Source organism: Serratia grimesii NBRC 13537, assembly GCF_001590905.1.
In the GTDB taxonomy this organism is placed as follows: domain Bacteria; phylum Pseudomonadota; class Gammaproteobacteria; order Enterobacterales; family Enterobacteriaceae; genus Serratia; species Serratia grimesii.
The window spans coordinates 56449-99306 of record NZ_BCTT01000016.1 but is presented as its reverse complement, the minus strand read 5'-3'; the positions used below and the strand labels follow the sequence as shown (position 1 = coordinate 99306).

Annotated in this window: 42 protein-coding genes (1 of these 42 only partly in view); 13 read left to right on the top strand and 29 right to left on the bottom strand. The window is 53.4% G+C overall.

The features are described from left to right. Positions 1-239 precede the first annotated feature (239 nt). A complete protein-coding gene (locus SGR01S_RS20005; RefSeq protein ID WP_061808389.1) occupies positions 240-1550 on the top strand; it encodes an MFS family transporter in 1311 nt (436 codons plus the stop codon). Between the two features lies 1 nt (position 1551). On the opposite strand, the gene SGR01S_RS20000 is transcribed toward SGR01S_RS20005, so the two are convergent. From SGR01S_RS20000 to trxC, 5 genes are all read right to left on the bottom strand, one after another. Beyond that, complete coding sequence (locus SGR01S_RS20000; protein WP_037422313.1) at positions 1552-1884, bottom strand: YfiM family lipoprotein; 333 nt, start codon at positions 1882-1884, stop codon at positions 1552-1554. A gap of 79 nt (positions 1885-1963) precedes the next feature. After that, positions 1964-3319, bottom strand: a complete 1356-nt coding sequence (pssA, locus tag SGR01S_RS19995) for a CDP-diacylglycerol--serine O-phosphatidyltransferase (RefSeq protein WP_061808388.1) — start codon at positions 3317-3319, stop codon at positions 1964-1966. 153 nt (positions 3320-3472) lie between these two features. Then, complete coding sequence (locus SGR01S_RS19990) at positions 3473-6121, bottom strand: bifunctional acetate--CoA ligase family protein/GNAT family N-acetyltransferase (RefSeq protein ID WP_061808387.1); 2649 nt, start codon at positions 6119-6121, stop codon at positions 3473-3475. A 157-nt stretch (positions 6122-6278) separates the two neighbouring features. Next, positions 6279-6983 (bottom strand): tRNA-uridine aminocarboxypropyltransferase, encoded by a 705-nt coding sequence (locus SGR01S_RS19985; RefSeq protein ID WP_061808386.1) that lies wholly within the window; start codon positions 6981-6983, stop codon positions 6279-6281. A gap of 118 nt (positions 6984-7101) precedes the next feature. Next, complete coding sequence (gene trxC / locus SGR01S_RS19980; protein ID WP_061808385.1) at positions 7102-7521, bottom strand: thioredoxin TrxC; 420 nt, start codon at positions 7519-7521, stop codon at positions 7102-7104. A gap of 208 nt (positions 7522-7729) precedes the next feature. On the opposite strand from trxC, the gene SGR01S_RS19975 reads away from it, so the two are divergent. Further along, positions 7730-8830 carry a tRNA/rRNA methyltransferase gene (locus SGR01S_RS19975; protein WP_061808384.1) on the top strand — a complete coding sequence of 367 codons (1101 nt, stop codon included), beginning with the start codon at positions 7730-7732 and terminating at the stop codon, positions 8828-8830. Positions 8831-9014: 184 nt separating this feature from the next. On the opposite strand, the gene emrB is transcribed toward SGR01S_RS19975, so the two are convergent. The 7 genes from emrB to SGR01S_RS19940 all read right to left on the bottom strand — a co-directional run bounded on the left by emrB (position 9015) and on the right by SGR01S_RS19940 (position 16451). After that, positions 9015-10550, bottom strand: coding sequence for a multidrug efflux MFS transporter permease subunit EmrB (gene emrB / locus SGR01S_RS19970; protein ID WP_037422298.1), 1536 nt, complete (start codon positions 10548-10550; stop codon positions 9015-9017). A gap of 17 nt (positions 10551-10567) precedes the next feature. Next, positions 10568-11740 (bottom strand): multidrug efflux MFS transporter periplasmic adaptor subunit EmrA, encoded by a 1173-nt coding sequence (emrA, locus tag SGR01S_RS19965; protein ID WP_061808383.1) that lies wholly within the window; start codon positions 11738-11740, stop codon positions 10568-10570. Positions 11741-11887: 147 nt separating this feature from the next. Continuing rightward, the gene (locus tag SGR01S_RS19960) at positions 11888-13339 is read right to left on the bottom strand and encodes an efflux transporter outer membrane subunit (protein WP_061808382.1); all 1452 of its coding nucleotides are present in this window, start codon (positions 13337-13339) and stop codon (positions 11888-11890) included. 21 nt (positions 13340-13360) lie between these two features. Beyond that, complete coding sequence (mprA, locus tag SGR01S_RS19955) at positions 13361-13882, bottom strand: transcriptional repressor MprA (RefSeq protein WP_037422292.1); 522 nt, start codon at positions 13880-13882, stop codon at positions 13361-13363. Positions 13883-14041: 159 nt separating this feature from the next. Further along, a complete protein-coding gene (gene ygaH, locus SGR01S_RS19950) occupies positions 14042-14395 on the bottom strand; it encodes an L-valine transporter subunit YgaH (protein ID WP_037422290.1) in 354 nt (117 codons plus the stop codon). Further along, the gene (locus SGR01S_RS19945; protein WP_061808381.1) at positions 14385-15131 is read right to left on the bottom strand and encodes an AzlC family ABC transporter permease; all 747 of its coding nucleotides are present in this window, start codon (positions 15129-15131) and stop codon (positions 14385-14387) included. The genes ygaH and SGR01S_RS19945 overlap by 11 nt, the downstream gene beginning before the upstream one ends. Before the next feature lie 120 nt (positions 15132-15251). Further along, positions 15252-16451, bottom strand: coding sequence for an MFS transporter (locus SGR01S_RS19940; protein WP_061808380.1), 1200 nt, complete (start codon positions 16449-16451; stop codon positions 15252-15254). A gap of 102 nt (positions 16452-16553) precedes the next feature. On the opposite strand from SGR01S_RS19940, the gene SGR01S_RS19935 reads away from it, so the two are divergent. After that, positions 16554-17432 carry a LysR family transcriptional regulator gene (locus SGR01S_RS19935; protein ID WP_037422279.1) on the top strand — a complete coding sequence of 293 codons (879 nt, stop codon included), beginning with the start codon at positions 16554-16556 and terminating at the stop codon, positions 17430-17432. 37 nt (positions 17433-17469) lie between these two features. On the opposite strand, the gene proX (SGR01S_RS19930) is transcribed toward SGR01S_RS19935, so the two are convergent. From proX (SGR01S_RS19930) to SGR01S_RS19905, 6 genes are all read right to left on the bottom strand, one after another. Further along, on the bottom strand, positions 17470-18471 hold the full coding sequence (proX, locus tag SGR01S_RS19930) for a glycine betaine/L-proline ABC transporter substrate-binding protein ProX (protein WP_061808379.1): 1002 nt from the start codon (positions 18469-18471) through the stop codon (positions 17470-17472). A 51-nt stretch (positions 18472-18522) separates the two neighbouring features. Continuing rightward, the gene (gene proX / locus SGR01S_RS19925) at positions 18523-19518 is read right to left on the bottom strand and encodes a glycine betaine/L-proline ABC transporter substrate-binding protein ProX (protein ID WP_061808378.1); all 996 of its coding nucleotides are present in this window, start codon (positions 19516-19518) and stop codon (positions 18523-18525) included. A 61-nt stretch (positions 19519-19579) separates the two neighbouring features. Beyond that, the gene (gene proW, locus SGR01S_RS19920; protein ID WP_061808377.1) at positions 19580-20704 is read right to left on the bottom strand and encodes a glycine betaine/L-proline ABC transporter permease ProW; all 1125 of its coding nucleotides are present in this window, start codon (positions 20702-20704) and stop codon (positions 19580-19582) included. Further along, positions 20697-21899: a glycine betaine/L-proline ABC transporter ATP-binding protein ProV gene (gene proV, locus SGR01S_RS19915; protein WP_037422262.1), complete on the bottom strand. Its 1203-nt coding sequence runs from the start codon at positions 21897-21899 to the stop codon at positions 20697-20699. Before proV ends, proW begins: the two co-directional genes overlap by 8 nt. Positions 21900-22304: 405 nt before the next feature. Further along, on the bottom strand, positions 22305-22991 hold the full coding sequence (locus SGR01S_RS19910) for a response regulator (RefSeq protein ID WP_037422259.1): 687 nt from the start codon (positions 22989-22991) through the stop codon (positions 22305-22307). Between the two features lie 11 nt (positions 22992-23002). Further along, on the bottom strand, positions 23003-24601 hold the full coding sequence (locus SGR01S_RS19905; protein ID WP_061808376.1) for an ATP-binding protein: 1599 nt from the start codon (positions 24599-24601) through the stop codon (positions 23003-23005). Positions 24602-24927: 326 nt separating this feature from the next. On the opposite strand from SGR01S_RS19905, the gene SGR01S_RS19900 reads away from it, so the two are divergent. Together SGR01S_RS19900 and SGR01S_RS19895 are read left to right on the top strand one after the other, a co-directional pair. Beyond that, positions 24928-26283, top strand: coding sequence for a 2-hydroxycarboxylate transporter family protein (locus SGR01S_RS19900; RefSeq protein ID WP_037422251.1), 1356 nt, complete (start codon positions 24928-24930; stop codon positions 26281-26283). A 136-nt stretch (positions 26284-26419) separates the two neighbouring features. Continuing rightward, positions 26420-27364, top strand: coding sequence for an MBL fold metallo-hydrolase (locus SGR01S_RS19895; RefSeq protein WP_061808375.1), 945 nt, complete (start codon positions 26420-26422; stop codon positions 27362-27364). A gap of 27 nt (positions 27365-27391) precedes the next feature. On the opposite strand, the gene SGR01S_RS19890 is transcribed toward SGR01S_RS19895, so the two are convergent. Then, the gene (locus tag SGR01S_RS19890; RefSeq protein ID WP_061808374.1) at positions 27392-28285 is read right to left on the bottom strand and encodes a LysR family transcriptional regulator; all 894 of its coding nucleotides are present in this window, start codon (positions 28283-28285) and stop codon (positions 27392-27394) included. A gap of 123 nt (positions 28286-28408) precedes the next feature. Here SGR01S_RS19890 and SGR01S_RS19885 point away from each other — a divergent pair, with 123 nt between their 5' ends. The 4 genes from SGR01S_RS19885 to SGR01S_RS19870 all read left to right on the top strand — a co-directional run bounded on the left by SGR01S_RS19885 (position 28409) and on the right by SGR01S_RS19870 (position 30096). After that, positions 28409-29149, top strand: coding sequence for an SDR family oxidoreductase (locus SGR01S_RS19885; protein ID WP_061808373.1), 741 nt, complete (start codon positions 28409-28411; stop codon positions 29147-29149). A gap of 72 nt (positions 29150-29221) precedes the next feature. Continuing rightward, entirely contained in the window at positions 29222-29443 is a 222-nt protein-coding gene (locus tag SGR01S_RS19880) for a DUF1289 domain-containing protein (protein ID WP_061808372.1), read from the top strand. A 78-nt stretch (positions 29444-29521) separates the two neighbouring features. Beyond that, entirely contained in the window at positions 29522-29809 is a 288-nt protein-coding gene (locus SGR01S_RS19875) for a CopG family ribbon-helix-helix protein (RefSeq protein ID WP_061808371.1), read from the top strand. Beyond that, positions 29809-30096, top strand: a complete 288-nt coding sequence (locus SGR01S_RS19870) for a type II toxin-antitoxin system RelE/ParE family toxin (RefSeq protein ID WP_061808370.1) — start codon at positions 29809-29811, stop codon at positions 30094-30096. Before SGR01S_RS19875 ends, SGR01S_RS19870 begins: the two co-directional genes overlap by 1 nt. A 45-nt stretch (positions 30097-30141) precedes the next feature. On the opposite strand, the gene nrdF is transcribed toward SGR01S_RS19870, so the two are convergent. From nrdF to SGR01S_RS19845, 5 genes are all read right to left on the bottom strand, one after another. Next, positions 30142-31113 (bottom strand): class 1b ribonucleoside-diphosphate reductase subunit beta, encoded by a 972-nt coding sequence (gene nrdF, locus SGR01S_RS19865; protein ID WP_037422227.1) that lies wholly within the window; start codon positions 31111-31113, stop codon positions 30142-30144. 8 nt (positions 31114-31121) lie between these two features. Beyond that, positions 31122-33266: a class 1b ribonucleoside-diphosphate reductase subunit alpha gene (gene nrdE / locus SGR01S_RS19860; RefSeq protein WP_073963487.1), complete on the bottom strand. Its 2145-nt coding sequence runs from the start codon at positions 33264-33266 to the stop codon at positions 31122-31124. Next, a complete protein-coding gene (gene nrdI / locus SGR01S_RS19855) occupies positions 33248-33652 on the bottom strand; it encodes a class Ib ribonucleoside-diphosphate reductase assembly flavoprotein NrdI (RefSeq protein WP_061808368.1) in 405 nt (134 codons plus the stop codon). Before nrdI ends, nrdE begins: the two co-directional genes overlap by 19 nt. Positions 33653-33660: 8 nt before the next feature. Continuing rightward, positions 33661-33897 (bottom strand): glutaredoxin-like protein NrdH, encoded by a 237-nt coding sequence (nrdH, locus tag SGR01S_RS19850; protein WP_037422220.1) that lies wholly within the window; start codon positions 33895-33897, stop codon positions 33661-33663. 281 nt (positions 33898-34178) lie between these two features. Continuing rightward, positions 34179-34610, bottom strand: a complete 432-nt coding sequence (locus SGR01S_RS19845) for a carboxymuconolactone decarboxylase family protein (RefSeq protein ID WP_061808367.1) — start codon at positions 34608-34610, stop codon at positions 34179-34181. A 96-nt stretch (positions 34611-34706) separates the two neighbouring features. Between SGR01S_RS19845 and pdxR the strand changes: the two genes are divergently transcribed. Continuing rightward, a complete protein-coding gene (gene pdxR, locus SGR01S_RS19840) occupies positions 34707-36140 on the top strand; it encodes a MocR-like pyridoxine biosynthesis transcription factor PdxR (protein ID WP_061808366.1) in 1434 nt (477 codons plus the stop codon). Between the two features lie 63 nt (positions 36141-36203). Here the strand turns inward: pdxR and SGR01S_RS19835 are convergent, their stop codons facing one another. Continuing rightward, positions 36204-36512: an ElaB/YgaM/YqjD family protein gene (locus SGR01S_RS19835; RefSeq protein WP_037422211.1), complete on the bottom strand. Its 309-nt coding sequence runs from the start codon at positions 36510-36512 to the stop codon at positions 36204-36206. 123 nt (positions 36513-36635) lie between these two features. Continuing rightward, positions 36636-37616 carry a nickel/cobalt transporter gene (locus tag SGR01S_RS19830; RefSeq protein WP_061808391.1) on the bottom strand — a complete coding sequence of 327 codons (981 nt, stop codon included), beginning with the start codon at positions 37614-37616 and terminating at the stop codon, positions 36636-36638. 189 nt (positions 37617-37805) lie between these two features. Between SGR01S_RS19830 and asr the strand changes: the two genes are divergently transcribed. Further along, entirely contained in the window at positions 37806-38276 is a 471-nt protein-coding gene (gene asr / locus SGR01S_RS19825) for an acid resistance repetitive basic protein Asr (RefSeq protein ID WP_061808365.1), read from the top strand. 190 nt (positions 38277-38466) lie between these two features. On the opposite strand, the gene SGR01S_RS19820 is transcribed toward asr, so the two are convergent. Further along, a complete protein-coding gene (locus SGR01S_RS19820) occupies positions 38467-38847 on the bottom strand; it encodes a DUF4440 domain-containing protein (protein WP_061808364.1) in 381 nt (126 codons plus the stop codon). Next, positions 38844-40226, bottom strand: a complete 1383-nt coding sequence (locus SGR01S_RS19815; protein WP_061808363.1) for an MFS transporter — start codon at positions 40224-40226, stop codon at positions 38844-38846. Before SGR01S_RS19815 ends, SGR01S_RS19820 begins: the two co-directional genes overlap by 4 nt. Positions 40227-40332: 106 nt before the next feature. Between SGR01S_RS19815 and SGR01S_RS19810 the strand changes: the two genes are divergently transcribed. Then, positions 40333-41229: a LysR family transcriptional regulator gene (locus tag SGR01S_RS19810; RefSeq protein ID WP_061808390.1), complete on the top strand. Its 897-nt coding sequence runs from the start codon at positions 40333-40335 to the stop codon at positions 41227-41229. On the opposite strand, the gene SGR01S_RS19805 is transcribed toward SGR01S_RS19810, so the two are convergent. After that, on the bottom strand, positions 41189-42229 hold the full coding sequence (locus tag SGR01S_RS19805; protein ID WP_061808362.1) for an alpha/beta hydrolase family protein: 1041 nt from the start codon (positions 42227-42229) through the stop codon (positions 41189-41191). The genes SGR01S_RS19810 and SGR01S_RS19805 overlap by 41 nt on opposite strands. A gap of 129 nt (positions 42230-42358) precedes the next feature. Between SGR01S_RS19805 and SGR01S_RS19800 the strand changes: the two genes are divergently transcribed. Then, positions 42359-42858 carry the 5' end (the start) of a helix-turn-helix domain-containing protein gene (locus SGR01S_RS19800; protein ID WP_037422200.1) on the top strand. Its footprint extends 514 nt past the window's final position, so only the first 500 of its 1014 coding nucleotides appear in the window; the start codon lies at positions 42359-42361; its stop codon lies off the right edge, out of view.

Sequence of the window (42858 nt, the reverse complement as noted above, 5' to 3'; positions counted from 1 at the left end):
AGGCATCAAACAAAGTAGAAAGCCTCATGCGTAAGCATGGGGCTTTTTGCTGTGTCTGCTATAAATAAATTGCCACCATTCCACTTAATTTCATACCACTCTTCAATGCGCATCACATAAATCACGCTATATTCTTCGCCCGCTATTTGTTTTAATTGTTAACTAAATACTAACAATTGATTTACATTATGATCGGCAGGACGCCGACCTCATGATTTATTCGGCTCGGAGAATATAAAATGACAGAAACAACCTCGGTCATTGAGGATAGAGAAGGCGCTGATCTGGCAATTCAGGACAAAAAGAAGCGTATTTTTGCCATTGTAGGGGCGTCGTCGGGAAACCTGGTGGAATGGTTTGATTTTTACGTCTATTCCTTTTGTTCTATTTACTTTGCCGCTTCATTTTTCCCAGCAGGTAACAGCACGACCCAATTACTGCAAACTGCTGGCGTCTTTGCTGCTGGTTTCTTTATGCGCCCGATCGGTGGCTGGCTATTCGGTTATATCGCCGATAAGCATGGCCGTAAAAACTCGATGTTGATTTCAGTCTGCATGATGTGCGCAGGATCGCTGGTGATCGCCTGTTTACCGACTTACGAATCAATCGGGAGTTGGGCTCCGGCGCTGCTGTTGATTGCGCGGTTGTTCCAGGGATTATCCGTGGGCGGTGAATACGGTACCAGTGCCACCTATATGAGTGAGGTGGCAATAAAGGGGCGGCGTGGGTTCTATGCTTCTTTTCAATATGTGACGCTGATCGGTGGCCAATTACTGGCGTTGCTGGTTCTGGTTGCGTTACAACAAATCCTCTCTGCCGGAGAGCTCAAAGCTTGGGGCTGGCGTATTCCTTTTGCCATTGGGGCAGTATTGGCCGTGGTTGCCTTGTATCTGCGCCGCTCATTGAATGAAACCTCCGATGCCAAAACCCGTAACCATAAAGACGCCGGTTCACTGAAAGGATTGTGGAAAAACCGGAAAGCCTTTCTGATGGTACTGGGCTTTACTGCCGGTGGCTCATTGAGCTTTTACACCTTCACCACTTATATGCAGAAGTATTTAGTCAACACGTCTGGAATGGACGCCAAGTTGGCCAGCGGCATCATGACCGCTGCGTTATTTATCTACATGCTATTACAACCGTTAGTCGGGGCATTATCGGACAAGATTGGCCGCCGTAGTTCAATGCTGATCTTCGCCTCGTTTGCGACCTTATTGACGGTACCGATCCTGCTAACGCTAAAAAATGTGACTAACCCTTATGCCGCATTCGGCCTGATCGTCCTGGCGCTGTTTATTGTGAGTTTCTATACCTCGATCAGTGGATTACTGAAAGCGGAGATGTTCCCGCCGGAAGTGAGGGCATTAGGGGTTGGGCTATCCTACGCAGTAGCTAACGCGATGTTTGGTGGGTCAGCAGAATATGTGGCGTTGTCGCTGAAATCGTTCGGCGCGGAGAATGCCTTCTTCTGGTATGTTTCTGGCATGTGTCTGCTGGCGTTGATTGTTTCGCTCAGGCTGCATCGTAAAGGAAAAGAGATCCAACTATGAATCAGCGAGTTGCGTGATACAGGCTGTAACCGGTCGCCGCGCCCGCAACATCCCAGGCAAAGTCCTTCCAGCTCCAACCGGTGCCGCCTTCACGACTGTCATACAGTTCTTTGGCGGCACCGAGCCCGATCGAGAACATCAGACCGAAACTCCGGCTACGGGCTTCACTCCAGTTTTGATGATCGCCATACGCAGCACCGGCGGCAGCAAAGGCAGCTGAAGCAACAAAATGCTGTGCTTTGTCCTTACCGGTCCAGCTGTCATTGGCCAAATGAGTGCAACCGCTGGTGAAGAGTAAGAAGGGGAGCACGGCCAGGCAGTGGAGTGGGCGCATAATGAAAACATCCTGTTGTCATGGCATATAAAAAACCCCGGCATTGGCCGGGGTCTGCGATAGCTGAATTATAGCGGGATTACAGTATACGGCTAATCAATCGATCGATGCGGATACGGCGCAGACGACGGATCAGTTTGCGAACTTTAATCGGATACTGCTGAATGCTTTGTAATTCCAGGTAGTGTCCCACCACGGTGGTATGGGTACGGATGCACTCCAACTCTTTGTGTCGCTGCTCACGTAACTCTTGCTTAGGATCGTGAATGAGAATGGCATTCTCCAGATCCAACCGCCAAGCTCGTGGATTGAGGTTATTACCGGTAATCAACTGCCATTCATCATCTACCCACATGCCCTTCAGGTGATAGCTGTTATCGCCGTCTTTCCATAAACGAACAATCAACTGACCGGTATCGACATACCGCTGCAGGCGGCTGAGAAAGCGCCGTAGGTTGATTTCATACAGGTAAGGTAACGCACCGATAATTTTGAACGGCTGATCTTCCGGAATATAGAAGTCATTAGCGGTTTTATCGCCAACAATGATCTCTACCTGTTTACCTTCACGCAGCAGATAAATGATATTGCGCACCAGTAACGCCGGGAGATTGAAGTAAGGAGTACACAGCGTCAGTTTTTGATCGGCGCAGGACATCAGATGGTGAATCGTTTTATTCAACACACTTTGTTTGCCCAGCCCAACCAGAGGCGTTACTGCAAGCTCGTCGTTGCCCGCCTTATTGCGAAACTGATAACCGGCGCGGCGCAGGCCAAAGCGGAAAAGGCGAGTTTCGTTTTTGATCTCCGGGCTTTTCGGACGATCGTCACGATCCAATCGTTGTACGGCACCCGCGGACAATAGGTGCTGTTTGATGTAATCGATCAGAGTATTAGCCAACTCACCGTTGGTGATCAACTGGTAACGATCGTAACGGTATTTCTCGTGCTGATGTAAGTACACGTCGTTGATACTGGCACCGCTATAAATCACGGTATCGTCGATCACAAAGCCTTTCAGGTGCAACACGCCCAAGGCTTCACGGGTATTGACGGGCACGCCATATATCGGCACCGGCAACCCTGGGTGCTGGTCCGCCATGGCGCAGTACCAGTCAGCGTTGGTATTGGCGGCTGCGGCTCCGATACGTCCACGCTGGGCACGATGCCAGTCGACCAGAATGCAAACCTCCAGCTCCGGGCATCGTTGCTTCGCCTGATAAAGGGCGTTGAGGATATCGCGTCCGGCGTCGTCGTGTTCCAGATACAAAGCGACCAGATAAATACGTTTGGTGGCGTGAGCGATTAAGTCCAGCAGCGTAGCGCGGTAGTCAGACGGCGTGTACAAGGTGCGTACATCAGCTACCGTCTGAGGGAGTTTGGGCAGTTGTGCAAGGTGTTGTTGATGTTTGCTACGTTTAAATTTTGACAACATCACAGTGCGCTTCTTCTCTCATGATTAGATGGCCTGAACGCCAAATACGGAAAAACAATAAATCGAATAATCGGGCGATAATACCACTAGTTGCCCCGATTGTGCGTATGTTTTGGCGTTAAGTGGTGGATTCGTAGCGCATTGCGACATAGGTCACTGCGCATCCTCCGCTTGCAACGGCAGGGTCAAATTGACGATACCGTCCTCAAGTTGCACATCAATGCCAAAGCCCAGTCTCTGTGCCAACCCGATCATTCCGCGATTGTTTGGCATGGTGATCCCGGTCAGGCGGGTCAGCCCGTGGGCACGAGCATAAGCGATCATTTTCTCCAACAGTTGTCGCCCTAAACCAAGCCCTTTCAGATCGGAACGTACCAGTACGGCGAACTCCGCATCGATATTGTCTGGGTCGGAAAGGGCGCGCGTTACGCCAATGATTTGTTCATCACGCACGGCAACAAAAGCCATCTCCCGATCGTAGTCGATCTGCGTCATGTTAGCCAAATCGTCATGGGTAAACTCGTTGATCTCGCTGAAGTAGCGATAATAGAGATCTTCCTTGGTCACGCGATCAATAAAGTGTTTCAACGCCGGTTCGTCTTCCGGCAAGATCGGCCTGAACAGACAATGTGAACTGTCTTTCAATTCAATGGTTTCTTCCAGCTCATGTGGATAAGGGCGGATAGCCAGACGGGCTTGTGGATCACCCGTAAACGGAGCAAGTTGCATGGAAACGTCGAGTAGGGTGAATTCGCTGCCGGAAGCCAATACCGGGTGGATGTCCAGCCGCGTGATTTCCGGGCAATCGAGAATCAAGTTAGACACCTGCACCAACAGACGGCTCAGCCCAGGAATATCAAGCGGTCTGAGGGCACTGCGTCCGCGGATTTTGCCTCCTTTCACGGCCTGCAGCACCAGATAGCGTGCCAGTGCCATATTTAATGGGGGCAGAGCTACGGAAACCTGATTTTCCTGTCGCCATTCAATCCCGCCTTCGCCCAGCATGATCAGCGGGCCAAAAATGGCATCTTGTTCAACAGCAATACGCAGTTCCTGTGCCCCGGCACGATTCGCCATACTCTGTACCAACAGACCGTGAATACGAGCCTGCGGATAAGTGCGTTTAACGCGATCGAGAATAGCTTCTGCGGCACGCTGCACTTCGGTCGCGGTACGTAAGTAGAGCATGACGCCCTGAACTTCAGACTTATGGGGAATATCGGGTGAACGCAGTTTGAGCGCTACCGGGTAACCAATCTGTTCGGCAATATGCACTGCCTCGGCGCTGTCTTCGGCAATCCAGGTGGGTAGTGTTGTCAGATCATAGGCCTGCAGAATCGATTGCACTTCATGGGTATCGAGCTGCGTCGCGCCTTCGGACAATGCCTGCTGAATCAGCCTATGAGCATCGGCAGTATTGGCCGTCAAACCTATTGGCAATGCTGGGGTCTCTTTCAGCTGTTTCTGATTACGGCGATACTCCACCATATGCATAAACGCGGTTACTGCTCCTTCCGGAGTGCGGTAGGTGGGAATACCGGCCTCGGTAAATAGTCGCCGCGCTTCCTGCGACGAATATTCGCCGCACCAATTGGTGAGCAGGGTAATGCGTTTGCCACGTGGGTGTTGGCGGATGGCTTCAATAATACGTTCAGCCGTGATCGTACCAGGGGCCGCAGCGCTTGGAGCGTGGATCAGCAGCAAGGCGTCATAGTCATGGCTGTCGAGCAGCGTTTTAACCGCCGCCAGATAACGTTGCGGTGTCGCGTCATCACGCAGGTCAATCGGGTTGCCGGCGAGGATAAACTCGGGCAAAGCCTCGCCAAGCTGCGTCAGGATCTCGTCCCCTAACTGCGCCAGCTTGCCATTGCGGCCCAACAGCTCGTCCAGAGCCATTGCAGCAGGTGCGGTACCGTTGCTGACAATCATCAACCGTTCTCCGCGCAGCGGGTGCATATGGCTCAGGGTTTCCACCGCGGAAAACAGCTCATGAGTATCCTGCACGCGCAGTAACCCGGCACGTTGAATAGCAGCATCGTAGGCGGCATCTAGCCCTTGCTGGCTGTTAAGCAATAACTGAGCTTGCTGACTGCGACCACTCTTGACGACCAAAATCGGCTTGTTGCGTGAAGCACTGCGGGATGCGGATAAAAAGCGGCGCGCATCGCTGATGTTTTCCAGATACAGCAAGATAGCGCTGGTTTTACTGTCGCGCGCCAGAAAGTCCAGCAGGTCGTCGACGTCAATATCCAGGCTATCGCCGAGCGCGATAAAATAGGAAAAACCGACTTCACGTTGTTGCGCCCAGTCGAGAATGGTATTGGCTACCGCGGCGGACTGAGAAATGAACGCCAGTTTGCCCTTGAGGATCGGGACCGGCGAGAAACTGGCATTGATACCTTGCCAGGGGGCCAGCAGGCCCAGACTGTTTGGCCCCAGCAGGCGCATCGAATAACGCTGCGCATAAGCTTTTAACTCGGCGAACTGTTCTGGTGGAGAGGAGAGAACAATGGCGGTTTTGCAACCGCGCTCACCCAGAGCCTGAATTAATGCAAGGTTCCGCTCAGCATGGGTGCACAGTATTGCCAGGTCGGGGCTGATAGGCAGACTGGCGACGTCTGGGTAAGCCATCACCCCGCATACGGCCTTGTAACGCGGCGTGACGGGCATCACGGGCCCGTTGAATCCACCAGCCAGCAGGTTGCTCATCATCAGGTTGCCGGCGCGGCCAGGTTGTTGTGAAGCGCCGAGAACGGCAATCGATTTAGGACGTAAAAGCGCTTCTAACCCTCGCTGGCTCATGCACGACTCCTTTATATCCTTCATCCTTCGAAATAACAGGGACGCTGATTGCCGTCACTTACCTGGCTGCTGAGTAAGCTCAACTTTCAGAGAGGCATTCAGTTACCCTCGACCGCTATTTCGACTGTATTGGCGGTAGCCACGTTACTGCCTGATTCTAGACGTTTTGAGACGGCTTTGCTGTGACCGGTGCCTCTGGGCGCGTAGGTTTCCCTGCCAGATACTGTTGGCGGAAGTAGCGAAAATGCTCGGCCAGTCCGTCTGCGGCGGCTACATCACCGGCCTGTTGCAATAGTGCTGTGGCGACTTCTGCCGTGCAGTGTTGCTCAGTGCGGCTGGCTTCACGCAGTTGGTAGTTAGATGCAGCGGTCACGTTGAGTGAGAACACCGGGAACTGATTGAGGTACGGGCTTTTACGGAACATTTTACTTGCCTCGGTCCAGGTGCCGTCGAGCATAATGAATAGCGGCGGTTTGCCACCGTCAGGCAGTTCGCTGAATACCGGCCGTTCAGGTGCGGCATAGGACGCGGGAAACACCACGTAAGGCTGGCGTTCGGGATCGTTAATCGCCGTCAACAGAGCGGGGTCAACCTCGGTGCGCGACCAAAGGAATGCTTGAGTGTCCGGCAGAATGTCGGCAATCAAGCGGCCGGTATTGCTCGGTTTCAACGGTTCGGCACCAAACATGATCAGGCAGAAACGGCTGGTGGCGGGCTGTGGTTGAATAGTGTCGCACAGGCAGTTTTTATGCGGCAGCAGGCAACCCTGACAACGCGGTATGCGGTTGCCGCGCGCCAGAAAGGGGCGAGTAGAGCGTTCCAGGCGAAATTGGCGCAGGCGAAGTACGGCGTTGTCGGTCATAAATATTCCGGGGAAAACCGGCATTGTAACGCAGAAAAAAGCCCGACGGGAGCGTTCGGGCTGGATTGAGTCATGGCGTCGTCATCCACAATGGGCAACACCGCCTATACTTTCTGCGTTAAACTAGTTCATTGAGCCAGTTATCGAACGGCGTTTTCGGCATGGCGCCGTTGAGCATGTCGACCATTTTCCCATCACGGAATAGCATGATGGTCGGAATGCTGCGGATGCGGAAGCGAGCGCTCAGTTCTGGCTCTGCCTCGGTGTTCACCTTCACGAAGCGGACTTTACCGGTACGCTCTTCGGCAACGTCTTCGAAGATTGGGGCAAAATTGACGCAAGGTCCGCACCATGGGGCCCAAAAATCGACCACGACCGGCAGATCGTCCTGCAGCAACTGGTCCAGTGTCGCGGCGGTGGCATTAATCACCTCGCCGTCAAATAACGCATGGCCGCAGCGGCCGCATTTCGCACCGTCAGCCACACGTTCTTCAGGGACGCGGTTGGTGGCATTACAAGCTGGACAGACTGTATTCATGATGACCTCGGATACTGAGAAAGCACGACAAACCGCACTCGGGTTGCGGATATGTTTCTTTAATGCTGCTTATTATCGTTAAAAGTGCGGCAAGGAACAAAGAGGTTTGTTCAATGAATACGATAGTTGTTAGCTTTTAGCGCAAGTAGGTGGCTTAGCACCCCAACATCAGGTAATCTTCGCGCCCTGCGCGTTGGTGGAGAAGAAAATGAACGATTCATTTAGTGGCAAGAACGGTAAAGTTAAAGTGATGTACGTCCGCAGCGACGATGACAGCAGCAGCGACGACCGTAACAAGAATAAGCGTCCGGCCGGCAAAGGCCGTCCGGCAGACGGTGCGCGCTCTTCGGGCCGTACCGGTCAGGACAAGCCACGCGGCAACAATGATCGCCGCGGCTCTGGTACTGATTCCCGCCGCAGTGAAAGCGATCGTCCTCGCCGTCCAGCGCGTACTGAAGACCGTGGCGGTTATGATTCGCCATGGAAAACCGTGTCACGTGGCCCGGAAGAAGAGCCGGCGTTCGATCATGGTGGTATCAGCGGTAAAAGCTTTATCGATCCAGAGCAGTTACGTCGTCAACGTGCGGAAGAAACCCGCGTTTACGGTGAGAACGCCTGTCAGGCCCTGTTTGCCAGCCGCCCAGACGCTATCGTCCGTGCTTGGTTCGTGCAGTCGGTTACGCCACGTTTTCGTGAAGCACTGCGTTGGATGGCGGCGAACCGCAAAGCCTACCACGTAGTAGATGAAGAAGAGCTGGCTAAAGCGTCCGGTACTGAACACCATGGCGGCGTCTGCTTCCTGATTAAAAAGCGTCAGGGTCTGGATGCGCAAACCTATCTGAAAGAAGCACCAGCGAAAGATTGTGTGCTGGCGCTGGAAGAAGTGGGCAACCCGCATAACCTGGGTGCTATCGTTCGTTCTTGCGCTCACTTTGGCGTTAACGGCGTGTTGCTGCAAGATCCAGCGTTGCTGGAATCTGGTGCTGCGGTGCGTACTGCAGAAGGCGGTGCAGAGCACATCAAAGCGATCAGTGCTGATGACTTCCTGTCGGTACTGGATACCTTCCGCAAGGCAGGTTACGCCATTGTCACCACTTCAAGCCATAAAGGTACGCCATTGGCGCAGGCTAAACTGCCAGCCAAAATGGTATTGGTACTGGGTCAAGAGCGTGACGGTCTGAGCGATAGTGCCTGGCAGCAGGGCGACATGAACGTGTCTATCGGCGGTACTGGCAAGGTAGAAAGCCTGAACGTATCGGTCGCGACCGGTATTCTGCTGGCTGACTGGTGGCGTCAAAACCAGGCCTAATATACCCGTCGCCTTTCAAGCAGCAGCGTTGTTACCTGCACTCGTTCACCCCAGTAACTTACTAAAGTAAGCGCCTGGGGATGAGCGAGCTGGACGCGCTAGAGCGGCCAACTTGAAATTCAAAGGGTATAGGGCAAGAATAAAAAAACGGGCGCCCTGGGGTGCCCGTTTTGTTTTCTAATGATTAGTGAGCGCCGCCGCCCCCACCGCCGGAGCTGAATGGCGGTTTCGCCACCCAGACCAGCGCCAGAAGGATCAGGAACACCCCAGCCGACAGCCAGAATATCTCGTTAGCCGAGATAATCAGCCCCTGCGCAGTGATCTCGTTGGCGATATAGGCCGACGCCTGCTGCTTGCTCATGCCAATCTGTTCCAACTGCCGATACATCTCTTGCGACTGAGGGCTGTAAGGGTTCACAAATTCCGCCAGTTGCGAGTGATGCTGCGATTCACGCTGAGTCCACAGTGTGGTGGTGATCGACGTCCCGATCGACCCCGCTAGCGTACGGGTAAAGTTCGACAGGCTCGATGCCGCCGCCATACGCTCCGGCGGCAAGCCGGACAGCGTAATGGTGGTCAATGGCATAAAGAAGCAGGCAATGGCGAAGCCCTGGACGAACTGCGGCCACGCCGAAGCGCCAAAGTCCATTCCCGGTTCAAACGTATAAGCGCGCCAGTAAAAGCACACGGCATACATAATGAAGCTGAAGGTCACCAGTCGACGCATATCGAGTCGGTTGCCGAATTTACCGATGATCGGCGACAGCAATACCGGTATCAGTCCTATCGGTGCCGACGCCAACCCTGCCCAGGTCGCGGTATAGCCATACACCTCCTGCAATAACTGCGGCAATAACACAATGGCGCCGAAGTACAGCATGTAGGCCAGACTGATACACAGACAGCCGACGGTAAAATTGCGTGACTTGAACAGCGACAGATCCACCACCGGGTGGTCGTCCGTGAGCTCCCAGATGATCAGGAACACCAGCGCTACCACCGCCACCACCGTTAGCACGATAATTTCGGTCGAGTTGAACCAGTCCAGCTCTTTACCCTGATCGAGCATGACCTGCAGCGAACCAATACCGACGATCAACAGCACCAGACCGATAGTGTCGATCGGTTTGATCTCAGTTTTGGTTTCCCTGCCTTTCAACGTCGACATTGCCACCAGAATCACCACGGCGCCAATCGGGATGTTGATGAAGAAGATCCAGCCCCAGTGATAGTTATCACTGATATACCCACCTAGGATAGGCCCGAATATTGGCGCGACGATCACCGTCATCGACCAGAGCGCCAGGGCCATCGCTCGCTTAGCGGGCGGATAGTTGTTCAACAACAAACTTTGTGACAGCGGGATCAATGGCCCGGCGACCACACCCTGGATCACGCGGAAGAAGATCAGCATGCCCAGACTGTTGGAGATGCCGCATAGCCAGGACGCGAGCACGAACAGTGCGGTGGACCAAAGGAACAGCCGCACTTCACCGACGCGCTTCGCCAGCCAGCCGGTGATCGGGATCGAGATAGCGTTAGCCACGCCAAACGAGGTGATCACCCAGGTGCCCTGCGAGTTAGAAGACCCGAGGTTGCCCGCAATAGTTGGGATCGCCACGTTGGCAATGGTGGAGTCCAGCACCTGCATAAAGGTCGCCATGGCGAGCGCGACCGTCATCCAGGCGAGCTGAGCACCTTCAAGCGGTTTCTGTGCCAAGGTAGCCTCCCGCGCGCTTAGCCGGCATTCGCATGGATCACGTCGGCGATCATCTGGTTAACCGGCGCCAGATTCAACGCCAGTGCGTCGGTCTGGTACAGCGGTTTATCTCGAACCACATCAGACAGCACGCGGCCATCCAGATTGGTGGTATCGACTTTTACCAGCGTTGACAAGCCAATGCGCAGCGGATGGTCGGCGATTTGTTTGGCGTCCAGCTCAATACGCACCGGGAGACGCTGAACCACTTTGATCCAGTTACCGGTCGCATTTTGTGCCGGCAGCAGCGAGAAGGCGCTACCGGTGCCCATATCGATACCGACGACCTTGCCGTTATACACCACATCATCACCGTAAATGTCACTGACCACGGTAGCCGACTGGCCGATACGCATATTGGCGATTTGGGTTTCTTTGAAGTTGGCATCAACCCAGATGTGATCGGCAGGCACCACGGCCATTAGCGGAGAACCAGCGGCGATTTGCGCGCCAACCTGTACGCTACGACGGGACACATAACCGGTGATCGGGCTGATAATTTGAGTACGTTGCAATGCCAGCCAGGCGTCGCGTACTTGCGCGGCGGACTGTTGGATCGCGGGTTGCTGTTCCAGTGGGGTATTTAGCACCATCGCCTGATTGGCGTTGTATTGCTGTACGGCCACTTCTAACGCGGCTTTAGCACTGTCGACCGCATCACGAGCATGTTGCAGTTCTTCACGGCCAATGGCGTCAACGCTACCCAGCACCACGCGGCGCTTTAAATCACTCTCGGCTTTACTCAGGTCAGATTTGCGCAGGGCAATGTTGGCCTGATACTGCTTACCGTTAATGATCAGCTGGTGGGTCTGGCGCACGCTATTGGCCAAGCCGGTTTTGGCGCGCTCGAGAGCCTGCTCAGCATCGGTAGGATCGAGCGTGACCAGTACATCACCCTGTTTCACGTAATCTGTATTGTCGAAGTTGACGCGGTTAACGCTGCCGTTAACCTGGGCCATGATCTGCACTTGGTTACCGGACACATAGGCGTCGTCCGTTTCCTGATGATGACGAAGCACCAGGAACCAATACACTAAATATGCCACCCCAATAACAACAAAAATAACCGTTAGCAACAGCAGCCAGAATTTACGCTGCTTCTTCTTACCGACCGGTTGCTGCGGGTTTTGAGTTTCCGCGCTTACACTCATGGTGTTCTCCAAGCTCTCTTTACCCTTCAGACTGAAGCGGCATCGGTATTGGCTTCGCTCACTCACCCGATACACTTACATGAGTAAGTTCATTGGGTTCGCTCCCTTGCCGTCTCGATGCCGCTCCAATTATTTTGGGTCGTTTTATTATGCTTTTGAATCCGCTGCGGCCGGAGCTTGATAGCCACCACCCAGCGCACGGATCAGTCCTATCTTCGCCTGCAACAAGTTGCTGCTGGCATTCAGTTCCGCCTGTTGCTGCTGCAAGAGCTGCGTTTGGCTGGTTAACAACTGGTCGCGCCCGATAATCCCTGCCTGGTATCGAGCGTTAGCGACGCGGTACACCTGCTGCATCGATTGGGACGCTGATGCCGCCTGCAACTGCTGTTGCGCAGTGCTTTGTTGGACGGTGATGGCATCGGCAGTTTCCTGCACGGCATTCAGGATAGTCTGGTTATAGGATTCGACTGCCTGGTCATAAAGTGCGGATTCCTCACCCAGCTTGCTGCGCAGTGCGCCAGCATGGAAGATCGGTAATGAAATCGCTGGCACTACGTTCCAGGCTTGGCTTGCCGCTTCAAACAGATTCGGGCTGGTACCACTGGTATTGGTCGTGGTCAGGCCGGCAAAGGCTGAAATGGTCAGGCTAGGGTAAAATTCTTTACGTGCGGCACTGACACGCTGGCTGTAGGACTCCACCAACTGGCGCTGTGCTGCGATGTCAGGGCGTTTACCCAGCAAGTCAGCGGTTAGCTCACCTTTTGGCGCCATCAAATTACTGGCAGGCAGCGCGACTGGACGCAGGTGCTGCATCGCATTCGGGCCCTGGCCAGCCAGTGCGGCCAACTGGTGTCTAAGTTGTTCAATTTGCGACTGCAGTTGAAGGATCTGCTGTTTGGCGCCGTCAGCTTGTGCCTGGGTTTGTTGTGGAACATCAACACCCGTAATACCGGCTTTATATTGCTGCTGACGCAGGTCTGCCAAGCGTTGGTTGTTATCCACTTCCTGTTGCAGCAGCTTTTCCAGCGCGAAATTGCTTTGAAGCTGGTAATACGCGGAGGCCACGGAACTGGTCAGTGTCAGTGCAGCCTGTTCCTGCTCGGCGCGTGCCGCATCGACCTGTGCTTTGGCGGCGTTAACCTGATTGCGGTATTTGCCCCACCAGTCAAACTCATAAGCCAGATTCAGGCCCAAAGAGTTAGATGATTCATAGATCGGTTGATGCGGGTAACCCAGTCCCAGATTGACGTTCTGTGGGATTTTCTGGCGGTTGCTGCTGGCGTTGAGATCCAGATTCGGGCCGTTGGCTGCACTGGCTTCGCCCACGACACTTTGCGCTTCTCGCACGCGACCCGCGGCTTGTCTCAGCGTCGGCGAGCTTTGCAGCGTCTGGGTCATCAGGCTATCAAGTTGCGGATCGTTAAGTGAACGCCACCATTGCGGGCTGACATTCAGCGAGCTGACTTTTGGCTGTGACAGTTGCAGGCTCTGCGGATCCATCAGGGTGGATTGCGGGGCAATATTATCGGTAGATGCACACCCGGCCAGCAGCAATACAGCGAACAGTGGGGTGAATCTCCAGTTAAATGGGGATCGCATAGTATGTTACCTGAACAGAAGTTATTGGGATAACTGTCCTGAAACTTCCATCTGATCCAGACGCGTTAACAGCTTGCGCGTCAGCTTTTCAAGCTGCTGCTGTTCGTCATCGTTCAGCGTGGACCACAGGAAATGCAGACATTTGTGCTGCGGTGGCAGCAACTGGTTGAGAAATTCCTCTCCCTGCGGCGTCATGTGCAAATGCAGGCAACGACGATCATTGTCGCTTTCCCGACGCTCAATCCAACCGCGCTTTTCCAACTCATCGGCAATACGTGTGGCATTGGTACGCGACGACCCTAGGGCAGAGCTTAGTTCAGAAGGCTGAATGCTGTGGCTTTCCTGCGCATCCAGAGTAATCAGCGCCATAAACAATGTTTCGTTAATCCCTTGTGCTTTGAGCATTTTATTGCGGTTTTCCAGCAGCTTACTTTGCATATGCATGCACAGCCGGGTCAGCAAAATCTCCTGATAAGGGAAATCTTTCTGACGTTTTGCGCGGAAATTAAGCATTTGTTCAATGGGAGTAAACGAGCTTTCCATAATTTGGGGCCTCATTAATTTCGTTCGAGATAGTAACGATAGTGATTAATAATGTAAATGTTCAGCCGTGCGAATAATTTAGCAATTCGTGTCATTTGTAAGTTGTTTGTCAATGCCTCATTTTTGAGCAAGTGCTCAGAATGGGGATGACGGACAAAATCAAAGGCTGGTCGCGCCGAAAACCATAAACATTTTTAATGTAATGCCAAAGGCGGCTGCGCCGATCAATGTCGACAAAATGATGCTCTTGCTGCGGTAGAAGCACAGACCCAGTGCGGCGAAACCGACCAGGGTTGGCCACAGCTTGTCTGGTTCACGCATCACGACTGGCGTGCTGGATACCACCAACAACGCACAGATAGAGGCGATGCCGATACTGTCGAGCAACAGGGCTGTTTTGCCTCGCTTGATGCCCGGCTGGGCACGCGCGGGTGCCAGGCGTAATGGTAAGTAGCGGAACAGGTAATTAGCGCAGCCGACCACCAGGCCAATGACCAGCACATCAGTGTTCATTGATAACCTCCTGTGTGGTGGGTTGGAACAGCGCTGCGATACAACCGGCACTGATACCCGCTAAAATGGCCACCGGTATTGAAAATAACACTACGCCGAGCAGTGCGCCGGCCAGAGCCGCGGCGATAGTCAGGCTTTGCGGGCGTTTGAATGCTGCAAGCAGGAAACTGAGGAACAGTGCTGGCAGCATAAAGGACAGTGATGCTTCAATTACTGGGTATTGCGCTAGCGGCCCGTTGCCGAACAGTGCGCCGATAGCGGTGCCCGCCACCCATGACAACCAGGAGCACAGCGAGATGCCGAGCATCCAATTTTCGCTCCAGCTGCGGTTATTGCGCATTAACTTGGCGGTAGCAGCGGCAAACACCTCATCGGTCAGACCGAAGGCCCAGAGTGCGGTTTTACCGCGAGACATGCGCGAAATGATACGGTGGCGCAGGGCAGGGCCATACAGTAAATGCCGTATGTCCATTGCCATCACGGTTAGCGCGGAAACCCACAGTGACATACCGGCACTCAACAAGGCAGTGATCACAAACTGACTCGCCCCCGCATAGATAATGCAGGAAAAGAAGATGCTCTCTAGTGGGGAGAATCCCAGCTTAACGGCGCTCAGGCCGAATGCGAAAGCCACCGGCACATAGCCGATGACGATCGGTAAACTGTCGACGATGCCGTGGGTGAAGGTCGAACTGACGGCAGGAGGATTGAGGTTTTCTGCAGCTTGGCTTTGCATTTTTATTAGTGTCGCAGGATATAGAGATCAATAGTTCATCTGCAGAACATTACCAGAGAGTGAGTAATGTTTATACCCTGTGGCGCTAATAAATTCCTGATATTACTATTCGCTTGCTAATCAGATTGTCGCTGGACCTTGTGGGTCATGGTGCTTGCCGTGCCACCAGGTCAGCAGGTTGAGTAGACATAAAATACCCCCGGCGACTGCGACGCCAACCCAACCTGCATGCTGGTAAGCTGTTGCTGACAGCAGTGAACCGAGTGCGCCACCGATAAAATAGCTGGTCATGTAGCCGGCGGTCAGGCGATTACGCGCTTCCGGCATAATGCGGTAAATCACGCTTTGGTTGGTGACGTGTACGGCTTGCACTGCCAGGTCGAGGATCAGGATGCCGGCGATCAATGCCCACAACGATTGTTTAGCGAAAGCGATGGGTATCCATGACAGTAACAACAGTACCAGGCCAACGGTGGTGGTTAAACCGGCTTTGCCTTGGTCTGCTAAATGTCCTGCACGCGAGGCGGCTAACGCTCCCGCGGCACCGACCAACCCGAACAGGCCGATAACCCCTTCGGAATAACCAAAGGGTGGTGCGGCCAGCAGAAAGGCCATGGAGGTCCATAGCACGCTGAAATTGGCGAACGAGAGTGCGCCAAGAATCGCGCGGGTCCGCAGCAGTGAAGTACCGCAGAAAAGGGTGAAGATCGACTTCAGTAACTGGGGGTAATTCAGCCCTGAGTGCTGTTTATAGCGCGGTAGTGCGCGCCATAGAATCAGCGCCATCAGGATCATTAACACACTGGCCACCCAGTAAATGGTGCGCCAACCGCCGAACGACGCAAGTGCCCCGGCGACAGTACGTGCCAGCAGAATCCCGAGCAGTAAGCCACTCATGATAATGCCAACAGTTTTGCCGCGTCTCTCCGGGTGGGCCAACGTCGCCGCCAGGGGGACCAGGATTTGCGCCACCACTGAGAACAGCCCGGTGAGCGCGGTGCCGAGGATCATCATTGGCAAGGTCGAGGAACTGGCAGTGATTAACATGCCCCCCGCTGCCAACAGCGTCATAAAGACAATCAACCCGCGGCGTTCAAACATATCGCCGAGCGGTACCAATAGCAGCAGGCCAACGGCGTAGCCCAACTGAGCGGCGGTGACAATAAAACCGGCCTGATTCACCGACAGATCAAAGTTCTGGGCGATGGTTTCCAGCAGTGGCTGCGCGTAATAGTTACTGGCGACCGCCAGGCCAGTGGCTATGGCAATCAGTACGGTTAACGCTGGACTTAGACCCGGTTGTGCGTGCTTTTGATTCATAGTTTTTAATCATAAGAAGAAGTGGGCCGAGTATCGTTCAGGACAGCGCGTTAAACCAATGTATAATTTTCATTTGATTAATCTCATTTTGCGATAGATGCCATGAACCTTAAACAGATCCGCTTTGCACTTGCGGTGGCAGAAGAACAAAGCTTCACTCGAGCGGCACAGCGTTGCCATACGGTGCAGTCTGCCCTTAGCCACCAGATAGCCAAACTGGAGGAGGAACTGGGCTGCGTATTGTTTGAGCGTACCTCACGCCGGGTCAGACTGACCACCGCCGGGCAGGCGTTTATTCAGCCTGCACAACGGCTGTTGGCGGCGAAGCAGGCGCTGGTGGAAGACGTGCTCGCGGCCAGCGGCACGGTATCCGGCACCCTGACCATCGGCACTATTTCGACCATAAACGCGATTGATCTGACCGAAAAACTGGGCAACTTCCATCGTCATTATCCGGCGGTGAATATCCGGCTATACGTAGGCATGAGTGAAGAATTGCTGGACGACGTCCGCCAACAAAAAACCGACGTGGCGTTTGTCGGCATCTGGCCAGGGGATATCGATATGTTGCCTGTATCTCATCGGCAGCTCACCGATGAGCCATTGGTGGCACTGGTGGCATCGCAACATCCATTGGCCAGTCGTCAGCGAGTCAATCTGCAAACCTTGTCGGAAGTGCCGCTGGTGGATTTTTACAGCGGTACAGGGGCCAGACGCCAAACCGACCGCGCGTTTCAGGCAGCGGGTATTAAGCGGCACGTCAGTTTCGAAATTGATCATATTGAATGGCTGGAAAATTTGGTCCGGCGCGGATTGGCGACGGGTATCGTACCGATTTCAACGGCGCAGCGTTTGAGTTCGCTGGTGTCAATTCCGATCGAAGATGGTCCACGGCGCCAGGTGTATTGCGTATGGCCGCAGTTGTTGTCCAGAACCGCTGAGCGTTTTTTGCAGTTTAGTGGGATAGATATTGTTGAGTGAAGAAAGCAGGGGCGCAGCTGACCGCGCCCCTGTGTGATTATTTCTTCGCAGCTTCGGCTGCGGTTTTTACCCAGCCGTCAAAGGTAGCCTGATGCGCCTTGATCCAGCCATTCACGTGGCTCTGGATATCGGCTTCGGATGCCTGACCTTCATGCATGCGCAGGTTCTGCGCATTCACATCGGCAATCGGTAGCTTCATGATGGCAAACAGTTTGGCGGCCGCCGGGTTGGCTTCAGCCCATTGTTTGTTGGCGACGATGCGCATGACGCTCACCGGGAAACCATAGTTGGCCCCGTTGGGCAACTTGGTGTCGATATCTTTCTGACTGCCGGGCAAGGAGGAGAAAGGAACTTGCAGCCAAACCACATCGCGACCCGTGACCAGTACGTCACTGAGCCAATAAGGTGTCCAGGTGTAGTACAGGATGGGTTTGCCTTCCTTGTATCGGGTAATGGTATCGGCAACCATCGCCGCGTAGTTACCTTGGTTGTGTTCGACGGTTTTATCCAGGCCGTAGGCCTTGATCTGGTGATTAATCACCGCTTCACAACCCCAGCCTGGCGTACATCCGGTCAGATCGGCCTTACCGTCGTCGTTGGAGTCAAACAATTTGGCAATTTTGGGATCTTTCAACTGCGCAATGTTGGTGATGTGGTACTTATCGGCGGTTTTCTTGTCGATCAGATAACCCTGTGCGGCGTTGTTTACATAAATGCCTTCGCGATAAAATTTGGCATCACCGCCAGCGGCCTTGTATTGATCGTTGTGCAGTGGCTGCCAGTTCACTGCCATGAAGGTTGCGTCGCCAGAGGCGATTGAGGTGTATGCGACGTTATAGTCCACTTCACGAGTGTCCTTGACGTCATAGCCCAACTTTTCCAGCGCCTTGCTGACCAGCAGCGTCTGGAAGGTTTCTTCTGAGATGGTGCTTTGCACCGGCTGAACGCTAATGCCTTTACCCGGCAAGTCCGCGGCGGAAACCGCCTGTGAGCTAATCAATGTGGTAAGGGCAACGGCCCAGATTCCTGTAGTGCGCATAGTGAAATACCTTTTTTATGTTATGAAGCCGGGATTTCCGGCACGTCGGGATTATTTCGCTGCCGCCGCAGCGGTGCTGACCCAGCCGTCAAAAGTGGCCTGGTGGGCTTTAATCCAGCCGTCTACGTGGCGTTGTATATCGCCGGCACTGTTCTCACCGTTATGCATACGCAGGTTCTGTGCGTTCACATCTGCCAATGGCAGTTTCATGATGGCGAACAGCTTGGCCGCAGCTGGGTTGGCCTGTGCCCACTGTTTGTTGGCAACAATGTGTTCGTTATTGACGAAGAAGCCGTAATTTTTACCGTTCGGTAACGCGGTATCTTTGTCTTTCAAAGACCCAGGGCTGGCGGAGAAAGGAACGGTGAGCCAGACGACGTCGCGGCCGGGTACGAGCTCATCACTGACCCAATACGGTGTCCAGGTAAAATACAGCACCGGTTTGCCCTGCTTATAGCGGGTCAGGGTATCGGCGATGATGGCTGCGTAGTTACCTTGGTTTTGAGTAACGGTGTTGCTCAAACCATAGGCTTTGATGTGGGTGTCGATCACGTTGCTGCACGCCCAACCCGGTTCACAACCAGCCAGATCGGCTTTGCCGTCACCGTCAGCGTCAAACAGCTTTGCCAGCTTGGGATCTTTTAACTGGGAAATATCACTGATGTGGTATTTGTCCGCGGTTTTTTTATCGATCAAATAGCCCTGTGCCGCATTAGTGATATAGGCACCCTGGCGATAGAATTTGTTGTCGCCGCCTGCGCTTTGGTACATGTCGGTTTGCAGTGGGTCCCAATTCACTGCCATGTAGGTGGCATCACCGGAGGCGATAGAGGTATAGGCAACGTTATAGTCCACCTCAGCAGTGGGCTGGACGTCATAGCCCAGTTTTGCTAACGCGCGGTTAACCAGTTCTGTCTGGAAGCTTTCTTCTGCAATGGGGCTTTGCAAGGGTTTAACTGTGACGCCTTTGCCGGGAAGTTCGACGGCGAACGCCTGTGTGCTTAGCAATGAAGTCAGGGCCAAAGCCCAAATTCCTGTTGAGCGCATAGTGATTCCTTCGATTTTATAGGGACGACCGATACCCCCGGCTAGCGCCGGGGGAAGGCGATTAAGGCTTTTTGATGAATGGGCGGGCGACTAACCCGATTGGGCCGTGCGTGTACCAACGCCCCATGCCTTTGCTGCGACGATCGCGTCCCAGAGACTGTGTGAGGCGGTCCAGAATAATCGCCAGGATAACGATGCCAACACCACCGACGGCGGCCAGGCCCATATCGAGGCGACCGATACCACGAAGTACCATCTGGCCCAGACCGCCGACGGCGATCATCGAGGCGATTACCACCATCGACAGTGCCAGCATCAGCGTTTGGTTTACCCCGGCCATAATGGTCGGCATCGCCAATGGCAGCTGCACTTTAAACAGCAGTTGGCGTGGGCTGGCACCAAAGGATTCCGCGGCTTCGATCAGATCTTCGGGTACCTGCTTAATGCCGAGAATGGTCAAACGCACGATCGGCGGCAGAGCAAAGATAATGGTGACTACCACTCCCGGCACATTACCGATACCGAACAACATGACGATCGGCACCAGATAGACGAAGGCTGGTGTGGTTTGCATGGCGTCCAGCAATGGTCGTATGACCTTGCCTGCGTGTTTGCTGCGCGCAAGCCAGATGCCGAGCGGCAACCCGATGACGATACAGAAGAACAGGGCTGTCAGTACCAGCGCCAGCGTTACCATGGCCTGCGACCAGGCACCAATAGCGCCGATGGCAATCAGTGAGACCAGTGTGGCGGCACCCATACCCAGGCTGGAAAGCTGCCAGGCAATCAGCGAGAACAGCACAATGGCGATCGGTGCCGGCATGCCCAGCAGCAGTTGTTGAAAACCGCTGAGGATAAAGTCGACCGGTACGCGGATCCCCTGGAATAGCGGGCGAAAGTGCAGCACCAGCCAATCAATGCCGTGAGTTACCCAGGAGTCAAACGGCACCCAGGTCTTATGGAACGGATCCAACAGGTTGAAATGTTCAGGCTGCGCCGGTGCACTGTTAAGCCAGTCAGCGCCCTGTGCAGCCTGATTGGCTGCATCGTGGGTGGCTGGCGGCGGTGCGCTGGACCAGGCATCGCCCGCGGGTGCCGCTGAACTTGCAGCGTCAGTGGCCGGTGCGGCACTGGTACCAGCGTCGGCAGGCGCAGTGGCCCATGGATCTTGTGTTGTATCACTCATTCGTTGGGCCCTCTTTATCCAGGGCCTGCAACAGCATGGCCTTGGAAATAATTCCGATATAGTTATTTTCTTCGCAGACCACGGGTACCGCACAAGGTGCCAGGGCGACCAATGAAATCAGTTCGCTTAGTGGCATATCGGCCGGTACTGGGGCGGGGGCTTCCAGCAGTGCATCATCCAATGTTTGATTGGCAGCGAGCGCTTGCTTGAGCGAATCTATCGACACAACGCCGATAAATTTCTTTCCACGTTCAACAACATAACCATAATCGCGGTCTTCATCGCGCAGCAGCTGTAATGCCGAACGCGGACCAAAACCGGGGGTTTTACGAATAAGCGCGACAGGGCGGCGCTTGGCAATATCCTTGGCGCTGAAGACATGACTGATATCGACGCCGCGGAAGAATGTACGGACATAATCATTGGCCGGATTATTTAATATTTCTTCCGGCGTACCGACTTGAATCACTTCTCCGCCTTGCATAATGGCAATACGATCGCCAATACGCATTGCTTCATCCAGATCGTGGGAAATAAAGACAATGGTACGTTGATGCTGGGCTTGTAATTTAACCAGTTCATCCTGCATTTCGGTACGAATTAATGGATCAAGTGCTGAGAAAGCTTCATCCATCAATAATATATCCGGATTATTCGCCATAGCACGGGCTAATCCAACGCGCTGACGCATCCCACCGGAAAGTTCATCGGGATAGGAATGAGCGTAATTCTCCAGACCGACCTGACGCAGGGCCTCTAGGGCTTTATCCTGACGTTCCTGCGGCGGAATACCGGCTAATTCCATACCGAATGCGGTGTTATTCAATACATTCATATGCGGCATTAAAGCGAATGATTGAAACACCATGCTGATCTTATTACGGCGTACGGCACGCAGTGCGCTGTCGGATATTTTCGATATATCCTCACCATCAATCAACACCTGTCCGCGGGTGGGTTCTATCAGACGATTGAGAAGGCGTACCAAGGTAGATTTTCCGGAACCGGAAAGCCCCATGATGACAAATATCTCGCCTTCTTCAATGGCCAGAGAGGCGTCTTTTACGCCCAATGATAACCCGGTTTTTTCAAGCAGTTGGTCTTTTGTCAGGCCTTTATCAATCAGTTTGAAAGCGCGATCCGGATGTTCGCCAAATATCTTATATAGGTTCTTTACTTCGAGTTTAATTGCCATGCAATTTGCTGTTTCCTCTGATGAATTATCAAACGATAAAAAATTCCCAATAGAAAATAATAGTCCCCTATACCCTAACACAGTGAATATCTGAGACAACCCTCAATATCCGATGAATGGGATATTAGCGATTTACATCAAGTTTTCTATTGGTTATGGTACTGAGGTGAATATTCCATTATTCATACCTGATATTCCGCATAAATGTCTGGTTTTAAGTAAGAATAATGATTCTGAATTAATGCGGTTATTTCTCTGCTCGAGCCTGTTTCTCGGCAATAAAAAACCCGACCAGAGGTCGGGTAAAAGTCATCAGTATTTCATCAGTTTCAACGACAGGTGCCGATATCGAGGGGATATCGCCGCAGGCATATTATCCTGTCATTATGACAACCAGATGTCAGTTTACGCCTTGCGATACAAGCGACGTGGATGGCCGATATTGCCGTACATCATCTCAACGCGTACAAACTGGGTTGCGACGCAGTATTCCAGATAACGTCGGGCCGTCGTTTTGCTGATGCCGACTTTCTCTACGACATCCTCCACTGCGTGAGCAACCTCTGGTTGGTCGATAAACAGCGATTGCACCAGCTCTAGCGTGTTGGTTTCAATGCCCTTGGCGCTGGGTTCGCTGGAGAACTGTTTGGATTGCAGGTTATACAGCGCGTCGACATTGCTTTGGTCGATCACTTTGAACGTCTGCTGGGTTTGCACAAACTGCATAAAGCGTTCCAGTGAATTGCGTAGTCGCTTGTAGGACACAGGTTTAATGATGTAATCGAAAGCGCCGTTACGGATCGCCTGGCTGCATGTGTTCATATCGCTGGCGGCGGTAATAAAGATCACGGAACAACCCGGGTTTTTCACCGCAGCCTCTTCCATGAGCTCAATCCCCTGGCCGTCTGGCAAAAAGTTATCCAGCAGGATCAGACGCGGCTGGTGTGCGTTGACTTTGGCTCTGGCTTCGGCCAGCGTGGCGGCGTAGGCCACTACGCGCAGGGTAAAGTTCTGCTCAATGAACTCGGCGTGCAGTGTTGCCAACTGTGGCTCATCTTCCACGATCAAAACGTCCAGTGCTTCAGGTTGCATGATTCGGGTGCTCAAGATTGTTTAGGGATAAACAAAGAAAAAATAGCGCCGTGCGGCTCGTTGTCCGACACTTCTACACTGCCATGCGCTTGGGCCACATGGCTGGCGACCAAATGCAAGCCAATGCCGTGGTCACCTTTGTCATCTTTAGTGGTGACGCCTTGTTCGAACAGCGTATCACGGATCTCCGCTGCAATGCCGGTACCGTGATCGGCCACTTCAATCACCAGTTCGTTGCTGTTATCACTGATATAGAGTTCTACGGCCTCATGCGGCGGAGCACAACGCAGTGTCGCGTCTACCGCATTATCCAGCAAATTGCCGATGATCGACATCAGTTCGGTTTCATTCAGCGCTGCCGGGATTTGCCGTAGCTGACAGGCGGGATCGAATCGCAGCTCAACGCCTTTTTCCTTCGCACTGGAGTATTTGCCCAACAGTAGCCCACAGAGCGCCGCAGAACTGAAACGCTGCGAGATAAAGTCGAGGATCTCCTGTGCGCCTTCCGACTGCGCCTCGACATAGCGAATCGCTTCGTCGTAGCGTTGCATATGCAGCAGCCCCGCGAGGGTAGCAGTCCAGTTTAGTTGTTCATGACGCATGATCCGCAAATTGTCAGCGTAACGTTTGACCTGGCTGAGCTGGCTGCTCAGGGTATTGATGTCGTTCTTGTCGCGGAAGCTGATCACCCAGCCCTGCAACTCTTCTTCCTGCATGATGCGTACGCGACTGGCAATGACACGCACATGGTTAAAGCGGCACACTTCATCGTGAGTATCGTGGTCTAGCTGTGAAGCGCCGAAAAAGTCAGGTTGAGACTGAATCACCTCACCGATTTCACGACCCATCAGGACCCCGGCAGGTTGCCGCAAATCCAGTAACTCCCGTGCTGCGTGGTTAATGGTGATGATTCGCAGTTGGGGATCGACGGCAATGACGCCCTCATAAATCGCTTCCAGCAAGGCTTTTTGCTGGCGTACCAATAATGCAATTTCTTTAGGTTCCAACCAGAACATCTGGCGTTTTAAATTCTTGGATAACAACCAGGAAAATACAAACAGCGCAATTAAGAGCAATACAATCGATCCTACAATCTGCGTTAGGGTTCTTGCATTTAGGTTGTCGATATGTGATTTAAGGTAACCAACCGAAACAATACCAATGACATTATTATTTTCATCCATAATCGGTGCTTTACTGCGCAATGAAATACCAATGCCGCCTTTGCGGATAGAAATAATACTTTTACCTTCTAACACTTCTTTGTTGTCACCACCAACCATCGGGGTGCCAACAATATTGGCGTATTCGGAATGATAAAGATGCCGGGTCTGTTTATCGCCGATGACGATATAGCTGGCATCGCTGCTGGCACGTATTTTTTTCATCAAGGCGGCAATTTTTACCGGATCATTGTTTTCTACTGCGGTGACCAGTGACGGGATCAGAGCGATTTCCCGTGCCTGCACCTGTGCACGTGCACCGAGGTCTCGGTGCAACTGGGCATCGAGCTGATAGTAGGTGTAAGCACCAATAAACGTCAGCAGTAGGCAGGAGAAGGCAACCAGGCATAGAAAAAGTTTGATTTGAAATGAGAGTTTTATGCGCATGGCCTGGGGTTCACCCTGAAAAATCCTGAGTGCTTACCCTACCATGAGTCGCAGTTAATGTAATATTGCGCCGGATCAACTTGTGATCACAGCCACGGGATTATCCTTATCCGACAGACTGCTCGGTAGTTGCAATAAAATGGGTAATTTTTGAAGTAAAAATAACATTAACACCATTAAATCCACGCCGTATTTTACATAATCACAATTAACACCATAGAAACCATAACCACCATTAAAAACCCTTTTTAATTTTGAACAAAATCACAGCAGATAATCCGTGCGTTTCTCTATGATGGCTGAACAAACTAATAAGAGGCCAGATTATGAGCACAACAGATGATTCTTACCTCGTCACCAAAGAAAAAAACGCTGAAATACCGTTGCGGGAAAAATGGTGGCACATACTGGACAATTACAAAGTAGGAATTATTCCGGTGCCATTCTTTGTTCTGGCCGGTGTGCTTATTTTACTGGATTGTCTGGAAGGGAAATTACCGAGCGATATTGTGGTGATGGTTGCCACTCTGGCCTTCTTTGGTTTTGCCTGTGGTGAGTTTGGCAAGCGCTTACCCTTGATAGGTAAAATGGGGGCAGCAGCGATTTGCGCCACCTTTATCCCTTCTGCGTTGGTGCATTATGGCCTGCTGCCGGATGTGGTGGTGGAGTCGACCACCAAATTCTATAAGTCGACCAACATCCTTTATCTCTATATCTGCTGCATCATTGTCGGCAGTATCATGAGCATGAACCGCCAGGTCTTGATTCAGGGGTTCTTGCGCATCTTTGCGCCAATGCTGTGCGGTGAAATTGCCGGCATGCTGGTAGGTATGGGCGTCGGAATGGCTCTGGGGCTGGAACCGTTCCAGATCTTCTTCTTCCTGATTTTGCCCATTATGGCCGGTGGCGTCGGTGAGGGGGCTATCCCGCTGTCGATGGGTTACGCAGCAATTCTGCATATGGATCAGGGCGTGGCACTGGGCCGTATTCTGCCGATTGTAATGCTTGGCGGTCTGACTGCCATTGTGCTCGCCGGTTTACTGAACCAACTCGGTAAACGCTACCCGCACCTGACCGGTGAAGGCAGCCTGATGCCGAACAAGCAGGGCGATAGCGAAATGAGTGCGGTGGAAAAAGTCAGTGGCAAGGTGGATGTCAGCACCATTGCTTGTGGCGCGCTGCTGGCCATCTTGTTGTACATGGTCGGGATGTTGCTGCACCGCATGATTGGCCTGCCGGCACCGGTCGGTATGCTGTTCGCTGCGGTGGCAGTGAAGCTGGCGCATGGTGTGTCTCCGCGTATTCAGGAAGGGTCTCAAGTAGTCTATAAGTTCTTCCGTACAGCGGTAACTTACCCAATTCTGTTTGCCGTCGGAGTAGCAATCACCCCATGGCAAGAATTGGTTGATGCCTTCACTATCCAAAATCTGGTAGTGATTGTGAGTACCGTTTGCACGCTGGTGGCAACCGGGTTCTTTGTGGGTAAAAAAATTGGTATGCACCCGATCGATGTGGCCATTGTGTCCTGCTGTCAGAGTGGGCAAGGCGGTACCGGTGATGTTGCCATACTTACCGCAGGTAACCGCATGTCGCTGATGCCGTTTGCCCAAATCGCCACCCGTATTGGCGGTGCGATCAACGTCTCCCTCTCTCTGTTAGTTCTGGCCAAATTCTTCGTATAACTTAAAAAAAGACCTTCGTTTTCTTTGCCTTTCCCCGCCCCCGCGGGGATTTTTTTGCCTGCGTATTGACCCGGCGGGCAGGCTCAGTGTTTTGCGTTAATACTTAGCGCTGCTGAATTTACAATAAGGAGTCATTATGTTCTGGAAAAACTACCTGCTGGGTGCTGCGTTGGCTGTCATGTCGCTGCACGTTTCTGCTGCCGCGCCACAGGTGAAAAGCCCATCGCCAGGCTTCTATCGCATTATGCTGGGCAGTTACGAAATCACCGTGTTGTCCGATGGCATCATTCGTTTACCGGCGGATAAATTGCTGTTGAACAGCTCACCAAAACAGATCGAAACCGCGTTGGTCGAGCATCATCAAAGTCTACCTGTAGTCACCTCGGTTAATGCCTACCTGATCAACACCGGCAGCAAGTTGATCCTGATAGATACCGGCGCCGGCAAGTTGCTGGGGGACGGATTGGGCAAGTTGATCTCCAATCTGAAAGCTGCCGGCTACCAGCCGCAGCAGGTTGACGAAATTTATCTGACGCATATGCACCCGGACCATCTCGGTGGCCTCACGCAAAACGGCGAGGCGATGTTCCCGAATGCAGTGGTGCGAGCCAGTCAGCAGGATGCCGATTTTTGGCTGAGCGAGAGCCGATTGAAGCAGGCGAAGGCCGAAGACAAGGCGTCGTTCGAAAGAGCGATGGCGGCGATAAAGCCTTATCAGGCCGCTGTGCACTTTAAACCTTTCAACAGTGACGGTGAGTTGTCTCAGGGGATCACAGCATTCGCGGCCCACGGCCATACGCCGGGTCACAGCATTTATCTGGTCGAGAGCGAAGGTAAAAAGTTGCTGGTGATTGGCGATCTGATCCATGTTGCGGCAGTGCAGCTTCCTCACCCGCGTGTTGCCATACGCTTTGACAGCGATGCGAAAGCCGCAGTCACTCAGCGGCTGCGAGTCTTTGGTGATAGCGCCAAAAAGAGTGAGCTGGTGGGCGGAGCACATCTGTCATTTCCGGGGTTAGGCTATCTCAATAAACAAGGCGACGGATACGGTTGGATACCGCTGGACTACGGTGCTATGTAAATTGCAGGCCGCCCCGCTGGGCGGCTTTCAACCGTTGCGGGCGGCAAATGCCTTGCTGAACCAGTCGATAAATACCCGAACACGGGGCGACAGTTGGCGGTTACGGGGATACAGCAGTGACACCGGCATTGGTGTGGACGGGAATTGTGGCAACAGTGGTAACAGGCTGCCGTTGTCCAGACTGTCGCGCAGGTGATAGCGCGGTACCTGGATAATCCCCAGCCCCATTTGTGCAGCAGCGACCAGGCTTTCGGCTGCACTAACCGACACGGTGCAGGGCAGGGTTACCTGGTGTGATTGTCCCGCGACATTAAACTCCAGGGGCATTATTGTGCCGCTGGCCGAAGAGCGGAAACCTACCATGCGGTGCCCGTCAAGTTCGTCGAGGCTAAGTGGCGTACCGAAGCGCTGCAGATAGTCAGGCGCTGCGCAGGTCACTTCATCAAGTTCACCCAACCGACGTGCCACCATATCGCTGTCTTTCAGCCTGCCGACGCGCACCACGCAGTCGATACCCTCACGCACGGGATCCACCAGCCGATCACCTTCGCTCATGAACAATTCGATATCTGGATTTCGCGCCAGAAAATCGGGTAACTCCGGCAATAGAAAATGGCGTGCTAACGTGCCGTGGACATCGATGCGCAGTAGACCGCGCGGCTTGGCACCGGCAAAGGCCATTTCGGCATCTTCGATATCCGCCAGAATGGTCAGGCAGCGCTGATAGTAGGCCTCGCCATCCAGCGTTGGGCTGACGTGGCGAGTGGTGCGTTGCAGCAACCGCACCTGCAACCTGGCCTCCAGTTGCTTGATCGCATCGGTCACCGTTGATCGCGGCAGGCCCAGATCCTGTGCCGCCTGCGTAAAACTGCTTTGTTCCACCACGCGGGTGAACAGGCGCATGGCGTCAATCCTGTCCATAAGTATTGTTCGCTAAATTCGGATAGTGATAACGAAGAGTAGGGGATTATTCGCTATCGCGAAAGGTGCATGATGATCTCACGCCAGCAAGGCGCAGGCGCATACCTGACGAGGAGAGATCAAATGAACACCACTTCACAACACGTTGCTATCGTAACCGGCGCATCACGTGGCATCGGTGCGGCCATTGCTGAACGCCTGGCTGCCGATGGTTTTACCGTGATCGTCAATTATTCGGGTAATCAGGCCTTGGCAGATCAACTTGTGCGTAAAATTGAACAAAACGGCGGCCGCGCGCTGAGCGCCAAAGCAGACGTCAGTGATGCCATGGCCGTTGCCCAACTGTTTGATCGAGCGGAGCAGGCGTTTGGCGGCGTCGATATTCTGGTGAATAACGCAGGGGTGATTGCATTGGCGCCAGTTGCTGAAATGGGCGATGCCGAGGCTGACAGGCTGATTGATATCAATCTGAAAGGTACGTTCAATACCCTGCGTGAAGCGGCGAAACGCCTGCGCGACAACGGACGTATCATCAACTTTTCTTCCAGTGTTGTTGGGTTGTTGCAGCCGAGCTATGGCATGTATGCTGCCACGAAGGCTGCGGTCGAGGCGTTGACCAGCGTGCTGGCGAAAGAGCTTCGTGGTCGTAATATCACGGTGAATGCCATCGCGCCGGGGCCAACGGCTACCGGGTTATTTCTGGACGGTAAAACGCCGGAACTGATAGAGCGCCTGGCAAAAATGGCACCGCTAGAGCGCCTGGGCCAGCCACAGGATATTGCGGCGGCAGTGTCATTTTTGGCCGGTGCCGACGGTGCCTGGATCAACGGCCAAACCCTGCGTGCCAATGGTGGCATTATCTGATGCTTTCGACCGGTTTTTCCGCAGCGGGATCAGGTATCCTGTAGCGGGAAATCCACCGCGAGGAAGCGTTTAATGGTAGGCCGTAGTAGTAGTAGAAGAAGGAAGGCGGGCAGCCAGATTGACGATGGCGTCCGTTCACCCTGTAATAATGTTTGCCAGATCGACACCGAGAAAGCGCAGTGCCGCGGCTGTTGGCGCACGCTGGATGAAATCGCCGCCTGGTCGAGCGCCGATGACGATGAAAAGCGGGCCATCTGGCAACGCATCCGGCAGCGTGCTGTGGCGATTAAATGAACAATACTGTTGAGTAATCAATGTTGATGTAGCACAATTGAGCTACATTCGCTTTGTCTGTGTCGAGGTTTGTTGATTATGCCGACTACCACCATCCGTATACCAGAAGAACTTAAAGCCCGAGTTGCGGCCGTAGCAGAGCAAGCCGGCGTGACTTCACACAGCTTTATTCTGCAGGCTATTGCCGAGAAAACTCAGCAGGAAGAATTGCGGCGTAATTTTGAAGAGGAAGCGGAAAAACGTTATGCCAACATTGTTGCTACGGGGGAAACTATTCCCTGGAGCGATATGCGTAGCTATCTGGAAAGTTATGTAGCAGGGGACACTGCTGCAGCCAAACCTTCTGTTAAAAAGCTGGGGGACTAATGACAAAAGTCGAGTTGGCGCCAGAGGTCAGGGATGATATTGAGCGTATTCTCGTCCATTTGGCACATTATGAGGTTGCAGACTCAGGACGGCGAATTGAGGAAATTATCCAGGCTATTGCAGTACTGGAACATAATCCGCTAATTGGTCGGCCGCTTGGGTCAGGAAAGCGTGAGTTGATCATTGGTCAGCAAACTCATGGATATTTGGCTCTTTACAAATACATTCCTGATATTGATACGGCATTTATTCTGGCCATCCGAAGTCAGAAAGAGCTTGGTTATTAATGTTGCGATACCGCCCTCATTAGGACGATATCGCGATAATTACCCTCAGAAATCCCAGTCGTCATCCTCGGTATTGACCGCTTTGCCAATCACGTAAGACGAACCAGAGCCGGAAAAGAAGTCGTGGTTCTCGTCGGCATTCGGTGACAACGCCGACAGAATCGCTGGATTGACCTCCGCCATCGCTGGCGGGAACAGCGCTTCGTAACCCAGGTTCATCAGCGCCTTGTTGGCGTTATAGTGCAGGAAGGTTTTCACATCTTCGCTCCAGCCCACGCCATCGTACAGCTCTTCGGTGTAACGCACTTCGTTGTCATACAGATCCTGCATGAGATCGAAGGCGAAGTTTTTCACCTGTTGCCGGCGGGCAGCATCGACCTTCTCCAACCCTTTCTGGAATTTATAGCCAATGTAATAGCCGTGTACCGCTTCGTCACGAATGATCAAGCGGATCAAGTCGGCAGTATTGGTCAGTTTGGCGCGGCTCGACCAATACATCGGCAGATAGAAGCCCGAATAGAATAGGAATGATTCGAGGAACACGCTGGCGACTTTTTTCATCAGCGGATCGTCACTGCGGTAGTGGGCCAGAATGATGCTGGCCTTTTTTTGCAGCGCGCGATTTTCTTCGCTCCAGCGGTAGGCATCGTCAACGTCTGGTGTTTGGCACAACGTCGAGAAAATCGAGCTGTAAGAACGTGCGTGCACTGCTTCCATAAAGCTGATGTTGGAGTACACCGCTTCTTCGTGTGGCGTAATGGCATCGGCGATCAGTGCCGGTGCCCCGACGGTATTTTGAATGGTATCGAGCAGCGTTAGGCCGGTGAACACCCGGATGGTCAGTTGCTGTTCCTTTGGCGTCAATGTTGCCCACGACGGAATGTCGTTCGACAACGGCACTTTTTCTGGCAGCCAGAAGTTGGAGGTCAGACGGTTCCACACCTCCAGATCCTTGTCGTCTTCAATGATGTTCCAGTTGATTGCGCGCACCAACTGTGCCGGTTTAATGGTTTTCATAAGTTGCCTCACAGCGCACAGGACACGCAGCCCTGCACCTCAGTGCCTTCCAGCGCCATCTGGCGCAGACGGATGTAATAGATGGTTTTGATGCCTTTACGCCAGGCATAAATCTGTGCGCGGTTGATATCGCGCGTGCTGGCGGTATCGCGGAAGAACAGCGTCAGTGACAGCCCCTGATCGACGTGCTGGCTGGCGGCGGCGTAGGTGTCGATGATCTTTTCCGGCCCGATATCATAGGCATCCTGGTAGTACTCCAGGTTGTCGTTGGTCATATAGGGCGCGGGATAATACACACGGCCAATTTTGCCCTCTTTGCGGATCTCGATGCGTGACACGATCGGATGGATGCTGGAGGTCGAGTTATTGATGTAGGAGATAGAACCTGTTGGTGGCACTGCCTGCAGGTTTTGGTTATACAGCCCATGCATCATCACCGACTGGCGCAGAGCGAACCACTCTTCGCGGCCCGGGATGGCGATATTGGCGTCGGCGAACAACGCACGAACCCGCTCGGTTTGCGGCAACCAATCCCGTTCAGTGTATTTGCTGAAATACTCGCCGGAGGCGTAGGTGGAATCCTCAAAGCCGCCGAATGCGCTACCGCGCTCGATCGCCAGTTGGTTAGAGGCCCGAATGGCGTGGTAAGCCACGGTGTAGAAGTAGATATTGGTGAAGTCGATACCTTCTTCAGAGCCATAGAAGATGCGTTCGCGTGCCAGATAGCCATGCAGGTTCATTTGACCCAGGCCGATAGCGTGCGAACTGCGGTTACCTTCGGCAATTGACGGTACCGAGCGAATCTCGCTCATGTCCGCCACGGCCGTCAGCGCGCGAATTGCGGTGTCGATGGCTTTACCGAAGTCCGGTGCATCCATGATTTTGGCGATATTCAGCGAGCCGAGGTTACAGGAAATATCCTTGCCCACCTGGTCATAGCTCAGGTCATCGTGGTAGGTGCTGGCGCGATTAACCTGCAAGATTTCCGAACACAGGTTACTCATATTGATGCGTCCGGCGATCGGGTTCTCACGATTGACGGTATCTTCAAACATCATGTACGGGTAACCGGATTCAAACTGGATCTCCGCCAGTACCTGGAAGAACTCACGTGCATTGATACGCGATTTGCGGATGCGCTTGTCATCCACCATTTCGCGATATTTCTCACTGACGCTGATTTCAGAGAAGGGGACGCCATACACCTGTTCAACGTCATACGGCGAGAACAGGTACATCTCTTCGTTATTCTTCGCCAGCTCGAAAGTGATATCTGGTATCACCACGCCGAGTGACAGCGTTTTGATGCGAATTTTCTCATCGGCGTTTTCGCGCTTGGTGTCGAGGAAACGCAGGATATCCGGGTGATGCGCGTTGAGGTATACGGCACCGGCCCCTTGACGTGCGCCCAATTGGTTGGCATAAGAGAAAGCGTCTTCCAACATTTTCATGATCGGAATCACGCCGGATGACTGGTTCTCAATACGCTTGATCGGCGCACCGACCTCACGGATGTTAGTCAGCAAAAATGCTACGCCGCCGCCGCGCTTCGACAGTTGCAGCGCAGAATTTACCGCCCGGCCGATCGACTCCATGTTGTCTTCAATGCGGAGCAGAAAGCAGGAAACCAGTTCGCCGCGCTGCTGTTTTCCGCAGTTGAGGAAGGTTGGCGTCGCCGGCTGGAAGCGACCGGAAATCATTTCCTCAACCAGATCTTGCGCCAGTGCGGTATCGCCAGCGGCCAGCGTCATGGCGACCATGCATACGCGGTCTTCATAGCGTTCCAGGTAGCGTTTGCCGTCAAAGGTTTTCAGCGTGTAGCTGGTGTAGTACTTGAAGGCACCGAGAAACGTCTCGAAGCGGAATTTTTTCGCGTACGCCTGCTGGAACAGCTGCTTGATAAAGGCGAAGTCGTATTGCGCCAGCACGCTTTGCTCGTAATAGCCTTCTTCCACCAAATAACGCAGTTTCTCTTCCAGGTTATGGAAGAACACGGTGTTCTGATTGACGTGTTGTAGGAAGTAATGCCGCGCCGCCAACCGATCCTTATCAAACTGGATATGGCCTTCAGCATCATAAAGATTGAGCATCGCGTTGAGCGAATGGTAATCCAGTGCGCTAGTGGCGGGTCTGGTCAGTTCTGTCGTTGCCAAAATACAGTTACTCCCTGTCGAACGTTTGCAACGTCTTGTGTGGTACCGAGCAGCTCAAAACGATAGAGAAAAGGCACCTGACATTTCTTGGCGATGATGTCGCCGGCAATGCCGTACGCTGCACCGAAGTTGGTATTCCCTGCGGCAATGACGCCGCGCAGGAAAGCGCGATTCTGTGGATCGTTGAGAAAGCGGATCACCTGGATTGGTACGGCTCCCACGGCGCTACCGCCGCCATAGCTGGGCACAATCAGAATATAGGGTGTTTCCATCAGCAGTTTGCTGCGGGCACCGGCGATCGGTATGCGCATCGCCGGTAGTCCCAATTTTTCAACGAACCTGTGGGTGTTCTCCGAACTGCTGGAGAAGTAGACCAGCGGGTTCATGGCTGGCCTCAGGACGCAAGGGCGTGAGCCAGCGCGCCAATTTTATCGGGCCGGAAACCGGACCAATGATCGTCACCGGCAATAATCACCGGAACCTGCTGGTAGCCAAGGGATTTCACATGGCTCAGCGCCTGTTGATCTTGAGTGAGGTCGATCACCTGATAACCAATCCCTTGTTTATCAAATGCGCGATAGGTGGCATTGCACTGGACACAGTCCGGTTTACTGTAAATAATAATGCTCATGATTCGCATTTACCTTTTGTGTTGAAGGAAAGGCGGACAGGTCAGATAACGGAGCATTGAACGGCGTTTCTGACGGCGTTATCGACCGCTACATGTTCCCTGCGGTTGATGGATTAAATACTATATGTAGATATTTAATTTATCAACCACGCTATATATGGTGTTTTGGTGAGGTTTGCGCGGAGGCCGCACTGGGGCTGGAAATACGGTGAGGAAAAATTTTTTGCAGGCGGTTATCGACGATAAACCCCTCACGAAGCGAGAGGGGAGGTGCACTTTTATCACTGACGCATGCTGACGGCCAGGCGGTTAAAGGCATTCATGATGCTGATGGCGAAGGTCAAATCGGCAATTTCGGCGTCGCTGAAATGCGCTTTTAGCGCTTCAAATGCACTGTCTGGTGCGCCGGTCGCGGCGATCAGCGTGACGGATTCTGCCCATTCCAGCGCTGCGCATTCGCGTGCGCTGAATTCATGACTGACACGCCAGCCAGCCAATGTATCGAGTTTGGCGTTACTAACACCATTTTCACGCAGGGCTTTGCCATGCATATCCAGGCAGTAGGCACAGCCGTTGATCTGCGACACGCGCATAAACATCAGTTCAATGGTTGTCTTGTCCAGTGCACCTTTTTCCAGCGCCATCAGGGCGTTCACCATGCCTTTGTAAGGTGTGGGAGAGAGTTCGGAATAGTTCAAGCGTTGCTTAATCATGGTCAACCTCGGTTAGCGAGTAGCAGAATCATGGCGCTACTTTAACGGCAATATGGACTATGCTATAGGGCCATAAAATGATTATTTAATCAGGCCATGATGCGTCAATTTCTTTCCTCCTTGCAGCTGGACAGCCAGCTTGCTGATCCTTTGTACCGGCAAATCTATCTGAGAATTAAAGACGCCATTACGCAGGGAACCTTGCAAGCAGGCAGTCGGTTGCCCTCGGTTCGTGGGCTGGCGAGCGATTTGAGTGTGGCGCGCGCCACGGTGGAAAGCGCGTATGGTCAGCTGATCGCTGAGGGATTTCTGCAAAGCCGGGGGCAGGCGGGTACCTATGTTTCGCCACAGGTGCAGAACCTACCTGTGCGTGCAACATTGACGACTGAACCTTTACCGGCAGTGACGGCGAATCCGTTACATCCCAATGGGGCTACCCAGCCGTTTCAGTTGGGGTTACCGGCGCTGGATGTCTTTCCGCGTGCGCTATGGCAGCGGATTGTCGGTCGCCAATTACGCACCAGTCCGCTGGCTTCGCTGGCGCATCCGTCAATGCAGGGTTTGCCTGAACTCCGTGCGGCGATAGTCAATTATTTGCAACTTTCACGTGGCATCAGTTGCCGTCCAGAGCAGGTCTTCATCTGTGCCGGGTATCAGGCGCTGCTGGATCTGGTGATCGGTACCCTGCTTAAGCCGGACGATCAGGTCTGGCTGGAAGATCCGGGCTATCCGGTGACGCTACCGCTGTTTCAAGCTGCTGGCATGAGGCCAGTGGCGGTTCCGGTTGATGAGCAGGGCATGAACGTTGCTGTCGGCATAGCCAGGGCACCTCAGGCAAGCATGGCAGTGCTGACGCCGACTCACCAAAGCCCGCTAGGGGTATCACTCAGTCTGGCGAGACGTATGGAATTGCTGGCATGGGCACAGCAGAAGAAGGCGTGGGTCATTGAAGACGACTACGACAGTGAAGTGCGCTATCACGGACGCCCGCTACCGCCATTGAAAAGCCTCGATCGTCAGGGGCGGGTATTATATGCAGGTACCTTCAGCAAAACGCTGTTTCCGGCACTACGCATGGCGTATTTGATAGTGCCTGTTGGGCTGATGGACGCTTTTAGTCACAACAGTCGGCTGCGGGGTTGTGGTTGCCCACCGTTGATGCAGGCCAGTGTGGCGGACTTCATCAATCAGGGACATTTTTATCGCCATCTGAAACGGATGCGGCCAATCTACCGCCAGCGACGTGGGTGGTTGGCGCAGGCGCTTGAGCAACAATTGGCTGAGCACCTGACGGTAGCATCTCAGGCTGGTGGCATTCAGTTGCTGGCGCGGTTAACAGAGAATTGGCAGGATCGGCTCTTGGCAGAGGAGGCTTGGCGGCGTGGATTGTCGGTACAGGCATTATCGGATTGGCATATCACCGGCCCGGCAAACGCTGGTCTAATTATGGGATTTGCCAATTTTACTCAGCAGCTTGAAGCAGAGCAGGCAGTGGCCAGATTGGCCGCGGTATTCAATAGCGGAAATTAAACGGCCCGCGGTTTCCCGCGGGCCAGACGCACATCTGTTTTATCTTTATGACTGCAAGGGGTGTTAACGCCGGGCCAACAGAACGCCAAGGACGATGCCAACTGCGGCCCCGATTCCTACGCCCTGCCAAGGTTTGTCGCGCACGTAGCTATCTGCTTGTTCGACGGCATCGCGAGCGTGCTGTGTCAGATTACTGGAACCATTGAAGCGCGCACGGGCATCACGTAATACACCTTTTGCCTTACTGTGCAGCTCTTTCAGTTCCTCTTTGGTCTTGTCACCGGATTCCCGTAACACTTCATCCAGCGTATCGGCCAGAAGGGTAACGTCTTGATCGATGTCGCGTTCTACTTTTTCTGATCTCTTAAACATTCGATTCTCCGTTTCGACACATGTCTATTAAGTGTAGACCATTTTTCAAACTGTGTGGGTGATCACGGAAAAAACTGCCATTTAATTCTGTTTTCGCGGCCGATAGCGACGTAATAGATGCCATCAGCAACCGGCGGCAATAAAGTCTCCGTTGGCGCTAACCGGGATGACCGAATTGAACAGCACCAGTGCGAACAGAATCAACAATATACCGCCTAAAATAACGGCCAGCCGTGACACTTGCGCCAGGCGTTTACCTGTCAAATGGTCGTTGGCGGCGATAAATTTTTCACGTGCATGGTGTACCAGCGTGGCGAGAATCATGATCGACAGCGCCGTTCCCAGCGCCATACTGAGGGTGGATATCACGCCCCAGGTGAACATGCCAACGGCGTTGGCAAACACCAATATGAGAATTGCACCGCTACAAGGGCGGATACCGATAGAAACGATAAGCCACAGGGCATTGAGACAGCCTCCCGTCAGTTCTGTTGCGTCAGGCAGATGCCGGTGGCCACAGCCACAATCGTCTTCAGGATTGTGCTGCGTGGTTGCTGTTAACGGCCTCAGTGTTTTGAATGTCGATAGCTTGCGCCGGCGTAACCCCATGGCACGCAGGATCACCACCAGGCCGAAAGCGGCGATAAACAGAGCACTGCCTTTTTCCAGCCAGTAACGGCTCAGGCTCAAATCACCCATCGACAAGTTCAGCGCCACCGCCAGTATCAGGACGAAAAGGATTGCCACAACGCCTTGCATCAGGCTGCCGAGCAGAGTGATAAGTCGACTGGCGTTCAATTGTCTGCGGTGAGTGGCAAGATAGGTGGTGATAACAAACTTACCGTGGCCAGGGCCGACAGAATGCAGGAAACCATAGATAAAGCTGCATAACGCCAGCATTACTCCACCGCTGTACTGATGATTGCGCTGTTGCAACAAATACAGCACCAGATAGCGGTGCATATAGATTTGGGCATTGATGCAGTATTGGACGAACTCTGCCCAGTGGCGGGTGAACAGATAGAGCATAACCAGCAGCAACAGGGCACCGGCGCCCAGACCGGCAAAATTTGCCGGTGTGACTTTCATCGATGAAGTTTTCATGGTGCTGCCAGCCTGTAGCAAAAGGGGGTCTTCAGCTTCCAGCATAGACTTGTGTACGCGGTTCACAAGCGCTGTACATTTGGTTACTCGGCGAAACCAATCACTCACGGAAGCGGCTCATCGATTCCTCTAGTATCTGCTTCAACGGCCCAACGGGGCTTACTGAAAAAACACTCTGAGGAATTAAAGATGAAAAAAGTATTAGCCCTGATCGTTGCTGCTACCATGGGTCTGTCTTCTGTTGCTTTCGCTGCTGATGCAGTAGCTCCAGCAGCTGCGGCTCCAGCTCCAGCAGCAACCATGACTAAAGCTGCACCAGCAGCTGCTGAGAAGGCTCCAGCTAAAGCCACTCATCATAAGAAGACGCATCATAAAGCAACCAAAAAAGCACCAGCACAGAAAGCTCAGGCTGCTAAAAAGCACCACAAAAAAGCAGCCGTGCAGAAAGCTCAGGCCGCTAAAAAGCACCACAAAGCGGCCACTAAAGCCCCAGCCCAGAAAGCCCAGGCTGCTAAAACTCACCACAAAGTAAGCAAAAAAGCCCCAGCTCAGAAAGCTCAGGCTGCTAAAAAACACCACAAAAAAGCGCCAGTGCAGAAAGCTCAGGCCGCTAAAAAGCACCACAAAGCGACCAAAAAAGCAGCTCCAGCCGCTAAATAAGTAAAGTCTGCGGGTAGCGCAGTATCCAGATAATATTTAAACACCCGGTTTTGCCGGGTGTTTTCTTTTGAGGGCTAGCTCATGATGATCAATCGTTATTTGTTCGAAGTGATTTTCAGCGCCGTTACCCTGTGCGGGCTGATTGTTGCCTGGGAACTGTTCCTGGCCGACGGTTTTCTCTAACGTCTGATTATTGTGTCAGTGTGGTTTCATGCAAATGCCGCCAACCCAGCCCGGTCTGGGTCTGCGTAAACACCACAGTAGAGTTACGCAGCGTTGCCTTTTGTCCAGGTAGCATTTGTTTTTCACGATAGCTAACCACCGCCCCCGTTGGCCATTCGGCCACCAACGTCATTTCTTCTATTGTGATTTCCAGCCCCGGTTTAGCTGCGCGATTGGCATGGAAAAAAGCGCTTAGCGCGGCGAAATCCAGCCGACTGCCGTTCAGCGCGATCATGCTGAATGCCGGGTCAAAACGTGCCAATAAGGCCTGTTCTTCCCCTGCACCTTTCTCCAGCCAGTTTTCAATGGCGACATGAGCGTCGATCACTTCGGTAAAATAGCGGTTCATAGAGCTTCCTGTTGAGTATTGAGACGGCGCACGATGGCGCGGTTAGCGATGCGCAGACACAGCAGCAGTGGGATCAGCGTACTGGCGGCGGCCAGGTAAAAACAGCTTTGGTAAGCGACGGCGGGTGAAAAATGTTCAAGCAGCAGATTCAGCAGCAGGCTGAGCAGGGCGACACCCAGGCAAAAACTGAGCTGCCGATTGATGTTCCATAGCGCACTGGCATCTGCCAATTGTTCGTCGGCAATATGCAGGAAGGCGCTGCTCTGTGCTGTGCTGCTGCACAGGCTGCCGCCAAAGCCCATCAGGGCGAAAGCCGCCACCTGCAACCCATGCTCAGTGGCGTGGACAATCTGCGATAGCGCCAGAATACCCAGCCCTTGTAGCAGACACCCGACGATAAACAGGGGGCGTGGGCCAACGCGGTTGAATTTTTTTCCGGTCAGCATGATGGCCAGGAATGAGGCCAAAGACCAAGGCACCATCAGGCTGCCGACCTGCGCGGCATGCATCCCGAGCTGATTTTGCAAATACAACATGGCAACCAGGCTGACACCGATAAACACACCAGGTATGCATTGATAAATGATCATAGAGGTGCGCAGCAACGGCTCTTGTACCAGTCGCAGGTTCAACAGGGGCTGTGTGATACGCAGACTGCGTCGCAGGTAATAGGTCAGCGCCAATGTCCCTGCGGCCAACAATAAGAGGCCTTGCAATAGGCCATCGGTCTCACCCAGCCGGGTGAGACCAAGCAAGATCAGCGTCAGAGCGGTGCAGGCGCAGAGCAGTCCGTTAATGTCGAGTGGCCTGGGTTGGGCGTCTGACGCTTGCGGACGCAACCACAGTATTGCCAGCAAGAGTGCCAGTGCTGCCAATGGCAAGTTAGCGAAGAACACCCAACGCCAGTCAAGCTGATCAACAATCAATCCGCCCAGTGCCGGTGATAACGCCGGTGCCAGCAGACCGACCAGCATAATGGCGGCGGAAAGCCCGGCACGTTCGTGGCTGCGGTACAGTTGATAGGTTAGCGTTTGGCCGATAGGGATCAGCAAACCGCCCCCCATCCCCTGCAACACTCGCCAACCAATCAGCTCACCGATTGAACCAGCATAACCGGCTGCGGCGGTCGCCAGCATGAACACTGTCAGGGATAACAAAAATACCCGTTTCCCACCAATGCGTTGTGCCAACCAGGCGCTGAGTGGTATCACCAGCGTCAGGCCGAGAATATAGCCATTGCTGACCCAGGCCAATTCACCGACTGAAGCATGAAATGCATGCCCGATGGACGGGTAAGCGACATTGGCGATAAACATGTTGATCAGATCGACAAAAAATCCGAGCAGATAGACGATTGCGACTTTGATGCGATAGGGCATGGTGCCTCCGGTTGAAGGCAAGCAGTGTAGCTGGCGGGAAAGTGCGGATAAATCAGCTGCGAGCGATTACACTGTCAAAATAATTTTGACAATAAAGGGCAGTAACATGCTTAACCTACAGCGTTTGGCTATCTTTGTGGCGGTGGTGGACGCCGGCAGTTTCACTGCTGCCGCGGTCGCGCTGGGACAAACCAAGGCGGTAGTCAGTTTCAATGTCAAACAGTTGGAAAGTGAGCTAGGGGTGTCATTGCTGGTGCGTAGCACTCGGCGGCTAGCTCTTACTGATGCGGGTGAACGCTTTTATCAACGCTGCCTGCGGTTGCTGCAAGACGCGGATAATGTGTTGGATGACGTGCGTCGCGATCACCACGGGTTGAGCGGGGTATTGCGTATCACCACCACGCCGGAATACGGGGCACAGGTCGTGGTGCCGGCTTTGGCTGCATTTTCCCGCTTGCATCCACGTCTGCGCATTCAGCATGTTTCCTCCTCTTATCATGCCGATTTAATTTCAGAGCGCTTTGACGTGGCTATCCGTCTAGGGCAGTTGGCTGATTCTAGCCACCGGGCGGCTTTACTGGACAGTTTTGCTATCCTGCCGGTCGCTTCACCGGATTATCTGACGCGCCATCCTATTGATTCATTGACACAATTGGCGCAGGCACAGTGGATCGCCCACAGTCGACTCAGTTCGCCGTTGAGTTGGCAGGTTGTGACGCCTGAACGGCAAGTAGTGCTGTTCAAGGTTGAAGACGCTGCCACGTTAATGGGCGACAGCGCTTCTGCGCTACTGGCGTTTTCCTTGCATGGGGCTGGCGTGGCACTGCTACCGGCGTGGCTGGTACAGCCGGCAATAGCATCAGGAAAGCTGTGTTGTTTATTGCCAGATCACAGCTTCCCTGAACAGAGTATTTATGCCCTGTACCCCAATACTCGTCATGTGCCGGAAAAGGTACGGGCGTTTATCGATTTTCTACGTGAGCAGGTAACCAGGGGCGAATAAAGGTCAGAATGCTAGCCACTGTTTGCTGATGTACCCATTCGCGTTGCGCCTTTGAAAAGGCGCATAACACCTCTGCATCTTTCTCTTCTGCTGCCAGGATTTGACGTCCATTCGGCTGACACAGCGGAATAAAATCGAAATGGTTACCCTTCGACAATCGTAGTGCATCAATCGGTCGCTGCCCTGCGTCTTTGGCCAGTGTGGCACCGCCAAGGCCAGGTATCTGGCTGTCTGGTTCGAAACGTTGAGGTTCGATGACCAATAAAGGGGCGCTGAGCCGACGCAGGCTGGCAGGCAGCAGATAAGGCACCATGCCGGGATCGAGGGCGACGGCAAAGCGGATACGCGGATCGGTATAGTCAGCATTAAATTGCTGGGTGGAGAGCGCCTCCAGATCAACCTTGGCCTGGGTATAAAACTGGCAATTGGGCGATCGTGGGGCTTGCTGGCAACCGCGGATGAAATCGGTAAGTCTGACTCGGCCACCTATGACGGCAATCGCGCTGTAACCGCCCTTTGAATGGCCGATAACCCCAATTGCTTTACGATTAATGGCCTGAGCCCAGTGGGGATCTGCCGTGATGGCGCTAATCAAGGCGGAAATATCTTTGGTCTGTAACCACAGTTCGGCGGAACGCGCGGGGACTGAATCACCTGTGGTGCTACCGGGATGATTAGCTGCCACCACGATCACGCCTTGTTGGGCCAGAGCAGCCGCCAGCCAAGCCTGACTGCTGTTATTGCCACCGCTACCGTGGCTGATCACGATCAGCGGAAAGTGACCACTAGCTATAGGCGCATCCGGCTGGCTGTTGATACCGATAAAAACGTGATTTGCTCCGATAATATGTGATCCATCCATCGCTGTGGTGGGATAGTAAATTCGGCTGGTCAACGCACGTGATCCGGTCTGAAAGACGTCATCCCGGGTGGCAACCTGATAAGGGGCGGCGCTGGCTGCGCCACATAAGAGTAACCATAACAACAACGCTCTTTTCATTTTCACTCCTCAATGTGTCAACGGCGAGAGAGTGACATTGTCGGTGTTACCCGGCGACCTCGATCGCGATCCGGGTCGTTAAATGATTGTTTTAACAGTACACTGTCGGTTCTGTGTGAAGACAACAAGATGCCGACGATGCCGCTTATTCCCCTCACTTTTCTGTTTGGTTTGTTGTGCCTGGGGCTGCTGTACCGTCTGGGGCGACCACGCACGCGACGCTGGGTCTTTCAGTTATTGCTGCTGTTGTGTGCCTGGCAAAGTCTGCTGGTGGGCATCCGTTACGGCTATGGTTTGACCCAATTAAATGGGGTGCAGCCTTTGAGCGCGGTGGCGATCCCGACGCTAACGTATTTGGCATTTTTGGTCAGTACGCAGGGCAGGTTAAGGCGGCGCGAACTGTGGCACCTGATGCCATTGTGCCTGACGTTGTTGGCCAGTTTGGTCGCGCCTTTTTGGTTGGATATGTTGATCATTGGCACCGACCTGGGTTATGGCGTGGCGCTGCTGTATGCACTGCGGCGTGGTGAGAACAGCTTGCAGCAAGTGGCGCTGGCGGAGAGCTGGCTCAGTTATCGGTTGTGGCGCGGATTGGGCATGTTGCTGATCGCGGTAGCAATAGCCGATCT

Bases quoted from the DNA above. Each gene is read 5' to 3' on its own strand.
- SGR01S_RS19880 (WP_061808372.1), top strand. From the start codon at position 29,222: ATGGTAGGCCGTAGTAGTAGTAGAAGAAGGAAGGCGGGCAGCCAGATT.
- SGR01S_RS19975 (WP_061808384.1), top strand. From the start codon at position 7,730: ATGAACGATTCATTTAGTGGCAAGAACGGTAAAGTTAAAGTGATGTAC.
- pdxR (WP_061808366.1), top strand. From the start codon at position 34,707: ATGATGCGTCAATTTCTTTCCTCCTTGCAGCTGGACAGCCAGCTTGCT.
- SGR01S_RS19810 (WP_061808390.1), top strand. From the start codon at position 40,333: ATGCTTAACCTACAGCGTTTGGCTATCTTTGTGGCGGTGGTGGACGCC.
- SGR01S_RS19870 (WP_061808370.1), top strand. From the start codon at position 29,809: ATGACAAAAGTCGAGTTGGCGCCAGAGGTCAGGGATGATATTGAGCGT.
- SGR01S_RS19820 (WP_061808364.1), bottom strand. From the start codon at position 38,847: ATGAACCGCTATTTTACCGAAGTGATCGACGCTCATGTCGCCATTGAA.
- SGR01S_RS19895 (WP_061808375.1), top strand. From the start codon at position 26,420: ATGTTCTGGAAAAACTACCTGCTGGGTGCTGCGTTGGCTGTCATGTCG.
- SGR01S_RS19990 (WP_061808387.1), bottom strand. From the start codon at position 6,121: ATGAGCCAGCGAGGGTTAGAAGCGCTTTTACGTCCTAAATCGATTGCC.
- SGR01S_RS19940 (WP_061808380.1), bottom strand. From the start codon at position 16,451: ATGAATCAAAAGCACGCACAACCGGGTCTAAGTCCAGCGTTAACCGTA.
- SGR01S_RS19835 (WP_037422211.1), bottom strand. From the start codon at position 36,512: ATGTTTAAGAGATCAGAAAAAGTAGAACGCGACATCGATCAAGACGTT.
- emrA (WP_061808383.1), bottom strand. From the start codon at position 11,740: ATGAGTGTAAGCGCGGAAACTCAAAACCCGCAGCAACCGGTCGGTAAG.
- nrdF (WP_037422227.1), bottom strand. From the start codon at position 31,113: ATGAAAACCATTAAACCGGCACAGTTGGTGCGCGCAATCAACTGGAAC.
- SGR01S_RS20000 (WP_037422313.1), bottom strand. From the start codon at position 1,884: ATGCGCCCACTCCACTGCCTGGCCGTGCTCCCCTTCTTACTCTTCACC.
- SGR01S_RS19900 (WP_037422251.1), top strand. From the start codon at position 24,928: ATGAGCACAACAGATGATTCTTACCTCGTCACCAAAGAAAAAAACGCT.
- SGR01S_RS19910 (WP_037422259.1), bottom strand. From the start codon at position 22,991: ATGCAACCTGAAGCACTGGACGTTTTGATCGTGGAAGATGAGCCACAG.
- asr (WP_061808365.1), top strand. From the start codon at position 37,806: ATGAAAAAAGTATTAGCCCTGATCGTTGCTGCTACCATGGGTCTGTCT.
- trxC (WP_061808385.1), bottom strand. From the start codon at position 7,521: ATGAATACAGTCTGTCCAGCTTGTAATGCCACCAACCGCGTCCCTGAA.
- proX (WP_061808378.1), bottom strand. From the start codon at position 19,518: ATGCGCTCAACAGGAATTTGGGCTTTGGCCCTGACTTCATTGCTAAGC.
- SGR01S_RS19890 (WP_061808374.1), bottom strand. From the start codon at position 28,285: ATGGACAGGATTGACGCCATGCGCCTGTTCACCCGCGTGGTGGAACAA.
- ygaH (WP_037422290.1), bottom strand. From the start codon at position 14,395: ATGAACACTGATGTGCTGGTCATTGGCCTGGTGGTCGGCTGCGCTAAT.
- SGR01S_RS19845 (WP_061808367.1), bottom strand. From the start codon at position 34,610: ATGATTAAGCAACGCTTGAACTATTCCGAACTCTCTCCCACACCTTAC.
- SGR01S_RS20005 (WP_061808389.1), top strand. From the start codon at position 240: ATGACAGAAACAACCTCGGTCATTGAGGATAGAGAAGGCGCTGATCTG.
- SGR01S_RS19985 (WP_061808386.1), bottom strand. From the start codon at position 6,983: ATGACCGACAACGCCGTACTTCGCCTGCGCCAATTTCGCCTGGAACGC.
- proW (WP_061808377.1), bottom strand. From the start codon at position 20,704: ATGAGTGATACAACACAAGATCCATGGGCCACTGCGCCTGCCGACGCT.
- pssA (WP_061808388.1), bottom strand. From the start codon at position 3,319: ATGTTGTCAAAATTTAAACGTAGCAAACATCAACAACACCTTGCACAA.
- SGR01S_RS19960 (WP_061808382.1), bottom strand. From the start codon at position 13,339: ATGCGATCCCCATTTAACTGGAGATTCACCCCACTGTTCGCTGTATTG.
- mprA (WP_037422292.1), bottom strand. From the start codon at position 13,882: ATGGAAAGCTCGTTTACTCCCATTGAACAAATGCTTAATTTCCGCGCA.
- SGR01S_RS19830 (WP_061808391.1), bottom strand. From the start codon at position 37,616: ATGAAAACTTCATCGATGAAAGTCACACCGGCAAATTTTGCCGGTCTG.
- SGR01S_RS19805 (WP_061808362.1), bottom strand. From the start codon at position 42,229: ATGAAAAGAGCGTTGTTGTTATGGTTACTCTTATGTGGCGCAGCCAGC.
- nrdI (WP_061808368.1), bottom strand. From the start codon at position 33,652: ATGAACCCGCTGGTCTACTTCTCCAGCAGTTCGGAGAACACCCACAGG.
- SGR01S_RS19935 (WP_037422279.1), top strand. From the start codon at position 16,554: ATGAACCTTAAACAGATCCGCTTTGCACTTGCGGTGGCAGAAGAACAA.
- SGR01S_RS19815 (WP_061808363.1), bottom strand. From the start codon at position 40,226: ATGCCCTATCGCATCAAAGTCGCAATCGTCTATCTGCTCGGATTTTTT.
- SGR01S_RS19875 (WP_061808371.1), top strand. From the start codon at position 29,522: ATGCCGACTACCACCATCCGTATACCAGAAGAACTTAAAGCCCGAGTT.
- SGR01S_RS19905 (WP_061808376.1), bottom strand. From the start codon at position 24,601: ATGCGCATAAAACTCTCATTTCAAATCAAACTTTTTCTATGCCTGGTT.
- nrdH (WP_037422220.1), bottom strand. From the start codon at position 33,897: ATGAGCATTATTATTTACAGTAAACCGGACTGTGTCCAGTGCAATGCC.
- proV (WP_037422262.1), bottom strand. From the start codon at position 21,899: ATGGCAATTAAACTCGAAGTAAAGAACCTATATAAGATATTTGGCGAA.
- SGR01S_RS19885 (WP_061808373.1), top strand. From the start codon at position 28,409: ATGAACACCACTTCACAACACGTTGCTATCGTAACCGGCGCATCACGT.
- SGR01S_RS19945 (WP_061808381.1), bottom strand. From the start codon at position 15,131: ATGCAAAGCCAAGCTGCAGAAAACCTCAATCCTCCTGCCGTCAGTTCG.
- proX (WP_061808379.1), bottom strand. From the start codon at position 18,471: ATGCGCACTACAGGAATCTGGGCCGTTGCCCTTACCACATTGATTAGC.